The sequence below is a fragment of the Dechloromonas sp. ARDL1 genome, assembly GCF_051122455.1.
Lineage (GTDB): Bacteria > Pseudomonadota > Gammaproteobacteria > Burkholderiales > Rhodocyclaceae > Azonexus.
The window spans coordinates 4219127-4276287 of record NZ_CP168939.1 but is presented as its reverse complement, the minus strand read 5'-3'; the positions used below and the strand labels follow the sequence as shown (position 1 = coordinate 4276287).

The 57161-nt window shown below is 59.2% G+C and carries 51 protein-coding genes, 1 tRNA gene, 3 pseudogenes and 1 riboswitch (2 of these 56 running past the window's edge); of the genes and pseudogenes, 25 read left to right on the top strand and 30 right to left on the bottom strand.

Annotated elements, in window-relative coordinates:
- From AB6Q56_RS21135 to AB6Q56_RS21120, 4 genes are all read right to left on the bottom strand, one after another.
- A protein-coding gene (locus AB6Q56_RS21135) for an ABC transporter substrate-binding protein (RefSeq protein ID WP_434514979.1) crosses the window boundary here: on the bottom strand, window positions 1–1007 show its 5' portion. Its footprint begins 247 nt before the window's first position; only the first 1007 of its 1254 coding nucleotides appear in the window; it begins with the start codon at window positions 1005–1007; its stop codon lies beyond the left edge, outside the window.
- A 68-nt stretch (window positions 1008–1075) separates the two neighbouring features.
- On the bottom strand, window positions 1076–2062 hold the full coding sequence (locus tag AB6Q56_RS21130) for a branched-chain amino acid ABC transporter permease (protein WP_434514978.1): 987 nt from the start codon (window positions 2060–2062) through the stop codon (window positions 1076–1078).
- The gene (locus AB6Q56_RS21125; protein ID WP_434514977.1) at window positions 2062–2922 is read right to left on the bottom strand and encodes a branched-chain amino acid ABC transporter permease; all 861 of its coding nucleotides are present in this window, start codon (window positions 2920–2922) and stop codon (window positions 2062–2064) included. The genes AB6Q56_RS21130 and AB6Q56_RS21125 overlap by 1 nt, the downstream gene beginning before the upstream one ends.
- Complete coding sequence (locus tag AB6Q56_RS21120; protein WP_434514976.1) at window positions 2919–3380, bottom strand: VOC family protein; 462 nt, start codon at window positions 3378–3380, stop codon at window positions 2919–2921. The genes AB6Q56_RS21125 and AB6Q56_RS21120 overlap by 4 nt, the downstream gene beginning before the upstream one ends.
- 253 nt (window positions 3381–3633) lie before the next feature.
- Between AB6Q56_RS21120 and AB6Q56_RS21115 the strand changes: the two genes are divergently transcribed.
- Complete coding sequence (locus tag AB6Q56_RS21115; RefSeq protein WP_434514975.1) at window positions 3634–4509, top strand: hypothetical protein; 876 nt, start codon at window positions 3634–3636, stop codon at window positions 4507–4509.
- A gap of 45 nt (window positions 4510–4554) precedes the next feature.
- On the opposite strand, the gene AB6Q56_RS21110 is transcribed toward AB6Q56_RS21115, so the two are convergent.
- On the bottom strand, window positions 4555–5037 hold the full coding sequence (locus AB6Q56_RS21110; protein WP_434514974.1) for an Lrp/AsnC family transcriptional regulator: 483 nt from the start codon (window positions 5035–5037) through the stop codon (window positions 4555–4557).
- Window positions 5038–5231: 194 nt separating this feature from the next.
- On the opposite strand from AB6Q56_RS21110, the gene AB6Q56_RS21105 reads away from it, so the two are divergent.
- The 5 genes from AB6Q56_RS21105 to AB6Q56_RS21085 all read left to right on the top strand — a co-directional run bounded on the left by AB6Q56_RS21105 (window position 5232) and on the right by AB6Q56_RS21085 (window position 13389).
- The gene (locus AB6Q56_RS21105; protein WP_434514973.1) at window positions 5232–6107 is read left to right on the top strand and encodes a 2-keto-4-pentenoate hydratase; all 876 of its coding nucleotides are present in this window, start codon (window positions 5232–5234) and stop codon (window positions 6105–6107) included.
- Window positions 6108–6504: 397 nt separating this feature from the next.
- A complete protein-coding gene (aceE, locus tag AB6Q56_RS21100; RefSeq protein ID WP_434514972.1) occupies window positions 6505–9204 on the top strand; it encodes a pyruvate dehydrogenase (acetyl-transferring), homodimeric type in 2700 nt (899 codons plus the stop codon).
- A 3-nt stretch (window positions 9205–9207) separates the two neighbouring features.
- The gene (gene aceF / locus AB6Q56_RS21095) at window positions 9208–10506 is read left to right on the top strand and encodes a dihydrolipoyllysine-residue acetyltransferase (RefSeq protein ID WP_434514971.1); all 1299 of its coding nucleotides are present in this window, start codon (window positions 9208–9210) and stop codon (window positions 10504–10506) included.
- A gap of 10 nt (window positions 10507–10516) precedes the next feature.
- A complete protein-coding gene (gene lpdA, locus AB6Q56_RS21090) occupies window positions 10517–12295 on the top strand; it encodes a dihydrolipoyl dehydrogenase (RefSeq protein WP_434514970.1) in 1779 nt (592 codons plus the stop codon).
- Window positions 12296–12432: 137 nt separating this feature from the next.
- The gene (locus AB6Q56_RS21085; RefSeq protein ID WP_434514969.1) at window positions 12433–13389 is read left to right on the top strand and encodes a D-2-hydroxyacid dehydrogenase; all 957 of its coding nucleotides are present in this window, start codon (window positions 12433–12435) and stop codon (window positions 13387–13389) included.
- A 98-nt stretch (window positions 13390–13487) separates the two neighbouring features.
- On the opposite strand, the gene AB6Q56_RS21080 is transcribed toward AB6Q56_RS21085, so the two are convergent.
- The 8 genes from AB6Q56_RS21080 to AB6Q56_RS21045 all read right to left on the bottom strand — a co-directional run bounded on the left by AB6Q56_RS21080 (window position 13488) and on the right by AB6Q56_RS21045 (window position 22587).
- Window positions 13488–13563: transfer RNA gene (locus tag AB6Q56_RS21080), tRNA-Phe, on the bottom strand.
- Between the two features lie 82 nt (window positions 13564–13645).
- A complete protein-coding gene (locus AB6Q56_RS21075) occupies window positions 13646–15151 on the bottom strand; it encodes a sensor histidine kinase N-terminal domain-containing protein (RefSeq protein ID WP_434514968.1) in 1506 nt (501 codons plus the stop codon).
- Window positions 15129–15800: a response regulator transcription factor gene (locus AB6Q56_RS21070; RefSeq protein WP_295007671.1), complete on the bottom strand. Its 672-nt coding sequence runs from the start codon at window positions 15798–15800 to the stop codon at window positions 15129–15131. The genes AB6Q56_RS21075 and AB6Q56_RS21070 overlap by 23 nt, the downstream gene beginning before the upstream one ends.
- Before the next feature lie 320 nt (window positions 15801–16120).
- On the bottom strand, window positions 16121–17797 hold the full coding sequence (locus tag AB6Q56_RS21065) for a cation acetate symporter (RefSeq protein ID WP_434514967.1): 1677 nt from the start codon (window positions 17795–17797) through the stop codon (window positions 16121–16123).
- Between the two features lies 1 nt (window position 17798).
- Window positions 17799–18104, bottom strand: coding sequence for a DUF485 domain-containing protein (locus tag AB6Q56_RS21060; RefSeq protein WP_434514966.1), 306 nt, complete (start codon window positions 18102–18104; stop codon window positions 17799–17801).
- A gap of 214 nt (window positions 18105–18318) precedes the next feature.
- Entirely contained in the window at window positions 18319–19971 is a 1653-nt protein-coding gene (gene groL / locus AB6Q56_RS21055) for a chaperonin GroEL (protein WP_150428058.1), read from the bottom strand.
- 43 nt (window positions 19972–20014) lie between these two features.
- Entirely contained in the window at window positions 20015–20305 is a 291-nt protein-coding gene (locus tag AB6Q56_RS21050) for a co-chaperone GroES (RefSeq protein WP_434514965.1), read from the bottom strand.
- A gap of 212 nt (window positions 20306–20517) precedes the next feature.
- Entirely contained in the window at window positions 20518–22587 is a 2070-nt protein-coding gene (locus AB6Q56_RS21045; protein ID WP_434514964.1) for a diguanylate cyclase domain-containing protein, read from the bottom strand.
- A 219-nt stretch (window positions 22588–22806) separates the two neighbouring features.
- On the opposite strand from AB6Q56_RS21045, the gene dacB reads away from it, so the two are divergent.
- The 3 genes from dacB to AB6Q56_RS21030 are packed head-to-tail and all read left to right on the top strand — an operon-like array spanning window position 22807 to window position 25563.
- Window positions 22807–24243: a D-alanyl-D-alanine carboxypeptidase/D-alanyl-D-alanine endopeptidase gene (dacB, locus tag AB6Q56_RS21040; protein ID WP_434514963.1), complete on the top strand. Its 1437-nt coding sequence runs from the start codon at window positions 22807–22809 to the stop codon at window positions 24241–24243.
- Window positions 24236–24958 (top strand): hypothetical protein, encoded by a 723-nt coding sequence (locus tag AB6Q56_RS21035; RefSeq protein WP_434514962.1) that lies wholly within the window; start codon window positions 24236–24238, stop codon window positions 24956–24958. Before dacB ends, AB6Q56_RS21035 begins: the two co-directional genes overlap by 8 nt.
- Complete coding sequence (locus AB6Q56_RS21030) at window positions 24955–25563, top strand: YitT family protein (RefSeq protein ID WP_434514961.1); 609 nt, start codon at window positions 24955–24957, stop codon at window positions 25561–25563. The genes AB6Q56_RS21035 and AB6Q56_RS21030 overlap by 4 nt, the downstream gene beginning before the upstream one ends.
- Here AB6Q56_RS21030 and AB6Q56_RS21025 read toward each other — a convergent pair.
- From AB6Q56_RS21025 to AB6Q56_RS20985, 9 genes are all read right to left on the bottom strand, one after another.
- Entirely contained in the window at window positions 25548–27926 is a 2379-nt protein-coding gene (locus AB6Q56_RS21025; protein WP_434514960.1) for a response regulator, read from the bottom strand. The genes AB6Q56_RS21030 and AB6Q56_RS21025 overlap by 16 nt on opposite strands.
- 90 nt (window positions 27927–28016) lie before the next feature.
- Window positions 28017–28421, bottom strand: a complete 405-nt coding sequence (locus AB6Q56_RS21020; protein WP_434514959.1) for a DUF4870 family protein — start codon at window positions 28419–28421, stop codon at window positions 28017–28019.
- A 5-nt stretch (window positions 28422–28426) separates the two neighbouring features.
- Window positions 28427–28921, bottom strand: coding sequence for a GNAT family N-acetyltransferase (locus AB6Q56_RS21015; protein WP_434514958.1), 495 nt, complete (start codon window positions 28919–28921; stop codon window positions 28427–28429).
- A 58-nt stretch (window positions 28922–28979) separates the two neighbouring features.
- On the bottom strand, window positions 28980–30350 hold the full coding sequence (cbpB, locus tag AB6Q56_RS21010; protein ID WP_434514957.1) for a peptide-modifying radical SAM enzyme CbpB: 1371 nt from the start codon (window positions 30348–30350) through the stop codon (window positions 28980–28982).
- Window positions 30347–30514 (bottom strand): modified peptide precursor CbpA, encoded by a 168-nt coding sequence (gene cbpA / locus AB6Q56_RS21005; RefSeq protein ID WP_434514956.1) that lies wholly within the window; start codon window positions 30512–30514, stop codon window positions 30347–30349. Before cbpA ends, cbpB begins: the two co-directional genes overlap by 4 nt.
- An 88-nt stretch (window positions 30515–30602) precedes the next feature.
- Window positions 30603–30806, bottom strand: a riboswitch (cobalamin riboswitch).
- A gap of 13 nt (window positions 30807–30819) precedes the next feature.
- Window positions 30820–32295 carry a 4-hydroxy-3-polyprenylbenzoate decarboxylase gene (gene ubiD, locus AB6Q56_RS21000; RefSeq protein ID WP_434514955.1) on the bottom strand — a complete coding sequence of 492 codons (1476 nt, stop codon included), beginning with the start codon at window positions 32293–32295 and terminating at the stop codon, window positions 30820–30822.
- The gene (locus AB6Q56_RS20995) at window positions 32292–32714 is read right to left on the bottom strand and encodes a cytochrome C (RefSeq protein ID WP_434514954.1); all 423 of its coding nucleotides are present in this window, start codon (window positions 32712–32714) and stop codon (window positions 32292–32294) included. Before AB6Q56_RS20995 ends, ubiD begins: the two co-directional genes overlap by 4 nt.
- Window positions 32714–33601 (bottom strand): 4-hydroxybenzoate octaprenyltransferase, encoded by an 888-nt coding sequence (gene ubiA, locus AB6Q56_RS20990; RefSeq protein ID WP_434514953.1) that lies wholly within the window; start codon window positions 33599–33601, stop codon window positions 32714–32716. Before ubiA ends, AB6Q56_RS20995 begins: the two co-directional genes overlap by 1 nt.
- Window positions 33602–33629: 28 nt before the next feature.
- Window positions 33630–34391: a hypothetical protein gene (locus AB6Q56_RS20985; RefSeq protein ID WP_434514952.1), complete on the bottom strand. Its 762-nt coding sequence runs from the start codon at window positions 34389–34391 to the stop codon at window positions 33630–33632.
- Window positions 34392–34531: 140 nt separating this feature from the next.
- On the opposite strand from AB6Q56_RS20985, the gene AB6Q56_RS20980 reads away from it, so the two are divergent.
- Window positions 34532–35086 carry a glutathione peroxidase gene (locus AB6Q56_RS20980; protein WP_434514951.1) on the top strand — a complete coding sequence of 185 codons (555 nt, stop codon included), beginning with the start codon at window positions 34532–34534 and terminating at the stop codon, window positions 35084–35086.
- 6 nt (window positions 35087–35092) lie between these two features.
- Window positions 35093–36139, top strand: a complete 1047-nt coding sequence (locus tag AB6Q56_RS20975) for a methyltransferase (RefSeq protein WP_434514950.1) — start codon at window positions 35093–35095, stop codon at window positions 36137–36139.
- Between the two features lie 35 nt (window positions 36140–36174).
- Here AB6Q56_RS20975 and AB6Q56_RS20970 read toward each other — a convergent pair whose 3' ends face one another.
- The 3 genes from AB6Q56_RS20970 to AB6Q56_RS20960 form a co-directional block, all read right to left on the bottom strand.
- Entirely contained in the window at window positions 36175–36414 is a 240-nt protein-coding gene (locus AB6Q56_RS20970; RefSeq protein ID WP_434514949.1) for an RNA recognition motif domain-containing protein, read from the bottom strand.
- 329 nt (window positions 36415–36743) lie between these two features.
- Window positions 36744–37115: a hypothetical protein gene (locus AB6Q56_RS20965; protein ID WP_434514948.1), complete on the bottom strand. Its 372-nt coding sequence runs from the start codon at window positions 37113–37115 to the stop codon at window positions 36744–36746.
- 381 nt (window positions 37116–37496) lie between these two features.
- Complete coding sequence (locus AB6Q56_RS20960; RefSeq protein ID WP_434517136.1) at window positions 37497–38474, bottom strand: IS5 family transposase; 978 nt, start codon at window positions 38472–38474, stop codon at window positions 37497–37499.
- Between the two features lie 220 nt (window positions 38475–38694).
- Between AB6Q56_RS20960 and AB6Q56_RS20955 the strand changes: the two genes are divergently transcribed.
- Window positions 38695–39750, top strand: coding sequence for an IS5 family transposase (locus tag AB6Q56_RS20955; protein WP_434514947.1), 1056 nt, complete (start codon window positions 38695–38697; stop codon window positions 39748–39750).
- 286 nt (window positions 39751–40036) lie between these two features.
- On the opposite strand, the gene AB6Q56_RS20950 is transcribed toward AB6Q56_RS20955, so the two are convergent.
- Complete coding sequence (locus AB6Q56_RS20950) at window positions 40037–41167, bottom strand: ATP-binding protein (protein ID WP_434514946.1); 1131 nt, start codon at window positions 41165–41167, stop codon at window positions 40037–40039.
- Window positions 41168–41292: 125 nt separating this feature from the next.
- Between AB6Q56_RS20950 and AB6Q56_RS20945 the strand changes: the two genes are divergently transcribed.
- Window positions 41293–41853: a response regulator transcription factor gene (locus AB6Q56_RS20945; protein WP_434514945.1), complete on the top strand. Its 561-nt coding sequence runs from the start codon at window positions 41293–41295 to the stop codon at window positions 41851–41853.
- A 113-nt stretch (window positions 41854–41966) separates the two neighbouring features.
- On the opposite strand, the gene AB6Q56_RS20940 is transcribed toward AB6Q56_RS20945, so the two are convergent.
- Complete coding sequence (locus AB6Q56_RS20940; RefSeq protein WP_046535740.1) at window positions 41967–43061, bottom strand: IS5 family transposase; 1095 nt, start codon at window positions 43059–43061, stop codon at window positions 41967–41969.
- On the opposite strand from AB6Q56_RS20940, the gene AB6Q56_RS20935 reads away from it, so the two are divergent.
- The 9 genes and pseudogenes from AB6Q56_RS20935 to AB6Q56_RS20895 form a co-directional block, all read left to right on the top strand.
- Window positions 43060–43302 (top strand): hypothetical protein, encoded by a 243-nt coding sequence (locus AB6Q56_RS20935; protein ID WP_434514944.1) that lies wholly within the window; start codon window positions 43060–43062, stop codon window positions 43300–43302. The genes AB6Q56_RS20940 and AB6Q56_RS20935 overlap by 2 nt on opposite strands.
- 38 nt (window positions 43303–43340) lie before the next feature.
- On the top strand, window positions 43341–43958 hold the full coding sequence (locus tag AB6Q56_RS20930; protein WP_434514943.1) for a hypothetical protein: 618 nt from the start codon (window positions 43341–43343) through the stop codon (window positions 43956–43958).
- A 45-nt stretch (window positions 43959–44003) separates the two neighbouring features.
- Window positions 44004–45098, top strand: coding sequence for an IS5 family transposase (locus tag AB6Q56_RS20925; protein WP_046535740.1), 1095 nt, complete (start codon window positions 44004–44006; stop codon window positions 45096–45098).
- 144 nt (window positions 45099–45242) lie between these two features.
- On the top strand, window positions 45243–46559 hold the full coding sequence (locus AB6Q56_RS20920; RefSeq protein ID WP_434514942.1) for an ATP-binding protein: 1317 nt from the start codon (window positions 45243–45245) through the stop codon (window positions 46557–46559).
- Between the two features lie 91 nt (window positions 46560–46650).
- A complete protein-coding gene (gene istA / locus AB6Q56_RS20915) occupies window positions 46651–48147 on the top strand; it encodes an IS21 family transposase (RefSeq protein ID WP_434517118.1) in 1497 nt (498 codons plus the stop codon).
- Window positions 48137–48937, top strand: a complete 801-nt coding sequence (gene istB / locus AB6Q56_RS20910) for an IS21-like element helper ATPase IstB (protein ID WP_434517117.1) — start codon at window positions 48137–48139, stop codon at window positions 48935–48937. The genes istA and istB overlap by 11 nt, the downstream gene beginning before the upstream one ends.
- 186 nt (window positions 48938–49123) lie before the next feature.
- Window positions 49124–49297: pseudogene (locus AB6Q56_RS20905) on the top strand (IS3 family transposase); the annotation flags it as partial.
- Window positions 49298–49385: 88 nt separating this feature from the next.
- A protein-coding gene (locus AB6Q56_RS20900; RefSeq protein ID WP_374755713.1) for an IS3 family transposase occupies window positions 49386–50512 on the top strand; the annotation gives its coding sequence in 2 pieces (ribosomal slippage) (window positions 49386–49644 and window positions 49644–50512; 1128 coding nt in all).
- 59 nt (window positions 50513–50571) lie between these two features.
- A pseudogene (locus AB6Q56_RS20895) lies at window positions 50572–51066 on the top strand (integrase core domain-containing protein); the annotation flags it as partial.
- 39 nt (window positions 51067–51105) lie between these two features.
- Here the strand turns inward: AB6Q56_RS20895 and AB6Q56_RS20890 are convergent.
- Window positions 51106–52773: an HD domain-containing phosphohydrolase gene (locus tag AB6Q56_RS20890; RefSeq protein WP_434514941.1), complete on the bottom strand. Its 1668-nt coding sequence runs from the start codon at window positions 52771–52773 to the stop codon at window positions 51106–51108.
- 670 nt (window positions 52774–53443) lie between these two features.
- Between AB6Q56_RS20890 and AB6Q56_RS20885 the strand changes: the two genes are divergently transcribed.
- From AB6Q56_RS20885 to AB6Q56_RS20875, 3 genes are all read left to right on the top strand, one after another.
- Window positions 53444–53731: a hypothetical protein gene (locus AB6Q56_RS20885; protein WP_434514940.1), complete on the top strand. Its 288-nt coding sequence runs from the start codon at window positions 53444–53446 to the stop codon at window positions 53729–53731.
- Window positions 53732–53814: 83 nt separating this feature from the next.
- Window positions 53815–54909 carry an IS5 family transposase gene (locus AB6Q56_RS20880; protein WP_046535740.1) on the top strand — a complete coding sequence of 365 codons (1095 nt, stop codon included), beginning with the start codon at window positions 53815–53817 and terminating at the stop codon, window positions 54907–54909.
- Between the two features lie 82 nt (window positions 54910–54991).
- Window positions 54992–55699: a DUF3369 domain-containing protein gene (locus AB6Q56_RS20875; protein WP_434514939.1), complete on the top strand. Its 708-nt coding sequence runs from the start codon at window positions 54992–54994 to the stop codon at window positions 55697–55699.
- A 285-nt stretch (window positions 55700–55984) separates the two neighbouring features.
- Here the strand turns inward: AB6Q56_RS20875 and AB6Q56_RS20870 are convergent, their stop codons facing one another.
- Together AB6Q56_RS20870 and AB6Q56_RS20865 are read right to left on the bottom strand one after the other, a co-directional pair.
- Complete coding sequence (locus AB6Q56_RS20870) at window positions 55985–56218, bottom strand: hypothetical protein (RefSeq protein WP_434514938.1); 234 nt, start codon at window positions 56216–56218, stop codon at window positions 55985–55987.
- A gap of 556 nt (window positions 56219–56774) precedes the next feature.
- A pseudogene (locus AB6Q56_RS20865) lies at window positions 56775–57161 on the bottom strand (IS3 family transposase); its annotated part runs 542 nt beyond the window's last position; the annotation flags it as partial.

Here is a 57161-nt window from a genome sequence, read left to right as displayed (position 1 = left end):
TTGCCAGAGACGTCGCCGCCCGCCTTTTCCAGACCGAGCAGCGCCGCCTTCATGCTGATGTAGTAGCCGTGCGCCATGCTCGACGGAGCCGGCAGCGCATCGGGGAACTTGGCGCGATAGCGACGGACGAATTCCTTCCACTTCGGATCTTCGTTCTCGTCGGCGCTGGAACTGGCCGACGGAATGCCGACGACGCGCTGCTGGAACGGCCCGCGGCTATTCAGGACGATCGAGTCGACGGTGATCGAGCCGCCGATCAGCGGCGCCTTGCCGCCGGCCTGGTAGTACTGGCTAAGGAAATTGACCGCGTCGGCCGCGCCGAGCACGACGAAAACGGCATCGACATCCTTGGGAATGCGGGCGATCACCGTGCTGTAATCCTTGGTGCCGAGCGGCACCCAGAAGCGGCTCGGCACCTTGCCGCCCTTGCGGCAGAATTCGGTGACGAAACCGGCGACCTGGGCATAGGGGAAGCCGTAGTCCTCGGCCACGACGGCGACATTGCGATACTTCTTCTCGTCGTAGACATAGTTGCCCAGGCCGGCGACGCGCTGCGCGCCGTCCATGCTGAAGCTGAAGAAATTCGGGGCCGGATCGCGCAAGGTCGTTTCCTGCGCCGCCGCAGTGCCGTTCACGAAAGTCCTGGCCGGAATGGTCTTGGCCAGCTCCTTGATGGCCAGCCCTTCGCCACCCGACAAGGGGCCGACGATCAGGTCAACCTTGTCCTGGTCGAGCAGCTTGCGCGCCTTGGTCACGGCGACATCGCCCTTGGCGTTGGTCGATTCGCGAATGACCTCGATCTTCTTGCCGGCGATGCCGTTCTTGAATTCTTCGAGCGCCAGGTCGATCCCGCGATTGGCATCCTGGCCAAGCGCCGCGAGCGGGCCTTCGAGAACGACCAGGGTGCCGATTTTCAACGTCTGTTGGGCCTGTGCGACACCGCCGGCCAGCAGCAGGCCGATGGCGGCAATGGCGCCGGCGAGTCGGGTTGGTTGCAGTTTTTTCATTTCAATGTCTCCATGATTTTTGTAGGTACGGCAGCGGCTGCGTCGGCCGACCGGCCAATGCAGCCGGGTCAAGCGGCGCGACGGCTTTGCATCGCCGCCTGCAGACGGCGCGCGATGCCGAGCAGACCGTCCGGGGAAAACAGGACGACCGCGAGGAATATCGAGCCGATCAACAGGTTGAAACGATCGGCGCCAACGATCGTTCCGGCGAAGTTCTGAAGCAGGACGTAGAGGACGGCCCCGATGAAGGCGCCGACCGGGTGGCGCAGGCCGCCGACGACGGCCATGATCAGGATGGCGTTGATGCCGCCGAGATCGACCGTGCCCGGCGAAATGCGCTGGTTGTACCAGACCATCAGCACGCCGCCGAGTGCCGCCGGTACGCCGGCCGCGGCAAAGGCGGCGACCTTGATCGCCGTCACCGAATAGCCGAGCGCCGCCGCCTTGCGCGGGTCGTCGCGCACCGCCTGCAAGGCCAGCCCGGCCGGCGTCGCGACAAGGTAGCGGATGCCGGCGTAGAACACCGCCGCGACACCCAGGCAGATGAAGTAGAAAACGTGCGCCTCGTCGCGGATCGGCCGCTCGAAGAGCTGCGGCACCGCCACCCCCTGCAAGCCGTTGAAGGCGTTGAACACGGTATCGTTCTGCTGGACCAGGAAAAAGAAGCCCATGCCGATGGCGAGCGTGATCATCAGCAGGTAGATGCCCTCGGTGCGCGCCGCGAGAAAGCCGACGAAAATCGAGAACAGCACCGCGACGAGCACGGCAAAGGCAACCGCCAGCGGCCAGGGCAGCGGCACCCCCATCGCTTCGGCATTGACGCTGGTCAGCGCCAGCGCGTAGCCGGCGACGCCGGCCACCGTCATCTGGGCCAGCGACACCATGCCGCCGTAGCCGGCGAGAAAGCTCAGCGACAGTGCGACCAGGCCGAAGAACAGGCTGGGCGCGCCGATGTTGAGCACCCAGAAATTCGGGACCAGGAAGGGATAGAGCACGGCCCAGCAGAGCAGCGCCAAGTCGTAGCGGATGAGGCGGGTTTCGAGCGGTGTGGACATCAGGCTTTCCTCCCGAACAGGCCGGCCGGGCGCCAGGCGAGCACGGCGGTCATCAAGACGTAGATCAGCATGTAAGCGTAAGTCGGCAGGTAGGCCATGCCCCACTGCTCGACCAGCCCGACCAGCACCGCGCCGACCGCCGCGCCGACGATGCTGCCCATGCCGCCGACGATGGTGACGACCAGCGACGAGAGCAGGTAGCGCGCATCCTCGCCCGGCGATACCGAGAGCACGGTGCCGCCGAGCACGCCGGACAGGCCGGCCAGCCCGGCCCCGACGGCGAAGACGAGGACGAACAGGCGCGAGGTGTTGATGCCGAGCGCCGAGAGCATTTCGCGGTCGTCGACACCGGCCCGGATGGCCGCCCCGAAGCGCGTCCGGTTCAGGCCCAGCCAGAGCACGATGCCGATGCCCAGCGCCACCAGCAGCAAACTCAGGCGCAGCAGCGGATACCCGCCGATCAGCGGCAGTTCGATGCTGTCCTGCAGGAACTCGGGCGGCTGGAACTGCAAGGTCAGGCTGCCGAACTTGGCGAGCAGCAGGTCGGCGATGACGACCGACAGGCCGATGCTGACCAGCGCCTGGCGCAAGTCCTCGCCCTGCATCCAGTCGAGGAAGAAGAGATGCATCGCCATGCCGAGCACGGCGACGATCAAGGCCCCGGCCAGCAGCGCCAGATACCAGTTGCCGCTCCACTCGCCGACCTGGTAGCCAAGATAGCCGCCGAGCAGGTAGAGCGAACCGTGCGCCAGGTTGACCGAGCGCATCAGGCCGAAGATCAGCGTGAAGCCGACTGCCACCAGGAAATACAGCGCGGCCACGGTCAGCCCGTTCAGGGTTACCGTCAGGAACAGACTCACCGGACGCCTCCGATGGCGACACCGGCTTCGTCGGCGATCCAGCTGGCCTTTTCGCTTTGCTTGAACATGAATTCAAAGGTGATGCCGTTCGGATCGACGACGAACACCTGATGCAGACCCTCGCCCGGCACCGTGCGCGGGTTGTACGGGTAGCCGGCCTTCTTCAGGCGCTCCTCGAAACCGGGCAGGCCCTCGCAGTTGAACGAAATGTGATCGACCACGCCGCTGCCGGCCGTCTGGCCGCGGTCGCCGAGATAGCGCACCAGTTCGGCATCGCCGGTATCGAGCGCCATCATATGAACCACCGGCAAACCGGCCGCCGAGTACATCCAGTAACCGGCAAACTTGAAATCGGGACGGTTGCCGACCTGCAAGCCGACCACCTCCTCGAAAAAGTGGCGGCTTTCTTCCAGCTTCGGGGTGCGCAACGTGAAATGGTTAAGGTCGATGGCTTTCACTTTTGTCTCCTGTCGTTGGTTGATAATTAATCAATTGGTTGATTTATTAGTAACGACGTCTTTATAGAAGATTCAAAACCTCAAGGCAAGAAATATTTTATTTTCCACAACCGGTTGATTATTTATCAACGTTATTTATTCACCGCCGATGTTGCGCGCTACGCCGCGACTCTCTGATTTCTCGGGAAAAAACCTCAAGAATCCCGATAGCATGTCGTTATCGACAGCAGGCGCCATGCAGAAGGGAAAGCCCATGAAACTCCAAGCACTGCCGTCGGCACTCTCCTTTCGGGACGACTGGAAGCGCGCCCTTTCCGGAGAGACGGAAAGGGCTGCAGCGCGCATTGCCGAGTCCCCGTCCGAGCGGGAAGCCAAACGCCTGGCCGACATGCAGGCCGCGCTCAAGCGTCTGCGCGAACTGCCCTCCGCCAGGGAATCGGCGGCAGCCCAGCGTCTGAACAAGGCACAGCAGCTATTGCAGCAAATTCGTGCGCTCAAGCAGGCAATCGCCCTCGCCACGCCGGAGCATGCCGCGGCACTGGCAGCGCAATTGCGTCAACTGGCAGGGCAGTTGGCCAGTCTGGGCAAGGGTGGCAGCGGCGGGCTGTCGCTGCCGAACGCGGGGTCCTCCTCGGGAGGGGATAGCCCATCTGCGGATGCCGCAGCAGTCGGCACACCGGAAAATACAAGTGCCTCAACGCCCGTCGCCGAAGCATCGACAGCCGTTGAGGCAAACCTCCCGGAGGAAAGGGCAACGACGGCCGCCGGGCAAACCAACCCGGCTTCTGCTGACGAAGCGGCCCAGGCAATGGCGACGGCCAGCGACAGCCCACGCGCGGCAACTACTGCCCGAACGGATGACAACCCTCGGGAAAACAGTCAGTCCTCCGACGAGAACACGATCGAGAAAGCCCTGCGCAGTGTGCTCAAGGAAGCCTGGGCGGAATTGAAAAGCGCAGTCGCCTTGCTCAAGGCAAAAGTGCAACGACTGCCCCCCGCCGATCATGACCGTGTCGAGGCGGATCTACGCGCCATCGACAGCCTCGCCAGCCAGGCCGGCATCGGCACAACCTACGCCCTGCCCTTACGCGAACCGTCTCCCCCCCGCTTCATCGACATTAAAGCCTGAGCCCGGAGGCGATCCGAGCCTGGTAGCAGGTGCCGCGAATCAGGATCACCCGATCGGCAGACTCGTCTTGTATTTGACTTGCTTGAGGGTGACGCTGGAACGGATGTTGGCCACATGGGGAATGCGCGCCAGGCGGTCGACGATAAAGCGCTGCAACGCCTTGAGATCGGCAATCACAACCCGCAGCAGGTAATCCGAATCCCCGGTCATCAGGTAGCACTCCATGACCTCCGGGCAGTTGGCGATGGCATCTTCGAACAGATGCAGCGCCTGCCCCATCTGCTTTTCCAGACTGACCTGAATGAAAACCGAAACCATCAGGCCGACGGCCTCGGGATCGAGCAGGGTGACATATTCCCGAATGACCCCGGCGGCTTCGAGGTCGCGCACGCGACGCAGACAGGGAGCCGGCGATAAATGACAACGCTCGGCCAGTGCCACATTGGTGATCCGTGCATCTGCCTGCAAGCACTCCAGCAAGCGGATATCTGTCTGATCCAGCTTGAAACCGATTCGGTCATTGCTCATGAAAATCACTTTCCATAAATTTATTGCTCAACGATACGTACCAAGGAGGCAGTTCGCAACCACCGAACGCTATCGCCGATAGTATGGTTGCCATGTCGAAAAAGGATGTACCCGACACTTGGCGGTCTGCTTCACAATGAGCGAAACAAAGCGCCAGACCAAAGGAACCCCACCAACCGTTTGAGGATGACAACATGAAAACACCACCCCGTTTGATCCCGATAATTGCCGGCGCGACATTGCTCGCGTTACAGGCAGGCGGCGTCTTGGCCCAGGGCAATTGCCCGAGCGATCTCGACGCAGCAGGCATCGCAGCCCGGCATGCAGCACGTGAGGCCATTACGCCACCACCACCGATGAGCATGTCAGATGCCGAGTGCGGCCGCGAAAAACTGACGCGCTTCCTGGCTCAATCACAAGGCGGAATCGTCGGCTACAAAGCTGGCTTGACCAATCCGGCGGTGCAGAAGCGATTCGTTCATGACGCCCCGATCCGCGGCACGCTATTCTCGGGAATGATGCTCAAGGATGGCGCGGAAATTCCGGCACGATACGGTGCAAAGCCGATTTTCGAGGCCGACTTGGTCGTTGAAGTCGGCGATGCCCGGATCAATCAGGCGCTGACGCGCGCCGATGCCATACGCCACCTGTCGCGCATCTATCCGTTCATCGAGTTGCCTGACCTGATGGTCGACGACCCCTCCCGCCTTACCGGCGCCTCACTGGTCTACCTCAATGTCGTCGCACGCCTTGGCGTACTGGGCAAGCCGCTTGATATGGGCACCTTGCCATCCCCTCTCGATACGCTGGCCAACATGACCGTTCGCCTCGTCGACGAGAGCGGCAAGGAACTCGACTCCGCCAAAGGGTCGGCGATACTCGGCCACCCGATTGACGCCGTACTGTGGCTGATCCAGGACCTCAAACGCGCAGGCATCGTGCTGAAAAAAGGCGACCTGCTCAGCCTGGGCTCCTTTTCCAAACCGATGGCCCCCAAGTCCGGAGGCAGTGCCAAGGCAATCTACGAAGGCCTGCCGGGCACGCCATCGGTCAGCGTTCGTTTCCAATAATCTTTTTCCTGCCGCAACTTTCCCCCGCCCCCATGGCGGGGGTTTTTAAGCAGAATCCGCCTGCAGGCCGCCCTTGCCGCGAGGGCAGAACAACGCCGCTTTGCCGGCTTTTGGAATCCGTTGCTCCGCTCACAGACAAACCTTCGCCTGGCAACCGACATCCCCGCTCTATGCAGCCAAGGCCGATACGCGCATCGGGCCGGCAACGGCGCCGACAATCGGCAATCAGCAAAAATCCAGGCCGTGGAATTCTATTTATTGCCGACACGCAGTATTTTTTTATTTTATATTGCCAAAAACAACGATATAGCAACCCATATAGCAATATCCCAAAGTGCCTTACGGCCTATAGTTTTCTCCATCGACACACCGAAAACGGACAACGAGGAGAGAAAGCATGAGCACGGATTCGACGCAGCCCCTGGCCAACGCACAGGTGGACCATGACACCGAGGAAACGCAGGATTGGCAGGCCAGCCTGCAGGAAGTGATCGAGCGCGCCGGGGTGCCGCGCGCCGAGTTTTTGGTGGACCGGCTTATCGAGTCGGGCCGCCGGGCGGGTGGCCGATTCCACACCCGCCACACGACGCCCTACCGGAACACCATTCCGGTCGAGGCCCAACCGCCCTACCCGGGCGATATTGATCTGGAAGCCCGCATCACCGCCATCCACCGCTGGAACGCGCTGGCCATGGTGATGCGGGCCAACCAGGCGCACCCCGAACTGGGCGGCCACATCGCCACCTATGCCTCGATTGCCGACATTTTCGAGGTGGGCTTCAACCACTTTTTCCGGGCGCCGAGCGACGAGCATCCGGGCGATCTGGTCTACTTCCAGCCGCACGCCGCGCCGGGCGTCTATGCCCGCGCCTTCCTCGAAGGCCGCCTGTCGGAAGAAAACATGATGCACTTCCGCCGCGAAGTGTCCGGCGGCATCGGCAAGGGCCTGTCGTCCTATCCGCACCCGACGCTGATGCCGGGCTTCTGGCAATTCCCGACCGGCTCGATGGGCCTCGGCCTGCTCACCGCCATCTATCAGGCGCGCTTTCAGCGTTACCTGCAGCACCGCGAGATCATGCCGGCCAACGACCGCAAGGTCTGGGTCTATGTCGGCGACGGTGAAATGGACGAGCCGGAATCGCTGGCCGGCATTTCGCTGGCCGCCCGCGAACAGCTCGACAACCTCGTGCTAGTGGTCAATTGCAACCTGCAGCGCCTCGACGGCCCGGTGCGCGGCAACGGCAACATCGTGCAGGAACTGGAAACCCTGTTCGCCGGGGCCGGCTGGAACGTCGTCAAGTGCCTGTGGGGCAGCAACTGGGACGTGCTCTTCGCCCGCGACACCGAAGGTTGGATCCTCAAGCGCATGGCTGAGGCGGTAGACGGCGAATTCCAGAAGCTGTCGGCCACCGATGGCCATTACAACCGCCAGCACTTCTTCTCGCGCTACCCGGAACTGGCAGCGCTGGTCGCCAACATGTCGGACAAGGACATCGACGCCCTGATTCGCGGCGGCCACGATCCAGTGAAGATTTACGCCGCCTACGCTGCCGCCGTGAATCATCGCGGCCAGCCGACGGTGATCCTGGCGCAGACGACCAAGGGTTACGGCATGGGCGCTTCTGGCCAGGGCGCCAACACCTCGCACCAGACCAAGAAGCTGGCGCATGACGACCTGCGCCACTTCCGCGAGCGTTTCGGCCTGCCGCTGTCCGACGACGACCTCGACAACGCCCGCCTCTACCACCCGGGCGAGGACAGTCCGGAAGTGCGTTACCTGCAACAGCGTCGCGCCACGTTGGGCGGCTACCTGCCGCAACGCCGCCAGCAGGCGACGCCGCTCGCCCCGGCCACGCCCGACCTGTACACCGCCTTCCACGCCGATTCCGGCGAGCGGACCATTTCGACGACGATGAGCTTCGTCCGCCTGCTCACCAAGCTGATGCGCGACAGCACGCTCGGCCAGCGCGTCGTGCCCATCGTCGCCGACGAGGCGCGCACCTTCGGCATGCAGGACATGTTCCGCCAGTTCGGCATCTACTCGCCCTGGGGTCAGCGCTACACGCCGCAGGATTCCGACCAGCTGGCCTTCTACCGCGAGGACATCAAGGGCCAGATTCTCGAGGAAGGCATTTCCGAAGCCGGTTCGATGGGTTCGTGGATCGCCGCCGGTACCGCCTGGTCGCACAGCAACCAGCCGATGCTGCCGTGCTATATCTTCTACTCGATGTTCGGCTTCCAGCGCGTCGCCGACCTGATGTGGAACGCCGCCGACTGTCAGGCACGCGGATTCCTGCTCGGCGCCACCGCCGGGCGCACCACGCTTTCCGGCGAAGGTTTGCAGCACGAGGATGGCCAGAGCCAGATCTACGCCGCCACCATCCCCACCTGCCGCGCCTACGACCCGGCCTTCTCCTACGAAGTGGCGGTGATCGCCGAGGACGGCGTGCGCCGGATGATGACCGACAACGAGCACTGCTTCTATTACGTCACGCTCTACAACGAGAACTACGTGCATCCGTCGATGCCGGCCGGCGCCGAGGAAGGCATCCGCCGCGGCATTTACCTGCTGCGTTCGGCACCGCTCGATCACCAGCCGCGTGTGCAACTGATCGGCAGCGGCAGCGTGCTGCGCCTGGTGCTCGCCGCCGCCGACCTGCTCGAAAGCCGCTTCGGCCTCGCGGTGGATGTGTGGAGCGCGACCAGCTTCGGGGAATTGCGCAAGGACGGCATCGCCTGCGACCGCTGGAACCTGCTGCACCCGGCCGAAACGCCGCGCACACCGTATGTGACCGAACAACTGGCCAGCCGCAACGGCCCGGTGATCGGCGTCAGCGATTTCATGCGCGCCTACCCGGACCTGATCCGCAACTGGGTGCCGCAACGCTACACCGTGCTCGGCACCGACGGTTTCGGCCGCTCCGACACCCGTGTCGCGCTGCGCGATTTCTTCGAGATCGACGAACGTTACATCGCCCTTGCCGCGCTGAAGAGCCTGGCCGACGAAGGCACGATCCCGCGCACGGTGCTGGTCGATGCCATGGCGCAGTTCGCCATCGATGCCGACAAGCCGACGCCGCTCGGCCACGGGGAGTAAGCCATGAGCCAGATGATTGAATTGCGCGTGCCGGACATCGGCGATTACAAGGACGTGCCGGTGATCGAACTGCTCGTCGCCGTCGGCGACACCATTGCCGTCGATACGGCGCTGGTGACGCTGGAATCGGACAAGGCGACGATGGACGTGCCATCGACCGCCGCCGGGCGGATCACCGAAATCCTGATCAAGACCGGCGACCGGGTCGGCGAAGGCAGCGTCATCGCCCGGCTGGAAGCAGCCGATGCGACAGCTGCGCCTGCCGCCGTGAGCAGCGTGGCAGTCGCCGCGACCGCGCCAGCCGCTGCTCCCGCCACCCCGGCCCCGGTTGCCGACGCACCTGCCGCCCCCGCACCGGCAGCGAGTACCGTGCTGGCGCCGAGCGGTCCGGCCAACGGCCCCTGCGGCCCGTCGGTGCGCCGCCTGGCCCGCCAATTGGGCGTCGATCTCGCCAAGGTCGTCGGCAGCGGCAACAAGGGACGCATTTCCCAGAAGGACGTCATCGCCCACGTCAAACGGGTGATGACGTCCGGCGCAAGCGAAAGTCGCCCGGCCACTGCCGGCCCCGGCCTCGATCTGCTTCCCTGGCCGAAGATCGACTTCGAGAAATTCGGCCCGGTCGAGCGCCGCCCGAAATCGCGCATCCAGAAGATTTCGGCCGCCAACCTGCACCGCAACTGGGTGATGATGCCGCACGTCACCAATTTCGACGAAGCCGACATCTCCGACCTCGAAGCCTTCCGGCAAAAAATCAATGGCGAACTCGGCAAGGAGGCCGCCAAGGTCACCCTGCTCGCCTTCCTGATCAAGGCGGCGGTGCACACGCTGCAGGCCCATCCGACGTTCAACTGTTCGCTGGATGGCGAGGACGTGGTGAAAAAGCGCTACTGGCACATCGGCTTCGCCGCCGATACGCCAAACGGCCTGGTCGTTCCGGTGATCAGGAACGCCGACCAGAAGAGCGTGCTGCAGATCGCCGCCGAGAGTTCCGAGCTGGCGCGCCTGGCCCGCGAAGGCAAGCTCAAGCCCGAGCAGATGCAGGGCGGCACCTTCACGATTTCCAGTCTCGGCGGCATCGGTGGCACCGGCTTCACGCCGATCATCAATGCACCGGAAGTCGCCATCCTCGGCGTCACCCGGGCGGCGATGAAGCCCGTGTGGGACGGCCAGCAATTCGTGCCGCGCCTGACCCTGCCGCTCTGCCTGTCGTGGGATCACCGCGCCGTGGACGGCGCAGCGGCAGCCCGCTTCCTCGTGCATTTGGGCAAGCTGCTGGCGGATTTCCGCCGCGTCCTGCTGTAAGGACAGCCCGATGAGCCAGATTATCGAAGTCAAAGTCCCGGATATTGGCGATTTTTCCGATGTGCCGGTCATCGACCTGTTCGTCAAGGTCGGCGACCCCATCAAGGTCGACGATGCCATCGCCACACTGGAATCCGACAAGGCCACGATGGATGTACCTTCGCCAGTCGAAGGCACCGTCAAGGAAGTGCTGGTCCAGCTCGGCTCCAAGGTCAGCGAAGGTGCGCTGCTGATCAAGGTCGAAGCGGGTGCCGCTGCGGCGGCGCCGGCTCCGGCCGCGGCGCCTGCTGCTGCCCCGGCGCCTGCTGCAGCCCCGGTTGCCGCGCCGACCGCAGCCAGCCACAGCGGTACGGCCGATCTCGAGTGCGACATGCTCGTCCTCGGTGCCGGTCCCGGCGGCTACTCCGCTGCCTTCCGCTCGGCCGACCTCGGCATGAAGACCATCATCGTCGAGCGCTACGCCACCCTGGGCGGCGTCTGCCTCAACGTCGGTTGCATTCCGTCCAAGGCACTGCTGCACGTCGCCGAGGTCATTGAGGAAGCGCAACACGCCAGCGACCTCGGCGTCACCTTCGCCGCGCCGCAAGTCGATATCGACAAGCTGCGCGCCCACAAGGACAAGGTCGTCGGCAAGCTAACCGGCGGTCTGGCCGGCATGGCCAAGGGCCGCAAGGTCGACATCGTGCGCGGCTATGGTTCCTTCCTCGATCCGAACCACATCGAGGTCGAAGTCACCGATGGCTCGGGCCAAGACAAGACGGGTGCCAAGAAGGTCATCAAGTTCCAGAAGTGCATCATCGCCGCCGGTTCGGCGGCCGTGCATCTGCCCTTCATCCCGCGCGACCCGCGCATCGTCGATTCGACCGGCGCCCTTGAACTGCGCTTCGTGCCGCAGAAGATGCTGGTCATCGGCGGCGGCATCATCGGCCTGGAGATGGCCACCGTCTATTCCACCCTAGGCGCCCGCGTCGATGTCGTGGAAATGATGGACGGCCTGATGCAAGGCCCCGACCGCGATGCGGTCAAGGTCTGGGAAAAGCAGAACGCCAGCCGTTTCGACAAGATCATGCTGAAGACCAAGACGGTTGCCGTCGATGCCAAGGAAGATGGCCTCTATGTCACCTTCGAAGGCGAAGGCGTCTCACCGGAACCGGTCAAGTACGACATGATCCTGCAGGCCGCCGGCCGTGCGCCGAACGGCAAGAAGATCGGCGCCGAGAAGGCGGGCGTGATCGTCACCGACCGTGGCTTCATCAATGTCGATGCCCAGATGCGCACCAACGTGCCGCATATCTTCGCCATCGGCGACCTGGTCGGTCAGCCCATGCTCGCCCACAAGGCGGTGCATGAAGCCCACGTCGCGGCCGAAGTCGCGGCTGGCCACAAGGCGGCCTTCGATGCGCAGGTCATCCCCGGCGTCGCCTATACCCATCCGGAAGTGGCGTGGGTCGGCTATACCGAGGAGCAGGCGAAGAAGGAAGGCCGCAAGGTCGAGACGTCCAAGTTCCCGTGGGCAGCTTCCGGCCGTGCCATCGCCAACGGCGCCGACTACGGTTTCACCAAGCTGATCTTCGATGCCGAGACGCATCGCGTCATCGGCGGCGCCATCGTCGGCCCGTCGGCCGGCGACATGATCGGCGAGGTCTGCCTGGCTATCGAGATGGGCTGCGATGCCGTCGATATCGGCAAGACCATCCACCCGCACCCGACCTTGGGCGAAACCGTCGGCATGGCCGCCGAGGTTGCTCACGGCACTTGCACGGATGTGCCGCCGCCGCGCAAGAAGTAAGCGTACAGAGCCTCTGCGATGCGCCACGGGGTCTCCTGGCGCAAGGTTTGGGCGACGGCTAGCGCCGTCGCTCCTTTTTTGTCGAACCGGCAATTCATCACACCGGAAACGCCGCATAGCGCGCAGAAAGCAAGCCCATGCACCACATCGTTTATCTCGAACGCAGCACCATCATCGCCGATGTACGCCGTCCCAACTTCCCCCACAGTTGGTCGGAACATGCCATGACCAGCCCTGGCGACATGCTCGAACGTCTGAGCGCTTGCACGATTGCGATCGTCAACAAGTTGCCGCTGACGCGCACGCTGATCTCTGCCCTGCCAGGATTGCAGATGGTCGCCGCGCCCGCCACCGGCACCAATCACATCGACCTGGATGCCTGCCGCGAACGCGGCATCGTCGTATCCAACGTGCGTGACTATGCCGGCAGCGCCATTGCCGAACATGTTTTCATGATGATGTTTGCCCTGTCGCGCAACCTGCTCGCCTATCGGCAAACGCTATCCGAAGGTGGGTGGCAGCGTTCCGACCAGTTCTGCCTGTTCGCTCATCCGATCAGCGACCTCGACGGCGCGACGCTCGGCATCATCGGCCATGGCAGCCTCGGCCGCAGCGTCGCCAAGCTGGCCGGGGCGTTCGGCATGCGCGTGCTGCTCGCCGAACGCAAGGGCGCGCCTATCGTTCGTCCCGGTTACACGGCGTTCGACACCGTGCTGCGCGAAGCCGACGTGGTCACGCTGCACTGCCCGTTGAGCGACGAAACTCGCGGTCTGATCGGCGAAGAGGAACTGTGGGCGATGCGCCGCTCGGCGCTGCTGATCAATACCGCGCGCGGCGGCCTGGTCGACGAGGCAGCCCTGATCCGGGCGCTGGACGAAAAGTGGATCGCCGGCGCCGGCTTCGATGTCGTTACCGTCGAACCACCACCGGCAGGCCACCCCATGCTCTCGCCCAGCCTCCTCGGCCGGCCGAATTTCCTGCTGACGCCGCATATCGCTTTCGCCAGCCGCGGCTCGATGCAGCGTCTGGCCGATCAACTGATCGACAATATCGAAGCGTTTGCTGCCGGAAAACCGCTCAACCGGGTCGCCTGACATGCCTTTCTAGGCTCATCGTCACAAGGCGTTGCCCCGAAGCGCCCAATCAGAAAGCAAAAAGCCCGGTCTTGATAACCGGGCTTTTTGCTCGAATTTGGTGGCCTGGGGCGGAATCGAACCACCGACACGCGGATTTTCAATCCGCTGCTCTACCAACTGAGCTACCAGGCCAAGAGAGGGCGCATTATAGCGGGGAGACGCTGCTTCCGCAACACTTGCGCGCATTTTTCATGCGCTTCGCTATCCATGGCGCTCAGGTGCCGATGGGAGGAGACTGACGGTATAGCTCGGAAAAGTCATCAGGCAGCGGCGGGGGTGCTGCCGGCGGGTGCCAGACGGCGAACGAAACGCGGGCGATGGCGCCTTTTCCAGTGGGATTGGGTAGCAGGCTGGCCTTGGTGTCATGCTGCATGGCAATTTCCTGAACGATGGCCAGACCCAGACCACTTCCTTCCGTTCCGGCATCGTCAACCCGGTAGAAGCGCTCGAACACCATTTCCGCCTGCTCTTCGCTGATGCCGATCCCATCGTCCTCGACCTCAAGCAATACCATGTTCTGATTGGCGATGATACGGCAGGTGACGTGCCCTCCGGATTGGGTATACCGCAGCGCGTTGTCGATGAGGTTCTTGGCCAGTTCGCTCAGCATGAAGGGATTGCCCATGATCATGGCCGGCCCTGGTGATTCGTAACCTAAATCGATGTTTTTTTCGATGGCGATCATCACCCAGTCGGCCACCACATCGCGAATCAAGGCGGAGAGATCCAGCACTTCGTGTTTTCGTTGGGCCAGTTCCCCGCCCTCCGTCCTCGCCAGCGTCAGCAGCTGGTTGACCAGCCGTCCGGCACGATCCACACCGGTAGCAATTTGGCGCAGGGCATGGCGCAGGGCCTCGGGATCAGTTTCGCGAATGGCGAATTGGGCCTGAGTCTTAAGGCCGGTCAACGGGGTTCGCATCTGGTGCGCGGCATCCGCAACGAAACGCTGTTGCGCTTCGACGTTGCGCTGCATGCGGGCCAGCATTTCGTTGAACGCTTCGACTAGAGGCTCCAGTTCTTCGGGCACCCGGCGCGTCGCAATGGGCGACAGATCGTCCGGCTCGCGGGCATCGATTGTCTGGCGGAGCCGGGTCAGCGGTCGCAAGCCACGAGACAGGCCGAACCAGACCAGCATCACGGCCAGCGGAATGATGATGAACTGCGGCAGGATGACACTGGCGACGATCTTGTTGGCCAACTGACTTCGTTTTTCCGTTGTCTCGCCCACCTCGACGACAACCCACTGCGCCCTCGGCATGCCCGGCTCGCTCAGATAAGTGTAGGCCAGCCGTAAATCCTGCCCCTTGTAATCCGCGTCGCGCAGGAAAATCTCCCCATAGCCTGCCTCTCCGGAAGGCACGGGCACGATGGCCGGCAAATCCTTGTCGCCCGCCAGCAATTTGCCATCCATGGTGCTGACCCGGAAATAGACACTGTCCGTCTCGTCCGCCCGGAGCAGTGCGCGTGCGGACGCCGGCAACGACAATTGCGCCTTACCGCCCACCAGCTTGACTTGGCGCGCTATCGCCGAGACATGCTCGCGCAAGGCCTGGTCATACGGATAGTTGGCGACGTTGTTGGCAAAGTAGTGCGTAAACGCGATGCTCAGCGGCCAGACAAAAAGCAGGGGGGCGAGCATCCAGTCGAGAATCTCGCCAAACAGCGACCTCTCGGTTTCCGACGTGGATGACGAGGGGTTATTCGCCTTGCGGTCGCTCAAGGCAGTAGCCCAGGCCACGGACGGTTGCGATCTTCACGCCGCCGGGTTCGATTTTTTTGCGTAACCGATGGACGTAGACTTCGATTGCGTTATGACTGACTTCCTCGCCCCAACCGCAAAGATGGTCGACCAGTTGGTCCTTGCTGACCAGGCGCCCCATCCGGCTGAGCAGGACTTCCAGTAGGCCGACCTCGCGCGCCGAAAGGTCGAGCGCCTGCCCCTGAATCTGCGCCACCCGACCGACCTGATCGTAGGTCAGTGCACCGCACTGGATAGTTGGAGAAGTACCGGCCGAGCGGCGGGTCAGCGCCCGTACCCGGGCCTCCAGTTCCGCCAACTCGAATGGCTTGACCATGTAGTCGTCGGCACCCAGATCAAGCCCCTTGACGCGGTCACCGGTTCCGTCAAGCGCAGTCAGGATCAGCACCGGCACCTGGGAGTTACGCGAGCGCAGGCGCTTGAGCACCTCCAGGCCCGAGAGTTTGGGCAAACCCAGATCGAGAATCAACAGATCATAGGACACCGTCACCAAAGCGGTATCGGCATCGACCCCATTGGCCGCCCAATCGACGGCATAGCCGCCCTGGCGCAACGAGCGGGAAAGACCGTCAGCAATGATGGTGTCGTCTTCAGCGATAAGAATGCGCATTTTCGATACTCGCCCTTGACGGCGTAAGATTTCTGTAAGGCAGCCCGCCTATTCTGACCGGGCTGTTCTCCTTTTATGGTCTTCGGAGTATGCGGTTTCACCGCTGCTCAGGGGGTCGCCCGATCCTGCACTGGGCAACCCCCTACCGTTTTTTTCCCCTGCAAAACCCCTACAGTCTAACAAAGAAACTGCGCTTCCAATTCCGCAGCGCACAAGCACGCCCACAATCTGAAAAAGCGAGCGTCAATATGCGCGCACCGCAAAAAGAGAACGAAAAAAAGCCCGGGAAACCCCGGGCTTTTTGTTTGTTGCAGTCTCGCTTAGTGAGCCGAAGCGGCGGCAGCACCCAGACCGGTTTCCGAACGCAGCTGTTGCGACGGATACAGAGCACGTTCCTTCTTGGCCTGTTCGGAGTTGTCCAGAATGGACACCAGCCAGATCGTGAAGAAGGCAGCGGTCATCGAGAAGATGGCAGCGGAGTTGTACGGGAACCAGGCGGAGCCCTTCGGGTTGTGGAGGACAGCCTCCCAGACCGATGCAGAACCGATGGTCAGCACGGCAGCCAGGATCAGACCAACGAAACCGCCGACCACGGCACCACGGGTGGTGCAGTTCTTCCACAGCACGGACATGAAGAGGACCGGGAAGTTGGAGGAACAGGCGATGGTGAAGGCCAGCATGACCATGTAGGCAACGTTTTCCTTCTCGAACATGATGCCGAGAACGATGGCGAGAGCACCCAGAGCCAGGGTAGCCATCTTGGAGACGCGCAGTTCCTGTTCGGACGAGCAGTTCTTGTTGAACACGGAAGCGTACAAGTCGTGCGACACGGCGGAAGCACCGGACAGGGTCAGACCAGCAACCACGGCCAGAATGGTGGCGAAGGCCACGGCGGAGATGAAGCCGAGGAACAAGTCGCCGCCAACTGCCTTGGACAGATGCACGGCAGCCATGTTACCGCCGCCTTTCAGGCCCTTGGCCAGTTCGCCGCCAACGTAGAAATCGCCCGGGTTCTGAACCAGGTTGGTAATGGCGCCGAAACCGATGATGAAGGTCAGGATGTAGAAGTAGCCGATCCAGGTGGTCGCCCAGGCAACCGACTTGCGGGCTTCCTTGGCGTTCGGCACGGTGAAGAAGCGCATCAGAATGTGCGGCAGGCCAGCGGTACCGAACATCAGCGCCATGCCGACAGAGATGGCGGAGATCGGATCCTTGATCAGGGCGCCCGGCGCCATGATGGCTTCCTTCTTGGTATGCACGTCGACCGCCTTGGCGAACAGGGCTTCCGGCGAGAAACCGAATTGCAGCAGAACGGCCACGGCCATGAAGGTGGCACCACCGAGCAGCATGACGGCCTTGATGATCTGCACCCAGGTCGTCGCGGTCATGCCGCCGAACAGGACGTAGGCCAGCATGATGCAGCCGACGAGGATTTCAGCGTAGAGATATTCGAGACCGAAGAGAATCTTGATCAGCTGACCGGCACCGACCATCTGCGCAATCATGTAGAAGGCGACGATGACCAGGGAAGCGGAAGCCGCGAAGACGCGAACCGGAGTCTGGGCGAAACGGTAGGAAGCCACGTCGGCAAACGTGAACTTGCCCAGGTTGCGCAGACGCTCGGCCATCAGGAAGGTGATGACCGGCCAGCCGACCAGCCAGCCGATCGAGAAGATCAGGCCGTCAAAGCCGTTGGCGAACACGAGACCGGAAATACCGAGGAAGGAAGCGGCCGACATGTAGTCGCCGGCGATGGCCAGACCGTTCTGGAAGCCGGTGATGCCACCGCCACCGGTGTAGAAGTCGGCAGCCGACTTGGTGCGGGCTGCGGCAACCTTGGTGATGTACAGGGTGAAGCCGACGAACAGGCCGAACATGACGATGGCCGTCCAGTTGGTTGCCTGCTTCTGAGCCTGGCCGAGATCGGCGCCGGCAGCATAGGCACCGCCGGCAAGCGCCAGTGCGGCTACAGCGGAGAGAATGTGCTTGATGGACATGTTACTTCTGCGCCTCCTTGATGATGGCTTCGTTGGTCGCATCGAACTCGGTGTTGGCGCGACGGACGTAGATCCAGGTCAGGACGATGGTGAAAACGATAACGCCAACGCCCAGCGGAACGCCGAGGGTGGTCACACCGGCGCCGATCTTCTGTGCCAGCAGTTCCTTATCGAAGGCGACCAGCAGGATGAAGCCGTAGTAGGCAGCAGCGCTGATGATGGCCATGATGATCGAGTATCGATTGCGCATGGCAATGAACTCGTGGAATTTCGGATTCTTGGTAATCCGATCAAGTACGTCTTGCATTGATTTGCTCCTCAGATTTTGTTTATAGAGGCATTGCTGCGGAGCGTAATTTAGGCTTGGCGTCTTACGCCTAACTTACAGGGCGTAACGCGTTTCTCAAAAGTTAATTCAAGGCCAAAAAACCTTGGGAGAGCTCGGGATTTCGTCAGCACAAAAAGAAAAAGCCCCGCACGAGGCGAGGCTTTTTGCGTAAGCGCAAAGGCTCAGCAGGACATTACATACCCATGCCGCCCATGCCGCCCATACCACCCATGCCGCCCATGTCAGGCATGCCGCCGGCCGGCTTGTCTTCAGCCAGTTCAGCAACCATGCACTCGGTCGTCAGCATCAGGCCGGCAACGGAAGCAGCGTTTTGCAGCGCGGTGCGGGTGACCTTGGTCGGGTCCAGCACGCCCATTTCGACCATGTCGCCGTACTCGCCGGTAGCAGCGTTGTAGCCGTAGTTGCCCTTGCCGCGAACGACCTTGTCGACCACGACGGACGGCTCGTCGCCGGCGTTGCCGACGATTTCGCGCAGCGGGGCTTCGATGGCCTTCAGGATCAACTTGATGCCGGCGTCCTGGTCGTGGTTGTCGCCCTTCAGCTTGGCGATGTTGGCACGGGCGCGCAGCAGGGCGACGCCGCCGCCGGCGACGATGCCTTCTTCAACGGCGGCACGGGTAGCGTGCAGCGCGTCTTCGACGCGGGCCTTCTTTTCTTTCATTTCGACTTCGGTGGCAGCACCAACCTTGATGACGGCAACGCCGCCAGCCAGCTTGGCAACGCGCTCCTGCAGCTTTTCACGGTCGTAATCGGAGGTGGCTTCCTCGATCTGGATACGGATCTGCTTGACGCGGGCTTCGATGGAAACGGCTTCGCCGGCACCGTCGATCAGGGTGGTGTTTTCCTTGCCGATTTCGACGCGCTTGGCTTGGCCCAGATCCTTCAGGGTAGCCTTTTCCAGGGACAGGCCGGTCTCTTCGGAGATGACGGTACCGCCGGTCAGGATGGCGATGTCTTCCAGCATGGCCTTGCGACGGTCGCCGAAGCCCGGAGCCTTGACGGCAACGGTCTTCAGGATGCCACGGATGTTGTTGACGACCAGGGTAGCCAGGGCTTCGCCATCGACGTCTTCGGCGATGATCAGCAGCGGACGGCCGGCCTTGGCGACTTGTTCCAGCACCGGCAGCAGGTCGCGGATGTTCGAGATCTTCTTGTCGAAGAGCAGGACGAACGGATTGTCGAGGAGGGCGATCTGCTTGTCCGGATTGTTGATGAAGTACGGGGACAGGTAGCCGCGGTCGAACTGCATGCCTTCGACGACGTCGAGTTCGTTGTTCAGGGACTTGCCGTCTTCAACGGTGATGACGCCTTCCTTGCCGACCTTTTCCATCGCGTTGGCGATGATGTCACCGATATCGGCGTCGGAGTTGGCGGAGATGGAACCGACTTGGGCGATTTCCTTGGTCGTGGTGCACGGCTTGGAAATGCTCTTCAGTTCGGCGATAGTGGCGGCGACGGCCTTGTCGATGCCGCGCTTGAGATCCATCGGGTTCATGCCGGCGGCAACGTACTTCATGCCTTCGCGAACGATGGCCTGGGCCAGCACGGTGGCGGTGGTGGTGCCGTCACCGGCGATGTCGGAGGTCTTGGAAGCGACTTCCTTGACCATCTGGGCGCCCATGTTGGCGAACTTGTCCTTCAGTTCGATTTCCTTGGCGACGGAAACGCCGTCCTTGGTGACGGTCGGGCCGCCGAAGGAACGCTCGAGCACAACGTTGCGGCCCTTGGGGCCGAGGGTGACCTTGACGGCATCGGCCAGGATGTTGATGCCTTCGACCATGCGGGCACGGGCGGAATCGCCGAATTTGACTTCTTTAGCTGCCATTTAAAACTCCTGAATTAATCTGTTTGGAAAGTCGTCCGACCGCTTAGGCCTGGATGACGCCCATGATGTCTTCTTCACGCATGACCAGGACTTCCTGACCATCGACCTTGACGGCCTGGCCAGCGTACTTGCCGAACAGGACACGGTCGCCGACCTTGACGTCGAGGGCGGCATGCTTGCCGTTCTCGTCGCGCTTGCCCGGGCCAACGGCCAGGACTTCGCCTTGATCCGGCTTTTCGCCAGCGGAATCCGGCAGGACGATACCGGAAGCGGTGGTGCGTTCGGCTTCAACGCGCTTGACGATCACGCGGTCGTGCAAAGGACGGATATTCATAAAACAGACTCCTGAAAATGAGTTGCAACAAAACTGAAATTGGCCGGCCGCGTCATGTACGGAACCGGGAACCCGGCAGGCAATTTATTAGCACTCGCCAAGGGTGAGTGCTAATAATAGGGACGAGACAAGTAGATTTCAAGAGCCATCCCGAAAAAAGCATCGCGCAGCGCCTTGCTTTGCGCGGAAGGCTTTGGCACAGCCGTTTTTGCTCAGGCTGCTCTCGGCACTGCCAGCCGATACCCATTGCGACCGGCATCCTTGGCCGCATAGAGGGCGGCATCGGCACTGCCCCGGATGCTCTCCAGATCGCACCCGTGTTCCGGATAAATCGCCACACCGACACTGGCCGACACCCGTGCCTCCCCTCCGGACACATTGAACGGTTCGAGCAGGGCGGCAACGATCCGCCGCGCGATCTCTCCGACCTCATCCCGTCCACGCAACTGCGGCAGGATGACGGCAAATTCGTCGCCTCCGAGGCGAGCCACGGTATCCGAATCGCGAACCACTTGTTTCATGCGGCGCGCGGCTTCAACCAGGAGTTCGTCCCCGGCCGCATGGCCCATGCTGTCGTTGACCTCCTTGAAGTGGTCAAGGTCTATATAGAGCAGGGCGAATTCGTTGCCATACCGTCGTGCCTGCACCAGCGCCATCTGCAAGCGGTCGTAAAACACGGTGCGATTGGGAAGGTCCGTCAAGGGATCACTCTGGGCGCGGTGGCGAAGCAGTTCCTCGACTTCCTTGCGCTGCGTAATGTCGATGAAGGTTGCCACATGACGGCCGCCACTTTCCACGCCTTCCTCGCTGATGGTGGAAATGGATAACCAGACGACGTACACCGTGCCATCCGGGCGGCGATTCCAGACCTCTCCTGCCCAGCGACCTTCGCTGCCAAGTTGCTGCCACAGGGCCTGGAAAAACCCCGGATCATGACGACCGGAACCCAGGCAACTCGGATTCTTGCCCAGCACATCGCACGGTCGGTATCCGGTAATCGCGGTAAAGGCGGGGTTGACCTGCATGATGTGATTTTTCGCATCGGTCACGATAATCCCTTCGGAGGCGCTTTCCATCACCGCCGCCGATATCTGGAGAGCCCTTTCGTCGGCCAGTCGTTCGGTCACGTCCTTGATACTGACGACCCACTGGCCATCCTGGGCAGCCCTGTCGATACGGGCGACATGAACATCGCCGACCCGCAGATGGCCGCCATCCGGTCGCGCAAAGCGCACCCGCGACGTAGCCGAGACCGGCCCGCCTTGCAGGCGCCGCACCAGATTGCCCTCGACAGCGGAACGCTCCGATGCCGAGACAAAATTCAGCAAGGGTTCACCAAGAATCCGGGACAGTTCCATGCCCATCAACACCGCCATCTGCTCATTGGCATAGGCAATTTTGAAACAGGGGGCCTCGACAATCACGATGGCATCCTGGCTGGTCTCCAGGACCGAGCGATAGCGCGCCTCGCTCTCCGAGATCAGCACTTCCTTGTGCTTGCGCTCGGCGACCTCCTCCAGCAGCTGGCCGTTGAGGGTCGAAAGATCGGCCGTGCGCTCTGCGATCAGTCGCTCCTGGCCTGCCGAAATTTCCTGCAAGCGCAGAAAATTCTGGCGCGACACCCAGATGACGAAATGAATCAGCAAGGCCAGGCACAAGGCACCTCCGCCAAAAACCGAGGCGGCGCGAAAACGCTGTGCTTCGCGAACGGCCAGTATTTTGCCAGCCGGCATGGTGACACTGATTCCGCCGCGGATATCGCCGATCTTGTACCCTTGCTCGGCATGGCAGCCCAAGCAGGCTTGCTTGACCAGTAGCGGCGCCATGTAGCGGTGCTGCGGTCCGCGCTCGTCGACCACCAGATCCAGGACTTCCGTCCTCCCCTGCTCAAAGCTGCGCAGCGCCTCGCGCTCCCAAGCGTCCGCAGCGTTGGCCGGGCGAATCAGATTGAGACTGGTGAGGTGGAAACGTACGCCATCAGCCTGTTCGGCAATTTCGGCGATCTGCCGGGTCATGAAGGCGGGATTGACCATGGTCAGGTGCTTGCCATCAAGCGTCTCCAGGTCGCGCCGCGGATGCTTCAGATAGGGGTTAGGCTGAGTTGCCTCGGTTATCGGCACATATACACCGCCATGCCGGGCATTCCAATCTCGGGTCAGTTCAACCAGACGGAACAAGATGGCCCCACGCTCACGGGCCAGCGTACTCATCTGCTCATCGATTCCCCTGAATTCGACATACAGCAAGCTGCCAGCCAACAAGGCAACCAAAAGATAGGCCATGGCAACCCACCCCCGGTAACCGAGATGAACCAGCGAACCGAATCGTGACACGCGGAGAAGCGGCAAAACTTTACCCATGAAAGGCGACGGCGCTCCGAAAATAAATTATCAACATTTACAATATCACCAAATTCACGCATGCAACAGTCCTAAGCGCTACATCGCGCACCGCATCCGATGGTACGCTTGCCCCCTTTCGCAACACCCAGATAATCGTCCATGTCCGCCAAGCTCCTTCCTGCGCTCGCCCTACTCTGCCTGGCGCTTCCAGCGCGCGCCGACGGCCTGCCGCCGAGCGTGCTGAAATCGCTGAAAGCAGCCCAGATTCCGGCCTCGCAGGTTGCCGTCGTGGTCCAGCCGGTCGATGGATCAGCCCCCCTGGTCGCCCACAACGCCGGTCAGCCGATGAATCCGGCCTCGGTCATGAAACTGCTCACCACCTATGCAGCGCTCGACCTGCTGGGGCCTGCCCACACGTGGAAGACCACGGTATGGACGGAGCAGGCACCGCTCGATGGCGTGCTTGACGGCAACGTTTACATCCGGGGCAGTGGCGACCCGCGTTTCGCCATCGAACATCTGTGGAGCCTTTTGCGCCAGCTGCGTGTGCGCGGCATCCGGCAGGTTGCCGGCGATGTCGTGCTCGACCGCAGCGCGTTCAATGTGCCGGCCATCGACCCCGGCGCCTTCGACGACAAGCCGATGCGCCCATACAACGTCGGCCCCGATGGCCTGCTGCTCAATTTCCGTGCCCTGCGCTTCACGCTCCTGCCCGACAACGGCAAGCCGCGTGTGCTGATGGAAACCCCGAGCGAAGGGCTACGCATCGATAACCAGCTGCGCGCCGGCAACAGCGAATGCGGCAGCAACTGGAAAGATGCGATCGGTACGCGCCTGATCCCCGAAAACAACGGAAACCGCCTCGAATTCACCGGCATCTACCCGGCGCTGTGCGGCGAAAAGACGCTTAATCTCGCGCCGCTGCCGGCCGATGCCCAGGCCGGCGGACTGATCCGCGCACTGTGGAAGGAACTGGGCGGCGGCATCGATGGCCAGGTTCGCGCCGGCGCCGTGCCGCTCGGCGCCAAGCTGCTCACCCAGCATGAATCGGCGCCGCTGGCCGACGCCGTGCGCGATATCAACAAGTTCAGCAACAACGTCATGGCCCGCCAGGTCTTCCTGAGCCTGGGCAATGATGGCTCCGCCACAGCCGAGCGCTCGAAACAGCGCATTGCCGAGTGGCTGGCCGGCCGCCAGCTGCGTTTCGCCGAACTGGTGCTCGACAACGGCTCAGGCCTGTCGCGCAGCGAGCGCATCAGCGCCGCCAGCATGAACCGCCTGCTGCTGGATGCGTGGAAAAACCCGGTTATGCCCGAGTTCGTCTCCAGCATGCCGATCGTCGGTATCGACGGCACCATGAAAAAGCGTCTGAAGGACACCACGGCAACCGGTCGGGCGCATATCAAGACTGGCACGCTGGACGGCGTCAAGACGGCTGCCGGCTATGCCCTCGATGCCCAGGGACGACGCTACGCGGTAAGCTTTTTCATTAACCATCCCAAGGCCCAGGCCGGCGCAGCGGCTATCGATGCGCTGATCGACTGGGTGGCCCAGCGGCGCATCGGCGAAAAAACCCCAGCACTGGAAAATGAGTAAGGCGCAACCGCTTCCCGCCGGGTTTCTCGACGAAGCGGGCTTGAACCGGCAGCACGTCTTCGATCTGGCCGGCCTACCCGAAGCAGTGCTGGCCACGCTCGACATCCAGGGCGGCGAGCGGCAACTGATTCTGCTCGGCCATGGCGGACGACGACTGTGGGAGCACATCCGGGCCAGCGGAACGGCAGGTGACGATCCGATTGACGACTACAGCATCCAGACGATCCGGCGCTGGTTCGCCCAGGCACTGCCGGAGCACCGCTATCGCATCCTGTATCCCGGCCCGCACCTCATCGGCCTGCAGACCTTGGGCGCGTTGGCCGGTTGGCACCGCCCGTCGCCGCTGATGATCGGCGTCGATACCGAATGGGGAAGCTGGTATGCCTACCGCGCCGTTGTCGTTGCCGATACCGCTTTCGCCCCCTCCCTTAGACAAGAGGGAAGCAGCCCATGCCCAAGCTGCATTGCCCCCCCCTGCATTCGCAGCTGTCCGGCCCACGCGCTGGATGACGGACGATTCAGCCTCGAAGCTTGCAGTCGCTACCGCCTGCAACCGGACTCCCCCTGCGCCACGGGTTGCCTGGCGCGACAAGCCTGTCCGGTTGGCAGCGAGCATCGCTACGACGAAGCCCAGATCCGGCATAGCTACGCACGCTCGCTGGCCGTCATCCGGCAGTACTACGCCAATGAAGTCCAGGCTCCTGAACAGCAATGACCCACACCAAGCTCCTTCACCACAATTTCTTCGAAGACGCGCAAGCCATTCTGGTGGCACCATTGATATTCGCCTTCGCCGTCCTGCTCTTTCGTGAAGCCGGTTTGCTGACCGGCGGCACGGTCGGCCTCGCCTTTCTGGCCCACTACCTGAGCGGCTGGTCCATCGGTCCGCTGCTCATCGCCATCAACCTGCCTTTCTATGGACTTGCGCTGCGCGCCATGGGCAGGGCTTTCACGATCAAGACCTTCCTCTCGGTCGGCCTGCTGGCACTCTACAGTGAGCTATTGCCCGGAATGATCCAGGTGCAGGGCCTCAACCGCTGGTTCGCGGCCGTCATGGGGGGCTTTCTGGCCGGCATCAGCCTGCTCATACTGATCCGCCACAAGGCCAGCCTGGGCGGCCTTGGCATTCTGGTAATTCACTTGCAGAACACACGCGGCTGGCGTGCCGGCAAGCTGCAGATGGCGGCCGACTGCGCCATCCTGCTCGCCGCTGCCTTCATTCGCGATCCGCTCAGCGTCGGGCTATCGATCGTCGGTGCGCTGGCCTTGAACCTGGTTATCGCCGTCAATCACAAAGCCGGGCGCTACATGGGCACCTGAGCCGCCCGGTCGGTTTCGCGCGTCGTCAACCAGAACAGCAATTTTTCGAACAGCAGTTCGGGACTGACCGGCTTCGCCAGGTAATCGCTCATCCCTGCCTCCAGGCAAGCTTGCCGGTCCTCGGCAAAGGCATTGCCGGTCAGCGCGATAACCGGCAATGCCTCCAGACCGGGAATACGGCGCAACTGCCGCGTCGCCTCGATACCGTCCATGGTCGGCATCTGGACATCCATCAGCACCAGGTCATAACGGTATTCACGTAGCCGAGAGAGCGCCTCTGCGCCATCTTCCGCCACATCGACCGCTATCAACGCCCCCGCGAGCATTTCGACAACGACCTCGCGATTGACCCAGTTGTCCTCCACCAACAGCACCGAGTAGCCGGCGAAATGGCGGCGCAACAAAGTCGCCGCAGAGTCGGAATCGGCCGTCTCGACAGCCCGTGCCGTCTCGTCATCGCCTTGCGCCAGGCGGACCGAAAACCAGAAGCGGCTACCCACCCCTGGCGTGCTATCGCACCCGGCATCGCCCCCCATCAAGCGGGCCAGGCGTCGGGTGATGACCAACCCCAGACCGCTCCCGCCATGGACCCGCGTGATCGAGCTGTCGCCCTGCTGGAACGGCTGGAAGAGGCTGGCCGCGACCTCGGGCGTCAAGCCGGCACCGCTGTCGATCACCTCGAAAAGCACCATAACGCCGAGTTCATCACTGTCCATTGCCCGGCAGCGCAAGGTGACCGTCCCCCGCTCGGTGAATTTGAGCGCATTACCCAGGTAGTTGAGCAGCGCCTGGCGCAGCCGGGTCGGATCGCCACGCAAGCGCCCCGGGAAGACCGCGCATTCGCAACGCAACTCCAGGCCTTTGCGCCGAGCCTCCTCCGCCAGAACGCTGATTGCGTCGGCGCAAATCGCCGGCGGATCGACCGGTTTGAGCTCAAGTTGCAGGCGGCCGGCTTCGATCTGCGACAGGCTCAGCACATCGTGGATCATGTCGAGCAGGTGACGACTGGCGCCATCGATTTTTTCCAGTCGCTCACGCTGCTTGTCGCTGACACCCTCGCGGCGCATCAGGTAAGCCATGCCGGTAATGGCATTCAAGGGGGTCCGGATTTCATGGCTCATGTTGGCCAGGAAAGCACTCTTGGCGCGATTGGCCGCCTCGGCGACCTCCTTGGCGACCGACAGCGCCTGCGTCCGGTCGCGCACCAGATCTTCGAGATTCTCGCGATGGCTGGCCAGTTCCTGCTCGACCTGCTTGCGCTCGGTGATATCGCGTGCGCAGCCAACCGTACCGATCACCTTGCCATCGGCATCGACAAACGGGGCCTTGTGCACTTCGAGACAGAGGAAGCGCCCGCGCACCGTGCCCGACTCCTCGAACGAGGCGGCGAGCCCCCGCGCCAAGGTCACCTGGTCGGTATCGACGCACAATTCGCCAAAGGTGTGCCGCTCGGGGTCTTCGGGATGGCGCTCACGCTCCCGTTCGGCAAAGTACAGGTCGGTTCGCCCAATCGGTTCGTCGGTATCCCGGGCACACAGCAACTGCTCGGCCATGGCCTTGTTGACGAAAAGATAGCGCCCATCCAGCCCCTTTGCCCAGATCATGTCCGGCACGTTGTCGCACATCAGGCGCAGCAGGTTGGCCAGGCCGGTGGCGCTGGCTTCGCTCTCGCGCAAGGCCGCATCGGCGAGGCGGCGCTCCGCCATCTCATCCTCCAGGCGCATATTGGCGGCGATAGCCTGCATGGCCCAATTGGCATTGATCGTTCCCTTGCGCAAGATGGCGCCCACCAGTAGAAATAGTGCGACGGCCAGCCACAGGAACATGACCTCGCCGGTTTGGACCGCCAGGTACAAATAGCGCAAGCCGAGCGGGATGGTGATCGACAGCCCGAGCGTCAGGAAATAGGACGGCATGGCGGCGTAGGACAAGGTCGCTATCGTGACGATCGCCACGATCAGCGTGAATGCCATGCCGTGCTCGAAAAACCCTGCCGTCGCCGGCACCAGAAAGGTGGCCAGGGCACAACTGCCACCGACCAGCAGCCCGAAGGCGTAGCGCCGATGCAGGTAGCGCTCGGCGTTGTCGGAAGTCAGCCCGACCCGTTTGATATGCGCCTCGTAACGGGACATCGCCAGCGTGACCAACAGCACGAAGATCATCCAGCCGACCGCCCAGTCCCGCGCCAGGCCGGCATGCACCAGGACGACAACGAACAGGCCCGAGGAGGCGGCAATGCTGAGCATGTTTCCGGCGGCGTGATCGAAAAACGTGCCGATGCAAATCAGGCGAAGACGTTCTTCGAACGACAATTTCCGGTCCGCCTCCCCAAAAGCGGGCCGCAACAACAGATCGTGAGACATGAATGTCCTCTTGTGGTTGATTCAATGGCGCCCCTCAAGCCCGGGGGCGGTTTCGATTCTATGCCAATCGCAAAACCAGAAATACTTCGCTCAGGCAACCTGTCGTACGCCACCCAGCGCCAGCCAGCCACGTAGCACACGATAGCCGACCCACAGGCCGAGCAGGACGATCAGGATCCAGGCGATGGGAATGCCGATGATGGTGATGATCAGCAAACCATAAACCACCAACCAGAGCAGCGTGAACCAGAAGGTGCGAATCTGCCAGACGAAGTGGCTTTCCAGCCACGTGCCGGCGACGTCGCTGCGCTTCAGGTAATTGAGGAAGACGGCGACCAGCGATGGCAGGCCGAAGACGAAACCGCCGGCGACGGTTGCCGACGAGGTGACGCCGATGACCACGGCCACGGCATGCAAACCGTAGATGACATGGGTCAACTGGACCAGAGACGGGCGAACACCACGCAGATCGGGAGAGGGGACAGGCTCGTTCATAACGATTACTCCGCCAGTTTCTTTTGCATGAGCAGCGCGTTGCCGGCTGCCGGATCAAGCACGTAGGGCGCGAAACCCGCCCGCCGATAGGAGGCCATCGCCCGCATGTTGCTGGAAAGAACCTCCAGCGTCAGCTTGCAGCAACTGAGTTCCCGGGCGCGCGTTTCGGCCCAGGCCAGCAAAGCCTGGCCGATCCCGCGCCCACGGTGTCCTGCGCGCACGATGAGATCGTGAACATTGAGCAGCGGCATGGCCGCGAAGGTGGAAAAGCCGGCAAAGCAGTCGATCATGCCGACTGCCTCGCCATCCAGCCAGGCCAACGCGCCATGGAAGCCGGGCACCGCCTTCAGGGTGTCGACCAGATGGATCTTGGCGTACGCTGAAAGACCATCGCCGCCACCCATCGGATCACGAGCGTAGTGATCGAGCAGGTCGAGAAAGGCCTCGACGTGGCTCAGGTCGGTCAGATCAGTCGGGGTGATGACAAGACGGGCATGCATGGTGGGTGATGCCAGATGGCTGAGAAAAGCACCATATTAAGCGCCCGCCCGCCACGGCTCAACCCATCGCGAAAACGGTCTCCGTTCCCTCGTCCCAGCCATCCCACAGAAAATCGTCGGCCCTGGCGTCGGCGATCAGGCGCAGGGCGTAATTGACCTGCTCCTTGTAGAACTCGCAGAAGGCGCCGGTCCTGTCCATGCCGCCGTTCATCTCGAAGGCTTCAGCCGGGCACGGCGAACCGCAGAAATGACGGATCGCGCAATCGCCGCAGGGGCTGAAACGGTCGACATCACGGCTCGTCACTTCGCGGAAGGCAGCTGAATCCAATGCCGCCTCGACGCCACCGGTCAGCAGGTTGCCGCCGTTGAAGCGCGGCAGGCCGATGAACTCGCTGCACGGATAGAGGCTGCCGTCGGCAGCCAGTGCGAAAAAGGCACGACCACCGCCGCAGGGCGAAATGTCGCACATCAGGCGACGCGCCGTCGGGGCCAGGATACCGATCAGGATATTGGCGAAGTTGGCGACCATCAGTTTGCGGCCGGTTTCCCGGTACAAGGCGTGGGTGCGGTCCAGCGCGGCAAAGAAGGCCTTGGCCAATTCACCGTCGGCCGGCTTGACACCGCGTGCCCCGGGCAGCGTGCAGCGTACGGTGTTGAGCATGCAGGTCGGTACTTCATGGGCGTGGAACAACTCGACCATATCGGTCAGGTAAGGCAGGTTCTCGGTCGTGCAGGTCGTGATGACGCTCCACGAGCCGTAACCGCGCAATTTTTCCATCGCCCGCAGCACCTTGGCGTGCACGCTCTTGCCGCCCCAGGTCAGCCGGGTGGCGTCGGTGATCTCCGCCGCCGGGCCGTCGAGCGACAGGCCGATGCTGACATTGCGCGAAGTCAGGAAATCGAGCGCCGCGTCGTCGAGCAAGGTGCCGTTGGTCTGCACGCCGAAGACGAAATCGTCCCTGAAAACATCGATCGCTGCGAAAACGGCGGCCCGATTCATCAGCGGCTCGGCGCCGTGGAAGATGGCGCGCGGCTTGCGGCCTTCCGGCATCACCGAGCGGAAGTAGTCGCGCAACTTGCCCAGCGAGGTGAGCAGGGTGCCGACCGGCATGTGCCTGCCGGCGCTGCGCTGGCTATCGGGCAAGTAGCAGTAGGTGCAGTCGAGATTGCAGCGCTCGGTCGGGTTCAAATAAACGCCGGAGGGCTTCAGGGCGAAGCGCAGGGCATGCAGTTCCTGGCGGAATCCCTCGGCTTTTTCGCGATAGGCGGCGAGCGTCGCCGGATCGAGTCCCGCACCGACCTTGTTCTTGTCGACCAGCGCCCAGAATGCGGTATCCGGGTCGGTCAGCGCGGCGTAGGTCGCGTGCCCGATGTCCACGGGCTGGAAATGCGGGGGGCGCGTCGCCCCCTGGGGCAGTGCCGCGGTCATTTAGCCGCCTTCCGGTCCATCAGCACATAGTGCGAGAGGCCGATACCATCCGGATTGCAGCGCTTGCGAATGGCGATGGTCGGGATGGCCGGCTGTGCCTGCAGCGTGGCGCTGGCCTGGGTTTCAATGGTGCCGGGTGCGACTTGAGAAACGATCTGGGACATTTTCCACTCCTCGGGAAGACAAAAACAAAAAGGGCCCCGGCTGAGTACACGCTTGTCACATGCGCTCAGCCGGAGCCCTTGCCTTGGCTCCAGTCAGGAATCGAATCGTCTTCTGGCTTCCGGATCAGCCGAAGCGCTGCGCCTTCCCGGCGAGGTAAGCCTCGCAAGTGGCTGGTCTGGCGACCGTGCAGTCTTCGTCCCCGGTTACAGCGGCGGGCCCGCCACGGATTCGCACCGTGTTCCGTATTTCGATTCCAACAGGAGGGCGGATTCTCTCAAAGCCCCGAACAGCGGGTCAATTCGTCCTAAATATCTAGTTCCTGCCACATGGCATCGACGCGTTTTTTGACGTCGTCATCCATGACAATGGGCCGCCCCCACTCGCGATTCGTCTCACCCGGCCACTTGTTGGTCGCATCCAGCCCCATCTTGGAGCCGAGACCGGCGACCGGCGAAGCGAAGTCGAGGTAGTCGATGGGCGTGTTGTCGACCAGCGTCGTGTCGCGCGTCGCGTCCATGCGCGTCGTCATCGCCCAGACCACTTCCTTCCAGTCACGGATGTCGATGTCGTCGTCCACGACGATGATGGTCTTGGTGTACATGAACTGGCGCAGGAAGCTCCAGATGCCGAACATGATGCGCTTGGCGTGGCCGGGGTACTGCTTCTTGATACTGACGATGGCCATGCGGTACGAGCAGCCCTCGGGCGGCAGGTAGAAATCGACAATTTCCGGGTACTGCTTCTGCAACAGCGGCACGAAGACCTCGTTGAGCGCGACGCCGAGCACGGCCGGCTCGTCGGGCGGCTTGCCGGTGTAGGTGCTGTGGTAGATCGGATTGCGGCGCATGGTGATGCGCTCGATGGTGAATACCGGGAACTCGGCCTGCTCGTTGTAGTAGCCGGTGTGGTCGCCATAAGGGCCTTCCATGGCCATCTCGCCGGGGTTGATCACGCCTTCGAGGACGATCTCGGCCGAGGCCGGCACCTGCAAGGTCGAGCCGAGACACTGGGTGAGCTCTGTCTTGCCGCCGCGCAACAGGCCAGCGAACTGGTATTCGGACAGCGAATCTGGCACCGGCGTCACGGCACCGAGGATGGTCGCCGGATCGCAACCAAGCACCACGGCCACCGGGAACGGTTGCCCCGGGTTGGCCAGCTGGTGGTCGCGGAAATCGAGCGCGCCGCCGCGATGCGCCAGCCAGCGCATGATCACCTTGTTCGGCCCCAACACCTGCTGGCGGTAGATGCCGAGGTTCTGGCGGGTCTTGTGCGGCCCGCGCGTGACGACCAGGCCCCAGGTGATCAGCGGCGCGATGTCGCCCGGCCAGCAGTGCTGGATGGGCAGGCGCGACAAGTCGACGTCCTTGCCCTCCCACACCACCTCCTGGCACGGCGCATTCGACACCCTCTTCGGCGCCATGTTGAGCACCTGCTTGAGGATGGGCAGCTTCTCCCAGGCGTCCTTCAGGCCCTTGGGTGGTTCCGGCTCCTTGAGATAGGCCAGCAACTTGCCGACCTCGCGCAGCGCCAGCACCGATTCCTCGCCCATGCCCAGCGCCACGCGCTGCGGCGTGCCGAACAGGTTGGCGAGCACCGGAATATCATGCGCCCGGCCCTGCGTCGTCGGCTTCTCGAACAGCAGCGCCGGCCCGCCGGCGCGCAGCACGCGGTCGCCGATCTCGGTCATTTCGAGATGGGTATCGACCGGCATGCCGATACGCTTCAGATCGCCGGTCTTTTCCAGTTGCGACATGAAGTCGCGCAGATCATGGTATTTCATCGCGTACGGTACGAAAAATGGCAGCCGACACAGGCCGCGGTCAGTTTGGGTAACTGGGCCAGCGCCTTGTCGCGATCGCCGGTCTTGGCGACGGCGGCAAATTCGCTGACCGCCTTGTGACCATCCATGCCGATACCGTGCATGGCCGGCGGCATGTGCGGACCGGGACGAGCGTCGAAAGGCTTGCTGCGGTGCTTGCCCATGGCCGAGACGCCGAGCTTGGCTTCCGCCACCTCGCCGGCCTCGCGCACCTTTCCTTCGGCCATCAGCGTCAGCACCTCGTTGACGGCTACCAGGTTGTCGAGCATTTCCTGACGCAAGACCTCCTGCGCCGGCTCGGGCAGCTTGGCCAGTTGGCGCGCATCTTCGGCCATGGCTAGCGTCGAGGCCAGGGCCAACAGGGAAAACAGGGCTTTCATCAGAGACTCCTTCCGGAAATCAGGAAATCGAGCGCGATACCGGCGAAGATGGCGGCACCGACCCAATTGTTGTGCAGGAAAGCCTTGAAGCACGGCATGCGCTCGCGGCCCCTGATCCAGGTGTAATGCACGCCCATGATGCCGGCCGCAACGGCCAGCCCGGCATGAAAGGCCCAGCCCAGATGCAGGCTGTAGCCGACCCAGCCGATGACGCCCAGCGTCACCGCATAGCATGCCATTACCGCCGCCACGTCGTAGCGGCCGAAGGTGATGGCCGAGGTCTTGATGCCGATCTTCAGGTCGTCATCGCGGTCGACCATGGCGTATTCGGTATCGTAGGCGACCGCCCAGAAAACGTTGGCGAGCAGCAGCCACCACGCCTCGGCTGGAACGCCGCCCTGATGCGCTGCATAGGCCATCGGGATGCCAAAGCCGAAGGCGATGCCCAGATAGGCCTGCGGAATGGCCAGAAAACGCTTGGTGAAGGGGTAGCTGGCGGCGAGAAAGAGGGCCGGTACGGACAGCCAGATGACCAGCGGCTTGCCGAGCAGCAGCACCAGTACGAAGGAGGCGACGCACAATCCTGAGAAGAGCCACAGCGCCTCGCGGGTACTCACCTTGCCCGCCGTCAGTGGCCGCTCCTTGGTGCGTTCGACGTGCTTGTCGAAATCGCGGTCGGCGAAGTCGTTGATCACGCAGCCGGCAGAGCGCATCAGCACGGTGCCGAGCACGAACACCCAGAGCACCATGAAATCCGGACGCCCCAGGGCTGACAGCCACAGGGCCCACAGCGTCGGCCAGAGCAGGAGCATGATGCCGATCGGCTTGTCGAGCCGCATCAGCTTTTCGTACAGGTCGAGTTTTTCCTTGAGCGCAGTCCAGTTCATCTTTGGATTCTATCGCGGGGCCGCATACTCATTGCGCCGTCTGACGGCGGGCCTGCTGCCAGGCCACCACGGCCTGCCCGGAATGGGCGAGAATGGCCTGATAGTGCGCTTCCGGCAGCGCATGGCGCAACGAGGCGAACAGTTGCTGCGTGCCGTCCTGCGCCAGTGGTGATTCGGGCGCCTTGTCGGAAAGCAGGCAAACCTGGATATTAGCCAGCGCGTCGGCCACCAGGCGCCAGCCCAGTTCCGGCATTTTCCGGTCGAGCGCCACCATCAGGCTGCCCAGCGTCTGCACGATGGCCTCGACCTGCTCCGCCGACTCGGATGCCGCCATGGCATGCCACAGCGCCATGTGGATGCCACGCCGCAGATCGACCTTGAAATCGATGGCATCGCTTTCGACAGCCTCGATCTGCTCGAAATATTTCTGGAAACGGCTTTCCTCGCGCGCATCGAGACGCGTGCGCAAGCCACCGATCAAGGCCGTCAGCGGATGGATGGCAGTCAACCCAAAAGCCTGCGTATAAGCCAGGCCCCACTGGTCGAGGCCGCTGATCAACAGGGCCAGGCGCAAGGCGCGGGCATCGTCATCGCCGCCGGCCCGGCACCAGTTGGCACACTGCGACGCTACCTCGCCCAGCACACCCACATCGGGAGCCCCATCGTTCGACACGGCCTGGCGGAATACCCCGGCAAACACATCCTGCGCCATGCGCGCGGCCAGGCGCTGGATATCGGCATTGGCCAGGGCGGCCAGTTGATCGGCGGGAATTTGTGCGGCAGTCGTCATGTCGAAGGCAGGCAAACGTAAAAAGCGGCATTTTACCGGGCCGCCAGGCTACCCGCTGCCAAAGCTAGGCCACATCGCGGGTATCATCCACAAAAAACACCAGCCCAGGGCTCACCCGGCCCCACTCAGAGACCCCATCCATGAACGCACCGCTCTACGCCATTCCGCTCAAAACCTTGAGCGGGCAAGCCACCGACCTCGGCCAGTACCGCGGCCAGGTCCTGCTCATTGTCAACGTCGCCTCAAAATGCGGTCTGACGCCCCAATACGCCGGACTGGAAACACTGTTCGAGACCTATCGCAGTCGCGGCCTGCAAGTACTCGGCTTTCCGTGCAACGACTTCGCTGGCCAGGAACCGGGCAGCGCCGACGAGATCGCCACCTTCTGCGCGACTCAATATCACGTCGGCTTTCCGATGTTCGAAAAGGTCGCCATCAACAGCGCACCGCGCCATCCGCTCTACGCTCACCTGATTGCCGCCCGGCCAGAGATCAGTTTCCCGGCAGCCAGCGACTTCGTTGAAAAGCTTGGTCAGTACGACATGCTGCCCACGCAGCCGGACGACGTGCTGTGGAATTTCGAAAAATTCCTGATCGGCCGCGACGGAACGATATTGCAACGCTTCTCGCCCGATACCCCGCCGGATGATGCCGCGCTCGTCGCCGCCATCGAAGCCGCCCTCGCCCAGGCCTGAATCTGCATGAACACACGCTACACCCCGCCGCCCCCGCCGGCCCGGCCCGACGTTTGCCAACCGACGGGCTCGGCCGACCTGGCCATGCTCGACGTCTACATGCCGATGATGAAATCGGCCGCCATCCTGTCAGCGGGCAAACTGGGCCTGTTCGAGGCCCTGGCCAACGGCCCGCTCGACATCGCCACCCTGGCCGACGCCCTGCAATCCAGCACGCGGGGCATCCGTGACCTGGCCGATTTTCTCGTCGCCATCGGCTACCTGCACAGAGAGGGCGAGCGCTTTGCTAACGCCCCCGGCACGCAGCGCTGGTTCACCTCGGCCGGGCAAGTCGACTACACCCCTGGCCTGCACTGGACCCTCGAAGCCTGGCCGATGATGGGCGACCTGACGGCGGCCGTCCGCCGTGGCGGACCGGAAACGACCTTGTGGCAAGCCATGGAAGCGAAGCCGCAACTCGGCACCGCCTTCTCCGCCTACATGGACGCCTTTGCCGGCGACCTTGGCCCCGACCTCCTCGCCCATGTGCCCGTGTCGCCCGAACACCGCCGCCTACTCGACCTTGGCGGCTCGCACGGCATGCATTCGATCCGCTTCTGCCAGCGCTATCCGCAACTCCAGGCGCTGATCGTCGACCTGCCTAGCGCGCTGAGCGAAACCGATACCACCATCGCCCGCCACGGCCTCTCGGAGCGCATCCACGTCAGTCCCGGCGAACTGCTGGTGCACGACTGGCACGGCCAGCACGACGTGGTGTTCTACCTGTCAGTCGCCCACAACCACACGGCCGATGAAAACGGCCTGGCCATCCAGCAGATTTACGACGCACTCAATCCCGGCGGCCTGCTGGTCATCCACGAATACCTCGCCGACACGCCCGGCAACGCCTTCATGGCCGCCTTCCGGCTGACCCTACTCTACGAAACCGGCACCCAGACCTATCGCTACGCGCAGTATCGCGATTGGTTAGAAACAGCCGGCTTTGGCGACATCAAGCGCCTCGACCTCGATCCGCTGGAAAAAGGCTCGCTGATACTAGCCAGGAAAGCCTGACCGACAGCCGGCGACGGCGCGCCGAGGAGAAACGCTTAATGCAAAAGCAGACGGGCGTTAATCATGTGGCCGTCGTGCCAGTAATCGGTGACACGGGAAATCAGGCTGAAAGCCTGCTCATCACTGATGTCCATCAGGACGACAACCACGGGCGACCGGGCATCGCCGTCCCGGATGATGGAAACCGAACGGACCGGCCCCAGTTTTTCCAGCGACACCCGGACAGACTCCTCGGTCACCTCCGGAGACAAGCCGGTCAACATGATTTTCTTCATGGTCGAATCCAATCCACATGGCACGCAAAAGAAAATTCTACCTGCGTAATGCGCTGTTCCGAGTAATTGGCGCTGAAAACTGTCATCGCGGATTATGACTCTAAAGACGGCCGCAAATCAATTCCGGGGAAAATCATCCTGGCTGACATTGAAAACACGCCAATTGACTTGGCTGATTTATTTTAGTATTACGGCAGAGAAACTGCCATTTTACGCCAATGGATTACATGCAAAGAGGTTAGCCCCCTCAAGCATAACCATCGGTCGTTATTACTAAAAATCAATAATACTCCTCGTCTTTGAAGGATTGCCAGCAACCCATTTTGCCATCAATCTTTCCCAAGATGAAGAATAATGTCATTATTCGAAATCGGCTGATACAGCAGAGCGCTTGCGCCGTCTCTCAGCCATTCATCCATGCGCCGCACATGTTGGGATAAAACCATCCGTTCCCTGCTCACTGTCGGCTGACCCAGATGACGAAAAATAAGGTTATGAATGATATCGTAGTGCTGAGCATTGGTTCGCATAACCACCTGAGTTAACCCAGTTGTTTTACTCGCCGCAAAGTAAAGATCAACATTTGCTTTATGGGAGGCAGTTCCATTCAGCAATCGGCCAAGTGGAACTTGAATCAAACAACCAGGGATGCAGCGCCGCGGCCCCTTCTCAGAGAGAGCCTGCTGGTGAATTTTCAACATTATGTGATCAATCGATACACTGCCGAATGCTAAAGCGCCTTGGGAATAGAATAATAGACTCCCCCAAAAAAACAAATCCGATCGCGCGAAGAGCATATTTGACACACCATTGAATATATTTTCAGCTTATCTCGGTGTATCCGTTTGTCCTGACAGGCACTGACGGCCTGAATACAGAACTGAACGATGACGTGACTCGGCTGCTGCAAGCCCAAATCGATAATCTACCCATCTAATTGGGAGCACTATAGAAGGAGGCCCCTAGGGATTCTCTGAACAACCCACTGCTTTGGCGCAGGCTGTCATAAAAAAAACATGAAAAACAGGCGATTTTCGACCGTTGGCCATGAAATGCAGAGGTTCTCCTCTGCATTTCGCGCTTCACGGGCGCACCTCGCCCATCAAAGGCATCAATCGCTTGCGTGCCAGCCACAGATTGGTCAGCGCAAACAGGGTGACAATCTGCCCGGTATTCTTCGCCAGACCACGATAGCGAACCTTCACAAAGCCAAACTGCCGCTTCACCACCCGGAAGGGGTGTTCAACAATCGCCCGTGCCGCCGACAGCATCCGGTTGAAAGCCTTCTGCTCTTTGCTCAGCGCACCACCCGCCGGCTTCTTGGTCGGCGTCAGGACAGACAGATCGCCCTCCTTCTCGAAGTCGTCGAGGGTTCGATTCTTCTTGTGATAGCCACGATCGCCCAAGACCAGCGTTTCTTCCCCGTGCAGGCAGGCTTCCATCATCGTGATGTCCGCGACCTTTGCCGTCGTGCATTCCACGGTGTGAATCAAGCCGCTCTCAGCATCGACGCCAATGTGCGCCTTCATGCCGAAGTGCCACTGATTGCCCTTCTTGGTCTGCGTCATTTCCGGATCGCGTTTCTTGTCCTCGTTCTTGGTCGAACTGGGCGCCGCAATCAGCGTGGCATCGACGACCGTACCGCGCTTCATCGACAGGCCTTTCTCCGACAATACAGCATTGACCTCAGCGAAAATCGCGACCGCCAGATCATGCTTCTCCAGCAGATGCCGGAAGCGCAGAATCGTGCTTTCGTCCGGCATCACGTCTTCGAAGGCATCCAACCCAGCAAAGCGCCGCAACAGCGGAACGTCGTGCAGCGCCTCTTCCATCGCCGGATCAGAGTAGCCAAACCATTGCTGCATGAAGTGAATCCGCAACATCGTGCCCAACGGCATCGGTGGCCGACCGTTTCCCTTCTTTGGGTAGAACGGTTCGATCAGTGCTTCCAGGCGAGACCATGGAACAACCGTTTCCATCTCCGCCAGGAACACCGCCTTTCGGGTTTGCTTGCCCGCTTTCGGCAGGAAACCCGTCTCAGCCAGGCTCAGTTGCTTCATCGATTTCATCTGTCTCATCAACGCAATGACAATGCCGTCATTTTCTCAAATCACGCTGCATAACGGTCACTTATGCAGACTTTCCCTAGCAGGCTGCTGAAATACTTCCCCATCCTGTCGACGAAACAGCGGGTTTGATCGTTATAGAGATTCACCGAGATTACCGAGAGCACAAAGCGGATCATGCGCAGCCGACACCTTCACCGAGAGTTTGTTTACGATGCGTCGCCTGGACGACTTTGTGCCGGCGCAGCACCCGTTGCGGCCGATCCGGGCGATGGTGAATCGGGCGCTCAAGGATATCGAACCCCTGCTCAGCGGCATGTATGCCGCCGACGTCAAAGGCGGTCGCCCCAGCATTGCCCCGGAGAAACTCCTGCGTGCCATGCTGCTGCAAATCTTCTACAGCATTCGCTCGGAACGGCAATTGATGGAGCAGACCCAGTACAACCTGCTCTTTCGCTGGTTCATCGGCCTATCGATGGACGATGCAGTCTGGGTGCCCACCGTCTTCACCAAGAATCGCGAACGCCTGATTGCCCACGATGCCGTGATCGAACTCTTCAATGCGGTACTGGCCATTGCCGAGAAGCAGAACTGGCTATCAGGCGAACATTTCAGTGTCGACGGCACGCTCATCCAGGCTTGGGCGGGACACAAGAGTTTCCTGCGCAAGGACGGCGGAGATGATGAAGGCGGCGGCAATTTCAAGGGCCAGTCACGCAGCAATGACACCCACGCCTCACGTACCGACCCGGATGCCCGACTGTACCGCAAGGGCAATACCGCCAGTGAGTTGCGCTACATGGGACACACCTTGAGCGACAACCGCCACGGACTCATTGCCAGTGCGGTCGTGACCACGGCCGATGGCTATGCCGAGCGGGAAGTTGCCAAGGCCCTGATCGCCGATGCCCGCCAAGTCGCCGGCGAAACGGCTGAAATCACCCTCGGCGCGGACAAGGGCTACGATGCCCAGGAATTCATTGCGGCACTCATCGAACTGAATGTCATTCCCCATGTGGCGCAGAACACCAGCCATCGCCGTTCTGCCGTGCCGGACGACATTGCCGGCAGTGACGGTTACGCGATCTCCCAGCAAAAGCGCAAACTCATCGAACAGGGATTCGGCTGGGCCAAGTTCATTGGGCCGATACGCCAGGTGATGGTGCGCGGACTGGAGAAGGTCGATCAGTTGTTCGTGCTGACCATGGCCGCCTACAACCTGACGCGCATGCGCTCCTTGGGAGCAATCCGTCCGCTGGGGGCAATATGATAGGAAAACACCTCGGAATCCCTGTAAAACACGTGCGAACGACCGAAAATCCGCTTCGCCTTACGAAAAACGACTCCGTTCCATGCCACCGTCTGCAGTTGCAGGGCGGTATTTCAGCAGCCTGCTAGTGGGTTGGCATCAAGGGCATAGCGCAGCGTTCATTCGATCAGGCTGACTTGGCAATGACTTCTCTTGAAGAAAGCGGCTTACAAAGGGAGGACTGGAAGCAATCGCCCACCAATGGGATCAGTTTTTGTAAGAAGGGGACAATACTTGTCAGCATTTGTCAGCCCGGTCTGATTTCGCCTGTTATCTTCGCAAAATCGTTTCTAATAAAATGAAAAAATTTAGCAAGTTGGTCGACTTCGGGGATTTTTGTGAAAAATCCGTCAGCACCGGCAGTTATTGCCTCTTTGTGCAGCCAGGCAATGTTGTCGTCGGGATTTGTTTTGGTCAGGCAAAGGATGATGGTGGCGTCCCCCCCCAGAAAGAGGCTCCTAATTTTGTGACATAGGGCTATACCTTCGTTTTCGGAGCCCGTGGCGTCCACAACTAGGATATCAGGAGGAATTTTGTGCAGTTGATCCAGTGCCAGCGAGCAATCCGCGATCGATTTGTAAGTGCTGAGTTGGAGTTTTTCCGAGTGCACAGTTTTCATTGTGCCGCTGATATGGCTTTCAAATTCAGGGTTGGAAGACACGATAACCACATGCGGAACAAAGGGAGGGAGTTTGATATTGAATTTTGCCCCTTGCTCTGGCGCTGAGGAAACGGAAAGGCTTCCTCCATGGGCTTCAACGATCTTGTAGGCACTTGGAAGACCCAAACCAAAACCGCATTCGCCCGAGGTTCCTCGTCGCACAGAGGGGTGCCCTTGAAACAGCTTGCTTTGAAGTTCTTTATCAATGCCAGGACCAGTATCGCTCACGACAACCCCCCCATCGCAGTCAATGCTAACTGTAACGATATCCCCTTGGGTGCAGAACTTCAGCGCGTTGCTCAGAAGATTGTGAAGTACTCGACTTAGCAGTACGCGGTCTCCAAATATATAGGTGGCGGCAGGAACTGTATTGTGAAGGAGAATACCTTTTAGGCGTCCGACCTCTGCAATTTTAGCGATCACTTCTTCAGTTAATACGTTGAGATTGAATTGCTCTCGGTAAAGCTCAATACTCCCAGTGGATAGTTTTTCAATGTCAAGGATATAATCAATCATTTCAAGCATCCCGTTTACCGAGCGCTCAATTTGACCCAATGTATTTTTCGCATCTTCTGACCGTATGTTTACACCATCAATCTGAAGCCTGCGAATTGACATCACAATACTTGTCAAGGGAGAGCGAAGATCGTGCGAAATAATAGACACCATATGTTTGCAGAATTTGGCGATTTCCTCGAGGCGGTCAAGATGATCCATGATGGTTTTTAATAAAATATGCTATGAATGGATTTTATAAGGTCTCAAACTGACAGGGCTGACAATTGCTTTTTAAAGCAGAAATGAGCGATGTAGCCAAAGACTAATTGGCAAAAAATGGGAAAATGAACGCAATTCGAATTCTGGTAATTGAGGACGATCCTTTGATGATGTCTGAAATCAAAGAAGCGTTCTGGGGAGCTATTGGTTATGAGACGTTTGGCGTTTCCACTGGCAAGGCAGCTCTTGATTATATGGAACAACTGGGGGCAGACCCAGTTGTAGTGATCCTCGATCTGGGATTGCCTGATATTGAGGGTGATCAAATAGCAGCGCAGATTTCTCGTCGTTCGACTGTGGGGATTGTTGTTGTGACAGCTCGGATCGATCGAAGGATTAAATTCAACCTTCTGGAGATTGGAGCGGACGCTTTTATTACGAAGCCTTTTGATCCACGAGAATTGGTACTCACTGTACAGGCGGTATGCCGTCGCGTATTCCGACTTGAGCATTTGACAAAGGTAACCCAGTGGCGATTTGTACCACGCGAGTGGATGCTGATTGCACCTAATGGAGAGACGATTGGTCTCACGGTTATTGAAACGCAGCTCCTTGATATCTTGCAGCGTAATCGTGGCAAGGCAGTTTCTCGCCTGAAAATTGGAGAGGCGTTAGCAGGCTGCTGAAATACCGCCCTGCAACTGCAGACGGTGGCATGGAACGGAGTCGTTTTTCGTAAGGCGAAGCGGATTTTCGGTCGTTCGCACGTGTTTTACAGGGATTCCGAGGTGTTTTCCTATCATATTGCCCCCAGCGGACGGATTGCTCCCAAGGAGCGCATGCGCGTCAGGTTGTAGGCGGCCATGGTCAGCACGAACAACTGATCGACCTTCTCCAGTCCGCGCACCATCACCTGGCGTATCGGCCCAATGAACTTGGCCCAGCCGAATCCCTGTTCGATGAGTTTGCGCTTTTGCTGGGAGATCGCGTAACCGTCACTGCCGGCAATGTCGTCCGGCACGGCAGAACGGCGATGGCTGGTGTTCTGCGCCACATGGGGAATGACATTCAGTTCGATGAGTGCCGCAATGAATTCCTGGGCATCGTAGCCCTTGTCCGCGCCGAGGGTGATTTCAGCCGTTTCGCCGGCGACTTGGCGGGCATCGGCGATCAGGGCCTTGGCAACTTCCCGCTCGGCATAGCCATCGGCCGTGGTCACGACCGCACTGGCAATGAGTCCGTGGCGGTTGTCGCTCAAGGTGTGTCCCATGTAGCGCAACTCACTGGCGGTATTGCCCTTGCGGTACAGTCGGGCATCCGGGTCGGTACGTGAGGCGTGGGTGTCATTGCTGCGTGACTGGCCCTTGAAATTGCCGCCGCCTTCATCATCTCCGCCGTCCTTGCGCAGGAAACTCTTGTGTCCCGCCCAAGCCTGGATGAGCGTGCCGTCGACACTGAAATGTTCGCCTGATAGCCAGTTCTGCTTCTCGGCAATGGCCAGTACCGCATTGAAGAGTTCGATCACGGCATCGTGGGCAATCAGGCGTTCGCGATTCTTGGTGAAGACGGTGGGCACCCAGACTGCATCGTCCATCGATAGGCCGATGAACCAGCGAAAGAGCAGGTTGTACTGGGTCTGCTCCATCAATTGCCGTTCCGAGCGAATGCTGTAGAAGATTTGCAGCAGCATGGCACGCAGGAGTTTCTCCGGGGCAATGCTGGGGCGACCGCCTTTGACGTCGGCGGCATACATGCCGCTGAGCAGGGGTTCGATATCCTTGAGCGCCCGATTCACCATCGCCCGGATCGGCCGCAACGGGTGCTGCGCCGGCACAAAGTCGTCCAGGCGACGCATCGTAAACAAACTCTCGGTGAAGGTGTCGGCTCCGCGCATGATCCGCTTTGTGCTCTCGGTAATCTCGGTGAATCTCTATAACGATCAAACCCGCTGTTTCGTCGACAGGATGGGGAAGTATTTCAGCAGCCTGTTAGGCGAACTGCATCGCTATTCAGGAAATGCGCTGGAAGCCATCGTGAGCCGGTTGAGGAGAAAAATCAATCTGGCGTACCCTGGGGCGGCAGTGGTCAAGGCTGCACCGGGTATCGGTTATGTCCTATCAAACGATGTGGTCTAGCGAGGTTCTTTTTGTTACGAGACTTTTCCAAGTTTCGCTTGTTGATTAAAGGACTTTTCCAACCGGGAATAGCTTTTGCCGGTGTATTCAGTTATTCCAGTAAAGCCCTGGTTAGCGTTCTTGTATTTAATGTCGCGCTCGGCGCTGTTGCCTACTTCTACATGGAATTACAATCGGCACAGATTGCGCGACTGGAGAGGGCGCAGCGGGGACTTGCCGGCGCTCAGCCAAAATTCAAGTTCGTTAGCCGCTTGGTGGAAGGACGCTTCTACGATGTGCTATCGAGCCCTCGCGAAAATGGCAATGCCAGCAATCCCATTTTAATTGCCAAGGAATTTGGCAATTTGTTTCCCGATGAATCTTCCTATCCTAAGCAGCGTTTTGATATAGCCGTCCGCCAGTTATCTGCCCAGGACACTCCTGGACGTGCAATGTCGTTGTTTGCCGGGTATACCGGGTTATTGCGCATCGTACTATCGCTACTTGAGGAGGACTTGCGAAGCGCGGGGATCCTCGGGGATCCTGTTTATGGAGCTACAGGAGATGTCATTACCCGACACTTTCCTTTGCTGATCGACAATGCTGCAAAGCAGATTCTCGCCCCTAACAGGCTGCTGAAATACTTCCCCATCCTGTCGACGAAACAGCGGGTTTGATCGTTATAGAGATTCACCGAGATTACCGAGAGCACAAAGCGGATCATGCGCGGAGCCGACACCTTCACCGAGAGTTTGTTTACGATGCGTCGCCTGGACGACTTTGTGCCGGCGCAGCACCCGTTGCGGCCGATCCGGGCGATGGTGAATCGGGCGCTCAAGGATATCGAACCCCTGCTCAGCGGCATGTATGCCGCCGACGTCAAAGGCGGTCGCCCCAGCATTGCCCCGGAGAAACTCCTGCGTGCCATGCTGCTGCAAATCTTCTACAGCATTCGCTCGGAACGGCAATTGATGGAGCAGACCCAGTACAACCTGCTCTTTCGCTGGTTCATCGGCCTATCGATGGACGATGCAGTCTGGGTGCCCACCGTCTTCACCAAGAATCGCGAACGCCTGATTGCCCACGATGCCGTGATCGAACTCTTCAATGCGGTACTGGCCATTGCCGAGAAGCAGAACTGGCTATCAGGCGAACATTTCAGTGTCGACGGCACGCTCATCCAGGCTTGGGCGGGACACAAGAGTTTCCTGCGCAAGGACGGCGGAGATGATGAAGGCGGCGGCAATTTCAAGGGCCAGTCACGCAGCAATGACACCCACGCCTCACGTACCGACCCGGATGCCCGACTGTACCGCAAGGGCAATACCGCCAGTGAGTTGCGCTACATGGGACACACCTTGAGCGACAACCGCCACGGACTCATTGCCAGTGCGGTCGTGACCACGGCCGATGGCTATGCCGAGCGGGAAGTTGCCAAGGCCCTGATCGCCGATGCCCGCCAAGTCGCCGGCGAAACGGCTGAAATCACCCTCGGCGCGGACAAGGGCTACGATGCCCAGGAATTCATTGCGGCACTCATCGAACTGAATGTCATTCCCCATGTGGCGCAGAACACCAGCCATCGCCGTTCTGCCGTGCCGGACGACATTGCCGGCAGTGACGGTTACGCGATCTCCCAGCAAAAGCGCAAACTCATCGAACAGGGATTCGGCTGGGCCAAGTTCATTGGGCCGATACGCCAGGTGATGGTGCGCGGACTGGAGAAGGTCGATCAGTTGTTCGTGCTGACCATGGCCGCCTACAACCTGACGCGCATGCGCTCCTTGGGAGCAATCCGTCCGCTGGGGGCAATATGATAGGAAAACACCTCGGAATCCCTGTAAAACACGTGCGAACGACCGAAAATCCGCTTCGCCTTACGAAAAACGACTCCGTTCCATGCCACCGTCTGCAGTTGCAGGGCGGTATTTCAGCAGCCTGCTAAGCTGCCGACAAGGGAATTGGCAGCCTACGCATCGGGCGCTCAACTCTTCGTGGATGACAGCAGCGATAGAATTCGTACAGCACTGCGGAACTTTGCGGCAACGAATCCTAGCGGGGGCGACATATTGGCACGCTTCGAAAAGCTTGCAGAGTCCATTGATAGGTCTTCGGGTATTTCTACCCTTCCGGTCAATTTTGATGATGGAAACGATCCGTCGATAGCCTCCATGCGAACAATAGCCGCAATGAGCGAATTGTGGGCTTCGCTTGCTTATAAATTGGAGGAAAGGATCGCCGTAAGTCTCAAGGCCGAGCGGGAGCGCAGGGTGATCGTTGTAGCGACACTTCTCAGCGTCATGTTGGTGTTGGCCTATATTGCTGTTGCAACGTCAATGGCGATTCGCGCCTCCATTACCCAATTATCAAAGGGGTCAAACGACTTTTGCGCCGGAAACCTTGAAAGTCGTGTCACGGTCACGAGTCGTGATGAATTCGCCTTGCTGGCGATCAATTTTAATCAAGTGGCAGATCAATGTAGCGGACTACTCGGTGAGCTACGGCAGCGCAGTGCGCAGGAGCAGAAAAATCTGGAATTTATTGTTGCCGAGCGTACTCAAGAGTTAGAGAGTGCAAATCACAATTTGCGGGAAACCCTGCTTTCGTTGAAATACATGCAGGCTGAACTGATTCAGGCGGAAAAGATGGCAGCTCTCGGCGCCCTGGTTGCTGGAGTTGCACACGAGGTGAATACACCTTTGGGGTTGGCGTACACCATGGTTACCCATCTGGATGACCAGATTAGGAATCTTGAAATGCGCTACATGAATGGCATTTTGACTGCTCCCGACTTGGAATCTTTTCTAAAGACCGCGCTCGAAAGTGCTGCTTATGCAAGCCGAAACCTTGAGCGAGCCACATCGCTAATTCAGAGCTTCAAACAGGTGGCAGTCGACCGTAGCAGCGACGTCGAGCGGGTATTTGAAGTGTCGGCTTACCTTGGCGAGGTTGTTCGTAGCCTGAATGCACTTCTTCGCAAAGGCGCACACCTGGTAACCGTCGATGTACGAGAACCTATCAGCTTGAACAGCTCTCCTGGTGCATTTGGACAGGTGATCACGAACCTGATAGTGAATGCCGTGGTACACGGTTTTGAGAACAGGTTGCAGGGGGAGATTGTCATTCGTGCGGAAAAGGCAGAAAAAGGGGGATGCTTGCTCACCGTGACAGATAACGGAAGGGGGATGTCTCCTGATGTCGTGTCGCGGGTGTTTGAGCCATTCTTCACCACTAAACGTGGAAGTGGTGGCAGCGTGTTGACGCTCGTTGAAAACTGACCAGAAAAGTGGGGGTGTGCGCGCTGAAAATTGACCAGGGTGATTAACTCGTCCGCTCATTTTTTGAGCAGGATTTTAGGAGATGATCACCATGAAGGATCTGGGAAGGATTCGGCGGTTGTTTTATCGGGATGGCCTATCGCTGTCCGAGATTTCGCGGAAGACGGGGTATAGCCGGAACACCGTCAAACGTTGGTTACGGACACCGGAAGGGGCGGAGCCGAAGTACGAACGGCAGAACCCGAACATCAAGATTGCCCCGTATGCGGCGCGCCTGATCAAGGCACTGGAGGCGGATGCCCGCCGTCCGAAACGGGATCGGCGCACAGCACTGAAACTGTTTGGCGAATTGCAGGCCGCCGGATTCACCGGTACCTACTGCCGGGTCACCGAATTCATCCGGCGCTGGCGGGCCGATGGCGGTGCAGCCGTCAGTAAAGCCTTCGTTCCGCTCCACTTCGAGTTGGGCGAAGCCTTCCAGTTCGACTGGAGCGAAGAGCATCTGGTCATTGGCGGGGTCTGGCGCAAGATTCTCGCCTCACATCTGAAACTCTGCGCCAGTCGGGCCTTTGTCGTTCAAGCCTATCCGACGCAAGGTCACGAGATGCTGTTCGATGCCCATACCCGCTCGTTTGCGGCGCTGGGTGGCATTCCCCGGCGCGGCATCTACGACAATATGAAGACGGCCGTGGATAAGGTGCAGAAAGGCAAATCCCGCATCGTCAATTCGCGCTTCTCGGCGATGGCCTCCCACTACCTGTTTGATCCGGATTTCTGCAATGTCGCCAGCGGCTGGGAGAAAGGCGTCGTCGAGAAGAACGTCCAGGATAGTCGGCTCCGTCTCTGGCAGGATGCCGGCAAGGAGCGATTCAGTTCATTCACCGAACTGAACGTCTGGCTGCTCGAGCGCTGCCGGGGGCTGTGGCAGGAATTGCGTCATCCCGAGTACGCTGACCTGACAGTGGCCGAGATGCTCGAACACGAACAACCGAGCCTGATGCCGATGGTCGCATCCTTCGATGGCTACGTCGAAACCTTGGGCAAGGTATCGAGCACCTGCCTGGTGACGCTGGATCGCAACCGCTACTCGGTACCGTGCGAACTGGTGGGCCAAGCCGTCAGCCTGCGTCTTTATCCGGAACGGATCGACATTGTGGCGCACGATACTCGGGTGGCCAGTCATCCCCGCAACTTCAGTCGGCAGCAAACCCTCTACGACTGGCAGCACTACATCCCGCTGATCGAACGCAAGCCAGGGGCCTTGAGAAATGGCGCGCCGTTTGCCGACATGCCGGAGCCATTGCAACGATTACGCAGCTTGCTCCTGCGCCGGGAAGGTGGTGATCGGGTGATGGCCAAAGTGCTATCGGCAATTTCGCAGTTTGATCTGGAAGCGGTGCTGGTTGCCGTCGATCTGGTGCTGGAGTCCGGCCTACCCAGTGCCGAGCACATCGAGAACATGCTCAACCGCCTGAAGTCGGGTCCCATGCCGCCACCGGTGGAAACGCCACTCACCCTCAGCGAAGTACCGATTGCCGATACCGGCCGCTATGACCGCTTGCGTACCGAGGTGACTGATCATGCGTGAGCTGATGAGCGAGTTCAAGGAACTGCGTTTGCACGGCATGGCCGGTGCCTGGGAGGAGCTGACAGCCAACGGTAGCAGCCGTGTCGAAGCCTCACGTTGGCTGATCGAACATCTACTGCAAGCCGAGCATACTGATCGAGTGATGCGTTCGATTGGCTATCAGATGCATGCGGCCCGCTTCCCGGTACATCGTGATCTGGCCGGATTCGACTTCGAACAATCGAAGGTGGATCAGAAGCTGATCCGGCAACTGGCCGACCTCTCCTTTGCCGAGGAAGCCCAGAACGTCGTGTTCATTGGTGGCACGGGCACTGGCAAGACCCACCTCGCGACGGCGCTGGGTGTCTCGGGCATTACCCATCACAGCAAGCGGGTGCGTTTCTTCTCGACGGTTGATCTGGTCAATGCGCTGGAACAGGAGAAGGCTGCTGGCAAAGCCGGGCGGATTGCCTTGGGGCTGCTGCGCATGGATCTGGTCATCCTCGATGAGTTGGGCTATTTGCCGTTCAGTCAGGCCGGTGGCGCCTTGCTGTTCCACTTGCTGTCGAAACTCTACGAGCACACCAGTGTGATGATCACGACCAATCTGACCTTCGCCGAATGGCCGAGCGTCTTTGGCGATGCCAAGATGACCACTGCCTTGCTCGACCGGCTGACGCATCACTGCCATATCGTCGAGACCGGGAATGAGTCGTTTCGCTTCCGGCACAGCACGGCAACGGCCAAGTCGAGGATCAAGGCGCGGGAGCAGAGCAAGCGGGGAAATCCACCCGAAGCAGATCCGTTCTGATCGAGGCCGCGTTGGGAAATCCGTTCCGGACTCCGTCCTCCACGGCTTTCCCAACGCATTCGTCGTGGCTCGGAAATCAGTTGTTCTGAGCTACACTTATCCACAAGCCCACCTATGTCAGGTGGCTATCACACCTGGTCAAAATTCAACGCGCACAGGTGGTCAAATTTAAACGCGCGCCGACACCGCTTGCATGCGCTGGTTCGGCGAGAGGGCGTTCGAGCCAATCACAAACGGATTTATCGGCTCTACAGTGATGCCGGTCTGTCAGTTCGGCGCCGCAAAAAGCGACATGGTGTGGCTGTTGAGCGGCAGGCACTGGAACGCCCTACCGAGCCCAACCAAGTTTGGTCGATGGATAGAGGTGGTTCCGCGAATCCGGACATCGAGTTAAGTGAAATCTCTGCTTCAATGGGCGATGGAAATCGCCTGCCTAGGAGCAGAAGCAATGAGAAGACCCCGCCGTAACCACACAGCCGCCTTCAAGGCCAAAGTGGCGATTGCCGCCCTCAAGGGCGATGAGACGCTGGCTGCGTTAGCAGAGAAGTTTGACGTTCATCCGAATCAGATTACGCAATGGAAGACACAATTGCTCGAGAACGCCTCGGGTGTCTTTGCGACGGCTGCCGAGAAGCAGGCGGCCACGCCGGACCTGAAGGATTTGCATGCAAAGATAGGCCAGCAGGCGTTGGAGATTGATTTTTTGGCCGTCGCGCTCGGTCGCATCGGCGATGCGAGCGCAAAACGATGATCGACAAGGCCCACGATCTGCCTGTCGTCAGGCAAGTCCAGTTACTTGAGCTTTCGCGTTCTTCTGTCTATTACCAGCCGCAGCCCACATCCGAAATCGATTTGATGCTGATGCGGCGGATTGATGAACTGCACCTGGAGCATCCCTTTGCCGGTGCGCGGATGTTGCGCGATATGCTCAAGCTCGAAGGCCATGAAATCGGTCGCAAACATGTCGGTACGCTGATGAAGAAGCTCGATATCCAGGCCATCTACCGCAAGGCCAACACCAGTCGGCGCAACCAGGCACACCGCATCTATCCCTACCTGCTGCGCGGCCTTGCCATCGAGCGTCCGAATCAGGTCTGGGCCATGGATACGACCTACATCCCGATGCGCCGGGGCTTCGTCTATCTGAGCGCGGTGCTTGATTGGGCAACCCGTCGGGTGCTGAGTTGGCGCCTGTCGAACAGCCTGACGGCTGATCCCTGCGTCGATGCTCTGGAAGAGGCCATCATGAAGTATGGCCGACCGGAAATCATGAACACAGACCAGGGCAGCCAATTCACCAGTTCGGCCTTCATTGGCTTGCTTCAGGAGCACAGCATTCAGGTCAGCATGGATGGCAAGGGCTGCTGGCGCGATAACGTATTCGTCGAACGCCTCTGGAAATCGGTCAAGTACGAGGAGATTTACCTGCACGGCTACGACACCGTTTCCGAGGTCCGACAGGCGCTGGCCCGCTACTTCGATTTTTACAATCGTCGTCGCCCGCACTCAACGCTTGACGGGCAAACCCCGGATACGGCTTACTTCAACCAGCCGCTGCTCGCCGCAGCGGCTTAACCCGCAGAGAACTCACTTAAGAAAACCAAATTTCTGTCCAACTGCGCGGGGCCACCTCTGATTTTGTCAGTGACGCGCTGGCCAATGGCCGCCGGATCAAGGTGCTGACCATCGTCGATGATTTCAGCAAGGAGGCCATCGATCTCGCGGTCGACTTCGGCATTTCAGGCCATTACGTTACGCGTGTTCTTGATCAGGCGGCTCGCTTCCGGGGCTACCCCAAGGCCATTCGAACTGACCAGGGACCAGAATTTACCGGCAAAGCGCTCGACCAGTGGGCCTGCCAGCATGGCGTTCAGCTCAAACTGATCCAGGCCGGGAAACCCACGCAGAACGCGTTCATCGAGAGCTTCAACGGACGCTTCCGAGATGAGTGCCTGAATGACTATTGGTTTACGAGCTTGCCACAGGCTCGTATCCTGATCGCCGCCTGGCGCCGGGACTACAACCAGCATCGGCCGCACAGCGCATTGAATTATCAAACCCCGGCAGAGTTCGCGGCCGAGCATCGGGCAACCACCTCTGCCCAGCCAGCCGCCGAAGAATGTCTTTAACGGTACAACCCAAGGACTTTTACTAAAACGCCCTTGGCACTAAAACCGGGGGCACCTCATACTTGCTGCAATCAATTCATAGACCTCTTTATCCGAAAGAGGGGTGGTTTCCCCATCAACTTGGGCATGGGTGTGGGTATCAAAAAAATCTACGATGGCTACTATCCGCGCCGCGATTGGGATCGTTTGTCCACTCAGGCCGTTAGGGTATCCGCTGCCAGCCCAAGTCTCGTGGTGGTGCATGGCAATATCTGCAGCCATGCGAAGGATTGGGGGAGACAATGTTGTCTTTGAACTGCACAGGAGGAAATCTTTTCCGCTGCAGGTATGCCCAGACGCTATGCGACGCGAAATGGAGTCTGTTAAATACCAAGCACTGCTCGAATAGGACGGGGCAAATAAATTGCCAATGTCATGAAGTCCTGCGGCAAATTTGATCGCGTTGCAAAACTCACGATCCAAACCAGCTTGCTGGGAAATAAATTCAGCATAACTTCCAATGCGGATAATGTGCCCGGCTGCTCGCTCCGCGGATCCCCAAGTTCCGATCTCCGCTTGCGTGGTCAATTGATATAGAAAGTCCACAAATCCCGTTGTGCCGACCATGTTATGGCGGGTGTAAATCTCGGAAACGGAGTCGGCCAAGGTATTGTATGCATCGGACTCCGATAACTCGTGGCCGCTGTCCGGATGTTGAGGGGAAGATGGTGGAGTCCGATCGTGAACAATGCGTGCCAACGCGTTTATTGCCTGCCGTTGTGCATCCTGGCTCTTTTGAAGAACAAGAAGGTGCTCTAACGCAAGGGTGGCTTTCAGGCGAAATAACTCGGCTAGTGTATGGTCAAGTTGGGTTATTTGACGTCTTAATGTGATACGGATGAGGAAGTCTTCGTTGTAACGGGTGGAAATCGCAATCGAAATTGTTTGGATTGATCGTTCAATGTTGGCCCCTTGACGAAGCAGTATTGTGTGCATTCCTTGAGAGACCATCGCCGGTGATCCAATGAATGCGAGAACTTCACCGCGGGGAAATATTTGACTGGACTGAGCAACAAAAACCCCCCCTCCTTGTTTGTCCTGAAGGATAGCTCGCTCCTGATTGAAGAGAGAAACGAGTTTGCCGAGGGCAATTTCTGCAAATCGGGGAATAGTTCTTGCCCGAAACAACGCGGTAGCCGTTTCAAGCATGCGCTCAAGTCCTTTGCGCGTGTCATCAAGCGCTTTTATATCCCTGTAGCCACGCAAGGCTGAGACCATTACCGAAAATAGCTTTTGTGCCGATAGCTCGGTTTTTGCCTTGTAATCATTGATTTCATAGCGACTGATCACCTCGCGCTCCGGAGCTAATCCAGGCTGTCCGGTGCGGAGAATGATGCGCACGAACTGGTTTCCCATGGACTGCCTGACATGCCGGATAAGCCTCAATCCAGCATCGTCTCCATCCATGACGACATCGACAAGGGCTACAGCAATGTCTTCATGCTCTCCAAATACACGAATTCCTTCCGTTGCAGAGTAGGCATGAAGCAATTTCAATGACTTGCCTTCAAATTCGAAATTGCGAAGAACGAGTTCGGTAACGTCGTGCACCTCTTGTTCATCATCAATGACGAGAACCTTCCAATAGTCACCAGGTGCCAAAACCGGAGAACTTGTACGAGCGGCTGAAGGCCTGCCAAACAGTGGTTTTTGTGCGCTATCAGCCATGTTGGCATTCCTTTAAACCTGTAAAACTAGTCAGTGGCACTTGAATCGCATGATTTTAACGACTCATGAGGCTATTTATGCTGTTGCCTAGGCTAAAGAATGCAGCGTTTTATGGCTGACAAATGCTGACTCTTGGACTCCGATGCCAAATAGGTGAGCAATTACTGCAATGACATTTTGAATAGGGACGAGGCGCTCAGAAAAATATGCCAAGCCAATTGTTTAACAACAAAAACAGCCTGCCTTTGGTAGCTACCCCTCGAAACGTTCAATTTTTCACTACCTCTTAAGAGCATCCTCACTTGGCGGATTGAATCCCCCCATTCGCTAAATAAATTATAACCTCGGAATTAACCAAACCAACCAAGAATGATCAGGATTATCTTAACTATTATTCAAGAACTCATGGTTTGTTCGCTGCGATGCCGATTTTCAACAAACAACTGGCACGAAAAAATAGCCAACCAGCATACCCCCGACACTCTTTTAGACAAAATTTCGTTACAAGCAGTTCAATTAACCTCCATTATCTTAAGAGAACGAATCCATAGAGATGACACCACTCCATTTGTCAGTGAGCGTCAGAATTTAGCTACGGCAGCGACGAAAATCGCCATATTTGGCCAGTCAGCCTTTCGACTGATAATCCACAGCCATTGCAAGGATAAATGTGAATCGTTTCGAGAAAAAGGCCTGGAAAATTCTTATCGTAGATGATGAAGAGGATGTGCACTCGGTTAGCCGCATCGTTCTCGGAGGAATGTCGCTTGATGGGCGTTCTGTTGATTTCTATTCAGCCAATTCCATGATTGAAGCAGCGAAGTTATTTGTTAACCACGATGATTTTGCTGTTGCATTAATAGATGTTGCAATGGAAACCACCGACGCTGGCCTTAGACTGGTTCAGTTTGTACGTGAAGTTTTGAAAAACAAAAAAGTTCGCCTAGCAGGCTGCTGAAATACTTCCCCATCCTGTCGACGAAACAGCGGGTTTGATCGTTATAGAGATTCACCGAGATTACCGAGAGCACAAAGCGGATCATGCGCGGAGCCGACACCTTCACCGAGAGTTTGTTTACGATGCGTCGCCTGGACGACTTTGTGCCGGCGCAGCACCCGTTGCGGCCGATCCGGGCGATGGTGAATCGGGCGCTCAAGGATATCGAACCCCTGCTCAGCGGCATGTATGCCGCCGACGTCAAAGGCGGTCGCCCCAGCATTGCCCCGGAGAAACTCCTGCGTGCCATGCTGCTGCAAATCTTCTACAGCATTCGCTCGGAACGGCAATTGATGGAGCAGACCCAGTACAACCTGCTCTTTCGCTGGTTCATCGGCCTATCGATGGACGATGCAGTCTGGGTGCCCACCGTCTTCACCAAGAATCGCGAACGCCTGATTGCCCACGATGCCGTGATCGAACTCTTCAATGCGGTACTGGCCATTGCCGAGAAGCAGAACTGGCTATCAGGCGAACATTTCAGTGTCGACGGCACGCTCATCCAGGCTTGGGCGGGACACAAGAGTTTCCTGCGCAAGGACGGCGGAGATGATGAAGGCGGCGGCAATTTCAAGGGCCAGTCACGCAGCAATGACACCCACGCCTCACGTACCGACCCGGATGCCCGACTGTACCGCAAGGGCAATACCGCCAGTGAGTTGCGCTACATGGGACACACCTTGAGCGACAACCGCCACGGACTCATTGCCAGTGCGGTCGTGACCACGGCCGATGGCTATGCCGAGCGGGAAGTTGCCAAGGCCCTGATCGCCGATGCCCGCCAAGTCGCCGGCGAAACGGCTGAAATCACCCTCGGCGCGGACAAGGGCTACGATGCCCAGGAATTCATTGCGGCACTCATCGAACTGAATGTCATTCCCCATGTGGCGCAGAACACCAGCCATCGCCGTTCTGCCGTGCCGGACGACATTGCCGGCAGTGACGGTTACGCGATCTCCCAGCAAAAGCGCAAACTCATCGAACAGGGATTCGGCTGGGCCAAGTTCATTGGGCCGATACGCCAGGTGATGGTGCGCGGACTGGAGAAGGTCGATCAGTTGTTCGTGCTGACCATGGCCGCCTACAACCTGACGCGCATGCGCTCCTTGGGAGCAATCCGTCCGCTGGGGGCAATATGATAGGAAAACACCTCGGAATCCCTGTAAAACACGTGCGAACGACCGAAAATCCGCTTCGCCTTACGAAAAACGACTCCGTTCCATGCCACCGTCTGCAGTTGCAGGGCGGTATTTCAGCAGCCTGCTAGTAATACGAACAGGGGAGTCCGATTCATATCCACCGAAGAAAATTGTTGATCAATATGAAATAAATGATTTCAAAATAAAATCGGAGTTGTCATCAGTTACCCTATACGTAACTGTTTTAACCGCACTGAGAAACTACCGTGACCTTGTACTTATTGGAAAAACCGAGGGCCTTCTCGATACATTGCGGGTGGCATCCAGCAACTTATTTAAATGCGAAGATCTTTATGATTTTTCATCGTCGCTTATTGCTGTTGTAAAATCACTATCCGGCGTATCAACGGATGAAGAGGTCGATGCCGTTGCTTGGGTGAATAATCTCCCTCTAGAGAGTGCACCCATTGGAACAATCCTGGCAGCAGCAGGTATCTATGAGCAACATTTTGGCGAACTTGCCAACAAAGTCATTCCTCATATTTACTCGGTGGAGTATGGCACTTATTTAACCCATGACAGATGGGTGTTTTTGAGAATCGGAAGAACAGAGGAACAGAATATCTCATTGTGCTTTAAGGCAATTTCCGACCTAAGAGGAATTGATTTTATCTCAATAGAGTTTTTTAGACTAAAGGCATCCGAGGCGATCGGTGAAATTTTAAGAAGACAAGAGCAAAACAAGGCCCGCAAGAACATTGTCGGAAATTATTATCTTAGCCGGCAGTGAAACCCATCTCATTGGGCCAATCAAAATTAACCTGCGGCCAGTTTTTTTGTTTAATCATTTAATATACCTTTGGCCACTCATAACTCTTGCACAAAAAACACAGAGCCTAATTTGTGCCAAAAGTCGCCGAATTTTCACCCCCCGCTGTGCCATCATTCACGCATAGCAATCATAGCCATGGGGATATGGTGCCCATGAATCAACGAGTACGCAATTATCCAAAAACCCAACAGAATCGCAGATAAATTCGGCACTAGGTCATTACCATAGCCACAAAACCCTGTGTCACCACCAAGACACCAACGAAGAATCTCGATACTTCTGTTCAATCACAACAACCGCACTATTCAGCAAATCTTCCGAAACAACAAGCGCAGCACCGCATTCAGGACAATTAACTTTTCCATCATAATCAAGCAATATACCAAGTAATAGTCGCTCTTCTGTTTCGCAAAACGGACAGCGATACACCAAGCACGCTGCACGGATTAATTGTGACAACATTGAAAGATCACTCATTTTCAGTTCGAGGATTAGCAACAAGCCTCAGTAGCCATGCAGAATTTCATCAGGTTTTCAAAACGATGTTATTGGCTTGTGGCAGCGAGGTTCTGATAATTTCTGACTCTCTGGCGCCTCTCCTCCGCTTACGGTGACCGGCAGAGATGAAGTATTAAAATTTTCGCCGGCAATCGATTGGAAAATACTCAATCGGAACCGACTCTCTAGAAGCACTTGCATGCGCCCCCCTATTGGGGATGCAACATAGGCCTTCCAGCCGAAGGCGGCGGTTACCGCACACAACGGCGATGTGAGGCGGGCTCCGTTAGCGAAGAAGTGTGACGTTCTAACGATTCAAGTCAGGCAGCAAAACACGTAACGACCGAATAACACCTTTAACAGGTTGCTACGGCTACTGCAAAGCAGTAGCCGTGCCTAAAAAACCTGCACACGAAGATCGCGCAGCAGCCCCTGTAGGTCGATTTTTGCTGGTGCAAAAAACGATGATCGACTGAACTCCTGATTTGTCCCACCATTCGATAAACTGAATCGTCCTGGCGACGTCCCCCCGTTTTCAGTAGCACAGGGCTTTAGAGTCCAGAGTTAATTTACCTGATTTCTGGGTGAGTGATTTGGCATAGGCGGCGGGAGTCAAACCGCCTAGAGATTTCTTTGGTCGCTCCTCGTTGTATTCCCGGCGCCAGGCTTCAATGACGACCTGTGCGTGTCGCAGACTGGTGAACCAATGCTCGTTCAGGCACTCGTCCCGGAATCGCCCGTTGAATGATTCGATGTATGCATTCTGATTGGGCTTGCCGGGTTCAATGAGGAAGAGTTGAACCCCGCGGGCATGTGCCCAGGTCAGCATGGCCCGGCTACAGAATTCCTTGCCGTTATCCGTTCTGATCGCCTTGGGCAGCCCGCGTATTTTGGCCAACTGATCGAGGGTTCGCGTGAGTTG

What these genes read in the sequence shown, in the direction of transcription:
- AB6Q56_RS20880 (WP_046535740.1), top strand. Translation starts at nt 53,815, where the DNA reads ATGCGCGGAGCCGACACCTTCACCGAGAGTTTGTTTACGATGCGTCGC.
- AB6Q56_RS20940 (WP_046535740.1), bottom strand. Translation starts at nt 43,061, where the DNA reads ATGCGCGGAGCCGACACCTTCACCGAGAGTTTGTTTACGATGCGTCGC.
- ubiA (WP_434514953.1), bottom strand. Translation starts at nt 33,601, where the DNA reads ATGAACTGGACTGCGCTCAAGGAAAAACTCGACCTGTACGAAAAGCTG.
- AB6Q56_RS21025 (WP_434514960.1), bottom strand. Translation starts at nt 27,926, where the DNA reads ATGTCTCACGATCTGTTGTTGCGGCCCGCTTTTGGGGAGGCGGACCGG.
- AB6Q56_RS21110 (WP_434514974.1), bottom strand. Translation starts at nt 5,037, where the DNA reads ATGAGCAATGACCGAATCGGTTTCAAGCTGGATCAGACAGATATCCGC.
- AB6Q56_RS21115 (WP_434514975.1), top strand. Translation starts at nt 3,634, where the DNA reads ATGAAACTCCAAGCACTGCCGTCGGCACTCTCCTTTCGGGACGACTGG.
- AB6Q56_RS21085 (WP_434514969.1), top strand. Translation starts at nt 12,433, where the DNA reads ATGCACCACATCGTTTATCTCGAACGCAGCACCATCATCGCCGATGTA.
- AB6Q56_RS20890 (WP_434514941.1), bottom strand. Translation starts at nt 52,773, where the DNA reads ATGGCTGATAGCGCACAAAAACCACTGTTTGGCAGGCCTTCAGCCGCT.
- groL (WP_150428058.1), bottom strand. Translation starts at nt 19,971, where the DNA reads ATGGCAGCTAAAGAAGTCAAATTCGGCGATTCCGCCCGTGCCCGCATG.
- aceF (WP_434514971.1), top strand. Translation starts at nt 9,208, where the DNA reads ATGAGCCAGATGATTGAATTGCGCGTGCCGGACATCGGCGATTACAAG.
- AB6Q56_RS21020 (WP_434514959.1), bottom strand. Translation starts at nt 28,421, where the DNA reads ATGAACGAGCCTGTCCCCTCTCCCGATCTGCGTGGTGTTCGCCCGTCT.
- istA (WP_434517118.1), top strand. Translation starts at nt 46,651, where the DNA reads ATGAAGGATCTGGGAAGGATTCGGCGGTTGTTTTATCGGGATGGCCTA.
- AB6Q56_RS20945 (WP_434514945.1), top strand. Translation starts at nt 41,293, where the DNA reads ATGAACGCAATTCGAATTCTGGTAATTGAGGACGATCCTTTGATGATG.
- AB6Q56_RS21070 (WP_295007671.1), bottom strand. Translation starts at nt 15,800, where the DNA reads ATGCGCATTCTTATCGCTGAAGACGACACCATCATTGCTGACGGTCTT.
- lpdA (WP_434514970.1), top strand. Translation starts at nt 10,517, where the DNA reads ATGAGCCAGATTATCGAAGTCAAAGTCCCGGATATTGGCGATTTTTCC.
- cbpB (WP_434514957.1), bottom strand. Translation starts at nt 30,350, where the DNA reads ATGACCGCGGCACTGCCCCAGGGGGCGACGCGCCCCCCGCATTTCCAG.
- AB6Q56_RS20960 (WP_434517136.1), bottom strand. Translation starts at nt 38,474, where the DNA reads ATGAAGCAACTGAGCCTGGCTGAGACGGGTTTCCTGCCGAAAGCGGGC.
- AB6Q56_RS20980 (WP_434514951.1), top strand. Translation starts at nt 34,532, where the DNA reads ATGAACGCACCGCTCTACGCCATTCCGCTCAAAACCTTGAGCGGGCAA.
- AB6Q56_RS21060 (WP_434514966.1), bottom strand. Translation starts at nt 18,104, where the DNA reads ATGCAAGACGTACTTGATCGGATTACCAAGAATCCGAAATTCCACGAG.
- ubiD (WP_434514955.1), bottom strand. Translation starts at nt 32,295, where the DNA reads ATGAAATACCATGATCTGCGCGACTTCATGTCGCAACTGGAAAAGACC.
- AB6Q56_RS20985 (WP_434514952.1), bottom strand. Translation starts at nt 34,391, where the DNA reads ATGACGACTGCCGCACAAATTCCCGCCGATCAACTGGCCGCCCTGGCC.
- AB6Q56_RS21035 (WP_434514962.1), top strand. Translation starts at nt 24,236, where the DNA reads ATGAGTAAGGCGCAACCGCTTCCCGCCGGGTTTCTCGACGAAGCGGGC.
- aceE (WP_434514972.1), top strand. Translation starts at nt 6,505, where the DNA reads ATGAGCACGGATTCGACGCAGCCCCTGGCCAACGCACAGGTGGACCAT.
- dacB (WP_434514963.1), top strand. Translation starts at nt 22,807, where the DNA reads ATGTCCGCCAAGCTCCTTCCTGCGCTCGCCCTACTCTGCCTGGCGCTT.
- AB6Q56_RS20875 (WP_434514939.1), top strand. Translation starts at nt 54,992, where the DNA reads ATGCCACCGTCTGCAGTTGCAGGGCGGTATTTCAGCAGCCTGCTAGTA.
- AB6Q56_RS21065 (WP_434514967.1), bottom strand. Translation starts at nt 17,797, where the DNA reads ATGTCCATCAAGCACATTCTCTCCGCTGTAGCCGCACTGGCGCTTGCC.
- AB6Q56_RS21105 (WP_434514973.1), top strand. Translation starts at nt 5,232, where the DNA reads ATGAAAACACCACCCCGTTTGATCCCGATAATTGCCGGCGCGACATTG.
- AB6Q56_RS20995 (WP_434514954.1), bottom strand. Translation starts at nt 32,714, where the DNA reads ATGAAAGCCCTGTTTTCCCTGTTGGCCCTGGCCTCGACGCTAGCCATG.
- cbpA (WP_434514956.1), bottom strand. Translation starts at nt 30,514, where the DNA reads ATGTCCCAGATCGTTTCTCAAGTCGCACCCGGCACCATTGAAACCCAG.
- AB6Q56_RS20925 (WP_046535740.1), top strand. Translation starts at nt 44,004, where the DNA reads ATGCGCGGAGCCGACACCTTCACCGAGAGTTTGTTTACGATGCGTCGC.
- AB6Q56_RS20955 (WP_434514947.1), top strand. Translation starts at nt 38,695, where the DNA reads ATGCGTCGCCTGGACGACTTTGTGCCGGCGCAGCACCCGTTGCGGCCG.
- AB6Q56_RS20970 (WP_434514949.1), bottom strand. Translation starts at nt 36,414, where the DNA reads ATGAAGAAAATCATGTTGACCGGCTTGTCTCCGGAGGTGACCGAGGAG.
- AB6Q56_RS21045 (WP_434514964.1), bottom strand. Translation starts at nt 22,587, where the DNA reads ATGGCCTATCTTTTGGTTGCCTTGTTGGCTGGCAGCTTGCTGTATGTC.
- AB6Q56_RS20935 (WP_434514944.1), top strand. Translation starts at nt 43,060, where the DNA reads ATGATCCGCTTTGTGCTCTCGGTAATCTCGGTGAATCTCTATAACGAT.
- AB6Q56_RS20975 (WP_434514950.1), top strand. Translation starts at nt 35,093, where the DNA reads ATGAACACACGCTACACCCCGCCGCCCCCGCCGGCCCGGCCCGACGTT.
- AB6Q56_RS20965 (WP_434514948.1), bottom strand. Translation starts at nt 37,115, where the DNA reads ATGTTGAAAATTCACCAGCAGGCTCTCTCTGAGAAGGGGCCGCGGCGC.
- AB6Q56_RS20950 (WP_434514946.1), bottom strand. Translation starts at nt 41,167, where the DNA reads ATGGATCATCTTGACCGCCTCGAGGAAATCGCCAAATTCTGCAAACAT.
- AB6Q56_RS21030 (WP_434514961.1), top strand. Translation starts at nt 24,955, where the DNA reads ATGACCCACACCAAGCTCCTTCACCACAATTTCTTCGAAGACGCGCAA.
- AB6Q56_RS20870 (WP_434514938.1), bottom strand. Translation starts at nt 56,218, where the DNA reads ATGAGTGATCTTTCAATGTTGTCACAATTAATCCGTGCAGCGTGCTTG.
- AB6Q56_RS21130 (WP_434514978.1), bottom strand. Translation starts at nt 2,062, where the DNA reads ATGTCCACACCGCTCGAAACCCGCCTCATCCGCTACGACTTGGCGCTG.
- AB6Q56_RS21015 (WP_434514958.1), bottom strand. Translation starts at nt 28,921, where the DNA reads ATGCATGCCCGTCTTGTCATCACCCCGACTGATCTGACCGACCTGAGC.
- AB6Q56_RS21050 (WP_434514965.1), bottom strand. Translation starts at nt 20,305, where the DNA reads ATGAATATCCGTCCTTTGCACGACCGCGTGATCGTCAAGCGCGTTGAA.